Annotated in this window: 55 protein-coding genes (1 of these 55 cut by a window edge); 26 read left to right on the forward strand and 29 right to left on the reverse strand. The window is 65.6% G+C overall.

Annotated features, from left to right (window positions below):
* The 5 genes from QTI04_RS13470 to QTI04_RS13490 all read right to left on the reverse strand — a co-directional run.
* Positions 1–1020 (reverse strand): tripartite tricarboxylate transporter permease (locus QTI04_RS13470; RefSeq protein WP_286616130.1); only part of this gene is annotated, 1020 nt, incomplete at its 3' end.
* 10 nt (positions 1021–1030) lie between these two features.
* Complete coding sequence (locus QTI04_RS13475) at positions 1031–1519, reverse strand: tripartite tricarboxylate transporter TctB family protein (RefSeq protein WP_286602736.1); 489 nt, start codon at positions 1517–1519, stop codon at positions 1031–1033.
* Positions 1520–1753: 234 nt separating this feature from the next.
* Positions 1754–3541 carry a GspE/PulE family protein gene (locus tag QTI04_RS13480; protein ID WP_286602737.1) on the reverse strand — a complete coding sequence of 596 codons (1788 nt, stop codon included), beginning with the start codon at positions 3539–3541 and terminating at the stop codon, positions 1754–1756.
* A gap of 8 nt (positions 3542–3549) precedes the next feature.
* Positions 3550–4293 carry a spermidine synthase gene (locus tag QTI04_RS13485; protein WP_286616131.1) on the reverse strand — a complete coding sequence of 248 codons (744 nt, stop codon included), beginning with the start codon at positions 4291–4293 and terminating at the stop codon, positions 3550–3552.
* Positions 4290–4808, reverse strand: coding sequence for a DNA-deoxyinosine glycosylase (locus QTI04_RS13490; protein ID WP_286616132.1), 519 nt, complete (start codon positions 4806–4808; stop codon positions 4290–4292). The genes QTI04_RS13485 and QTI04_RS13490 overlap by 4 nt, the downstream gene beginning before the upstream one ends.
* A 62-nt stretch (positions 4809–4870) precedes the next feature.
* Here QTI04_RS13490 and QTI04_RS13495 point away from each other — a divergent pair, with 62 nt between their 5' ends.
* Positions 4871–5698, forward strand: a complete 828-nt coding sequence (locus QTI04_RS13495; RefSeq protein ID WP_286616133.1) for a mechanosensitive ion channel family protein — start codon at positions 4871–4873, stop codon at positions 5696–5698.
* A gap of 49 nt (positions 5699–5747) precedes the next feature.
* On the opposite strand, the gene QTI04_RS13500 is transcribed toward QTI04_RS13495, so the two are convergent.
* Both QTI04_RS13500 and QTI04_RS13505 read right to left on the reverse strand, forming a co-directional pair.
* Positions 5748–6092, reverse strand: a complete 345-nt coding sequence (locus QTI04_RS13500) for a hypothetical protein (protein WP_286602741.1) — start codon at positions 6090–6092, stop codon at positions 5748–5750.
* A gap of 122 nt (positions 6093–6214) precedes the next feature.
* Positions 6215–7075 (reverse strand): TatD family hydrolase, encoded by an 861-nt coding sequence (locus QTI04_RS13505; protein WP_286616134.1) that lies wholly within the window; start codon positions 7073–7075, stop codon positions 6215–6217.
* 87 nt (positions 7076–7162) lie between these two features.
* Here QTI04_RS13505 and QTI04_RS13510 point away from each other — a divergent pair, with 87 nt between their 5' ends.
* The 7 genes from QTI04_RS13510 to QTI04_RS13540 all read left to right on the forward strand — a co-directional run bounded on the left by QTI04_RS13510 (position 7163) and on the right by QTI04_RS13540 (position 16566).
* The gene (locus QTI04_RS13510) at positions 7163–8155 is read left to right on the forward strand and encodes a S1C family serine protease (protein ID WP_286602744.1); all 993 of its coding nucleotides are present in this window, start codon (positions 7163–7165) and stop codon (positions 8153–8155) included.
* 29 nt (positions 8156–8184) lie between these two features.
* On the forward strand, positions 8185–9201 hold the full coding sequence (locus tag QTI04_RS13515) for a MoxR family ATPase (protein WP_286616135.1): 1017 nt from the start codon (positions 8185–8187) through the stop codon (positions 9199–9201).
* Entirely contained in the window at positions 9182–10174 is a 993-nt protein-coding gene (locus QTI04_RS13520; protein WP_286602746.1) for a DUF58 domain-containing protein, read from the forward strand. The genes QTI04_RS13515 and QTI04_RS13520 overlap by 20 nt, the downstream gene beginning before the upstream one ends.
* Positions 10175–10235: 61 nt before the next feature.
* The gene (locus tag QTI04_RS13525; protein WP_286602747.1) at positions 10236–11276 is read left to right on the forward strand and encodes a VWA domain-containing protein; all 1041 of its coding nucleotides are present in this window, start codon (positions 10236–10238) and stop codon (positions 11274–11276) included.
* Between the two features lie 157 nt (positions 11277–11433).
* On the forward strand, positions 11434–13146 hold the full coding sequence (gene aspT / locus QTI04_RS13530) for an aspartate-alanine antiporter (RefSeq protein WP_286616136.1): 1713 nt from the start codon (positions 11434–11436) through the stop codon (positions 13144–13146).
* Positions 13147–13180: 34 nt separating this feature from the next.
* Complete coding sequence (gene aspT / locus QTI04_RS13535) at positions 13181–14869, forward strand: aspartate-alanine antiporter (RefSeq protein WP_286616137.1); 1689 nt, start codon at positions 13181–13183, stop codon at positions 14867–14869.
* 41 nt (positions 14870–14910) lie between these two features.
* The gene (locus QTI04_RS13540) at positions 14911–16566 is read left to right on the forward strand and encodes a bifunctional aspartate transaminase/aspartate 4-decarboxylase (RefSeq protein WP_286616138.1); all 1656 of its coding nucleotides are present in this window, start codon (positions 14911–14913) and stop codon (positions 16564–16566) included.
* A gap of 14 nt (positions 16567–16580) precedes the next feature.
* On the opposite strand, the gene QTI04_RS13545 is transcribed toward QTI04_RS13540, so the two are convergent.
* The 6 genes from QTI04_RS13545 to QTI04_RS13570 form a co-directional block, all read right to left on the reverse strand.
* Complete coding sequence (locus QTI04_RS13545) at positions 16581–18038, reverse strand: amidohydrolase family protein (RefSeq protein WP_286602752.1); 1458 nt, start codon at positions 18036–18038, stop codon at positions 16581–16583.
* Positions 18039–18168: 130 nt separating this feature from the next.
* Positions 18169–19173: a TRAP transporter substrate-binding protein gene (locus QTI04_RS13550; protein WP_286616139.1), complete on the reverse strand. Its 1005-nt coding sequence runs from the start codon at positions 19171–19173 to the stop codon at positions 18169–18171.
* Positions 19174–19208: 35 nt separating this feature from the next.
* Positions 19209–20489, reverse strand: coding sequence for a TRAP transporter large permease (locus QTI04_RS13555; RefSeq protein ID WP_286602754.1), 1281 nt, complete (start codon positions 20487–20489; stop codon positions 19209–19211).
* On the reverse strand, positions 20486–21076 hold the full coding sequence (locus QTI04_RS13560; protein ID WP_286616140.1) for a TRAP transporter small permease: 591 nt from the start codon (positions 21074–21076) through the stop codon (positions 20486–20488). Before QTI04_RS13560 ends, QTI04_RS13555 begins: the two co-directional genes overlap by 4 nt.
* Before the next feature lie 55 nt (positions 21077–21131).
* Positions 21132–21575 (reverse strand): type II 3-dehydroquinate dehydratase, encoded by a 444-nt coding sequence (locus QTI04_RS13565; protein ID WP_286602756.1) that lies wholly within the window; start codon positions 21573–21575, stop codon positions 21132–21134.
* A gap of 28 nt (positions 21576–21603) precedes the next feature.
* Entirely contained in the window at positions 21604–22608 is a 1005-nt protein-coding gene (locus QTI04_RS13570) for a TRAP transporter substrate-binding protein (protein ID WP_286616141.1), read from the reverse strand.
* A gap of 211 nt (positions 22609–22819) precedes the next feature.
* Here QTI04_RS13570 and QTI04_RS13575 point away from each other — a divergent pair, with 211 nt between their 5' ends.
* Positions 22820–23602, forward strand: a complete 783-nt coding sequence (locus QTI04_RS13575) for an IclR family transcriptional regulator (RefSeq protein WP_286602759.1) — start codon at positions 22820–22822, stop codon at positions 23600–23602.
* Between the two features lie 21 nt (positions 23603–23623).
* On the opposite strand, the gene QTI04_RS13580 is transcribed toward QTI04_RS13575, so the two are convergent.
* Genes QTI04_RS13580 through QTI04_RS13600 form a run of 5 tightly spaced genes read right to left on the reverse strand, consistent with a single transcriptional unit; the run spans position 23624 to position 28342 of the window.
* Positions 23624–24307: a GntR family transcriptional regulator gene (locus tag QTI04_RS13580; protein WP_286602760.1), complete on the reverse strand. Its 684-nt coding sequence runs from the start codon at positions 24305–24307 to the stop codon at positions 23624–23626.
* Positions 24308–24329: 22 nt separating this feature from the next.
* Complete coding sequence (locus QTI04_RS13585; protein ID WP_286616142.1) at positions 24330–25301, reverse strand: tripartite tricarboxylate transporter substrate binding protein; 972 nt, start codon at positions 25299–25301, stop codon at positions 24330–24332.
* A 25-nt stretch (positions 25302–25326) separates the two neighbouring features.
* Positions 25327–26313 (reverse strand): zinc-binding dehydrogenase, encoded by a 987-nt coding sequence (locus tag QTI04_RS13590; protein WP_286616143.1) that lies wholly within the window; start codon positions 26311–26313, stop codon positions 25327–25329.
* A 27-nt stretch (positions 26314–26340) separates the two neighbouring features.
* Positions 26341–27150, reverse strand: coding sequence for an enoyl-CoA hydratase (locus tag QTI04_RS13595; RefSeq protein WP_286616144.1), 810 nt, complete (start codon positions 27148–27150; stop codon positions 26341–26343).
* 1 nt (position 27151) lies between these two features.
* Positions 27152–28342 carry a CaiB/BaiF CoA-transferase family protein gene (locus QTI04_RS13600; RefSeq protein WP_286616145.1) on the reverse strand — a complete coding sequence of 397 codons (1191 nt, stop codon included), beginning with the start codon at positions 28340–28342 and terminating at the stop codon, positions 27152–27154.
* A gap of 135 nt (positions 28343–28477) precedes the next feature.
* Between QTI04_RS13600 and QTI04_RS13605 the strand changes: the two genes are divergently transcribed.
* The 12 genes from QTI04_RS13605 to QTI04_RS13660 all read left to right on the forward strand — a co-directional run bounded on the left by QTI04_RS13605 (position 28478) and on the right by QTI04_RS13660 (position 39009).
* Positions 28478–29170 carry a GntR family transcriptional regulator gene (locus QTI04_RS13605; protein WP_286616146.1) on the forward strand — a complete coding sequence of 231 codons (693 nt, stop codon included), beginning with the start codon at positions 28478–28480 and terminating at the stop codon, positions 29168–29170.
* Positions 29171–29210: 40 nt separating this feature from the next.
* Positions 29211–30182 carry a tripartite tricarboxylate transporter substrate binding protein gene (locus tag QTI04_RS13610; protein ID WP_286616147.1) on the forward strand — a complete coding sequence of 324 codons (972 nt, stop codon included), beginning with the start codon at positions 29211–29213 and terminating at the stop codon, positions 30180–30182.
* 53 nt (positions 30183–30235) lie between these two features.
* Positions 30236–31606, forward strand: coding sequence for an MmgE/PrpD family protein (locus tag QTI04_RS13615; RefSeq protein WP_286602769.1), 1371 nt, complete (start codon positions 30236–30238; stop codon positions 31604–31606).
* Positions 31607–31746: 140 nt separating this feature from the next.
* On the forward strand, positions 31747–32544 hold the full coding sequence (locus tag QTI04_RS13620) for a metal-dependent hydrolase (RefSeq protein ID WP_286602962.1): 798 nt from the start codon (positions 31747–31749) through the stop codon (positions 32542–32544).
* Positions 32544–33350: an ABC transporter substrate-binding protein gene (locus QTI04_RS13625; RefSeq protein ID WP_286616148.1), complete on the forward strand. Its 807-nt coding sequence runs from the start codon at positions 32544–32546 to the stop codon at positions 33348–33350. The genes QTI04_RS13620 and QTI04_RS13625 overlap by 1 nt, the downstream gene beginning before the upstream one ends.
* 143 nt (positions 33351–33493) lie before the next feature.
* A complete protein-coding gene (locus tag QTI04_RS13630; protein WP_286616149.1) occupies positions 33494–34303 on the forward strand; it encodes a class I SAM-dependent methyltransferase in 810 nt (269 codons plus the stop codon).
* A gap of 83 nt (positions 34304–34386) precedes the next feature.
* Positions 34387–34746 (forward strand): hypothetical protein, encoded by a 360-nt coding sequence (locus QTI04_RS13635; RefSeq protein ID WP_286616150.1) that lies wholly within the window; start codon positions 34387–34389, stop codon positions 34744–34746.
* A gap of 10 nt (positions 34747–34756) precedes the next feature.
* Complete coding sequence (locus QTI04_RS13640) at positions 34757–35155, forward strand: VOC family protein (RefSeq protein ID WP_286616151.1); 399 nt, start codon at positions 34757–34759, stop codon at positions 35153–35155.
* A 29-nt stretch (positions 35156–35184) separates the two neighbouring features.
* Positions 35185–35469, forward strand: coding sequence for a helix-turn-helix transcriptional regulator (locus QTI04_RS13645; protein ID WP_286602777.1), 285 nt, complete (start codon positions 35185–35187; stop codon positions 35467–35469).
* Between the two features lie 17 nt (positions 35470–35486).
* On the forward strand, positions 35487–36311 hold the full coding sequence (locus QTI04_RS13650) for a YihY family inner membrane protein (protein ID WP_286602779.1): 825 nt from the start codon (positions 35487–35489) through the stop codon (positions 36309–36311).
* A gap of 47 nt (positions 36312–36358) precedes the next feature.
* Positions 36359–37606, forward strand: coding sequence for a cation:proton antiporter (locus QTI04_RS13655; RefSeq protein ID WP_286602781.1), 1248 nt, complete (start codon positions 36359–36361; stop codon positions 37604–37606).
* A 77-nt stretch (positions 37607–37683) separates the two neighbouring features.
* Positions 37684–39009, forward strand: a complete 1326-nt coding sequence (locus QTI04_RS13660) for an NAD(P)/FAD-dependent oxidoreductase (protein ID WP_286616152.1) — start codon at positions 37684–37686, stop codon at positions 39007–39009.
* Between the two features lie 15 nt (positions 39010–39024).
* Here the strand turns inward: QTI04_RS13660 and QTI04_RS13665 are convergent, their stop codons facing one another.
* Positions 39025–39444: a DUF1801 domain-containing protein gene (locus tag QTI04_RS13665; RefSeq protein WP_286616308.1), complete on the reverse strand. Its 420-nt coding sequence runs from the start codon at positions 39442–39444 to the stop codon at positions 39025–39027.
* A 267-nt stretch (positions 39445–39711) separates the two neighbouring features.
* On the opposite strand from QTI04_RS13665, the gene groES reads away from it, so the two are divergent.
* From groES to msrA, 3 genes are all read left to right on the forward strand, one after another.
* Positions 39712–40002: a co-chaperone GroES gene (gene groES / locus QTI04_RS13670; protein ID WP_093109638.1), complete on the forward strand. Its 291-nt coding sequence runs from the start codon at positions 39712–39714 to the stop codon at positions 40000–40002.
* 48 nt (positions 40003–40050) lie between these two features.
* On the forward strand, positions 40051–41700 hold the full coding sequence (gene groL / locus QTI04_RS13675) for a chaperonin GroEL (RefSeq protein ID WP_286602784.1): 1650 nt from the start codon (positions 40051–40053) through the stop codon (positions 41698–41700).
* A gap of 110 nt (positions 41701–41810) precedes the next feature.
* A complete protein-coding gene (msrA, locus tag QTI04_RS13680; RefSeq protein WP_286616153.1) occupies positions 41811–42551 on the forward strand; it encodes a peptide-methionine (S)-S-oxide reductase MsrA in 741 nt (246 codons plus the stop codon).
* Positions 42552–42580: 29 nt separating this feature from the next.
* On the opposite strand, the gene QTI04_RS13685 is transcribed toward msrA, so the two are convergent.
* The 3 genes from QTI04_RS13685 to tal all read right to left on the reverse strand — a co-directional run bounded on the left by QTI04_RS13685 (position 42581) and on the right by tal (position 45514).
* Complete coding sequence (locus QTI04_RS13685; RefSeq protein ID WP_286602788.1) at positions 42581–42931, reverse strand: DUF805 domain-containing protein; 351 nt, start codon at positions 42929–42931, stop codon at positions 42581–42583.
* A 79-nt stretch (positions 42932–43010) separates the two neighbouring features.
* A complete protein-coding gene (gene pgi, locus QTI04_RS13690; protein ID WP_286602790.1) occupies positions 43011–44567 on the reverse strand; it encodes a glucose-6-phosphate isomerase in 1557 nt (518 codons plus the stop codon).
* Entirely contained in the window at positions 44564–45514 is a 951-nt protein-coding gene (tal, locus tag QTI04_RS13695; protein ID WP_286616309.1) for a transaldolase, read from the reverse strand. The genes pgi and tal overlap by 4 nt, the downstream gene beginning before the upstream one ends.
* A 112-nt stretch (positions 45515–45626) precedes the next feature.
* Between tal and QTI04_RS13700 the strand changes: the two genes are divergently transcribed.
* Complete coding sequence (locus tag QTI04_RS13700) at positions 45627–46298, forward strand: lipocalin family protein (protein WP_286616154.1); 672 nt, start codon at positions 45627–45629, stop codon at positions 46296–46298.
* On the opposite strand, the gene QTI04_RS13705 is transcribed toward QTI04_RS13700, so the two are convergent.
* From QTI04_RS13705 to QTI04_RS13720, 4 genes are read right to left on the reverse strand one after another with little or no spacing between them, the layout of a single operon-like run.
* Positions 46244–46906, reverse strand: coding sequence for an HAD family phosphatase (locus QTI04_RS13705; RefSeq protein ID WP_286602799.1), 663 nt, complete (start codon positions 46904–46906; stop codon positions 46244–46246). The genes QTI04_RS13700 and QTI04_RS13705 overlap by 55 nt on opposite strands.
* Positions 46903–47949 carry an ABC transporter ATP-binding protein gene (locus QTI04_RS13710; RefSeq protein WP_286616155.1) on the reverse strand — a complete coding sequence of 349 codons (1047 nt, stop codon included), beginning with the start codon at positions 47947–47949 and terminating at the stop codon, positions 46903–46905. The genes QTI04_RS13705 and QTI04_RS13710 overlap by 4 nt, the downstream gene beginning before the upstream one ends.
* A gap of 14 nt (positions 47950–47963) precedes the next feature.
* Positions 47964–50147, reverse strand: coding sequence for an iron ABC transporter permease (locus tag QTI04_RS13715; protein ID WP_286616310.1), 2184 nt, complete (start codon positions 50145–50147; stop codon positions 47964–47966).
* 49 nt (positions 50148–50196) lie between these two features.
* The gene (locus tag QTI04_RS13720; RefSeq protein WP_286616156.1) at positions 50197–51216 is read right to left on the reverse strand and encodes an ABC transporter substrate-binding protein; all 1020 of its coding nucleotides are present in this window, start codon (positions 51214–51216) and stop codon (positions 50197–50199) included.
* Between the two features lie 134 nt (positions 51217–51350).
* Between QTI04_RS13720 and zwf the strand changes: the two genes are divergently transcribed.
* A complete protein-coding gene (zwf, locus tag QTI04_RS13725; protein ID WP_286602805.1) occupies positions 51351–52820 on the forward strand; it encodes a glucose-6-phosphate dehydrogenase in 1470 nt (489 codons plus the stop codon).
* A gap of 9 nt (positions 52821–52829) precedes the next feature.
* On the opposite strand, the gene QTI04_RS13730 is transcribed toward zwf, so the two are convergent.
* The 3 genes in view from QTI04_RS13730 to QTI04_RS13740 are tightly spaced (at most 15 nt apart) and all read right to left on the reverse strand, a layout consistent with a single transcriptional unit that may run on beyond the window.
* Positions 52830–53822 (reverse strand): ABC transporter ATP-binding protein, encoded by a 993-nt coding sequence (locus QTI04_RS13730; protein WP_286602807.1) that lies wholly within the window; start codon positions 53820–53822, stop codon positions 52830–52832.
* Complete coding sequence (locus QTI04_RS13735; RefSeq protein ID WP_286616157.1) at positions 53819–54811, reverse strand: ABC transporter ATP-binding protein; 993 nt, start codon at positions 54809–54811, stop codon at positions 53819–53821. The genes QTI04_RS13730 and QTI04_RS13735 overlap by 4 nt, the downstream gene beginning before the upstream one ends.
* A 15-nt stretch (positions 54812–54826) precedes the next feature.
* Positions 54827–55720: the 3' portion of an ABC transporter permease gene (locus QTI04_RS13740; RefSeq protein WP_286616158.1), read on the reverse strand. It continues 18 nt past the right edge of the window; the window shows 894 of its 912 coding nt (coding positions 19–912); its start codon lies off the right edge, out of view; it ends in the stop codon at positions 54827–54829.

Below are 55720 nucleotides of genomic sequence, written 5' to 3' on the forward strand. Positions count from 1 at the left end.
CGTCATCGCGCCCACCATCAGCGCCATCACCGCGTTGGGCGGAATGCCCAGCGTCAGCAGCGGGATGAAGGAGGTCTGCGCGCCGGCGTTGTTGGCCGACTCGGGCGCCGCGACGCCGCGGATGTTGCCCTTGCCGAAGGGCACTTCGCCCGGATGCAGCTTGGTCTTCTTCTCGATGGTGTAGGCAGCGAAGGCGGCCAACAGCGCACCGCCGCCGGGCAGGATGCCGAGCGACGCGCCCAGGGCGGTTCCGCGCAGCACGGCGGGCAGCATGCGCTTGAAGTCTTCCTTGGTCGGGAACAGGCCGGACACCTTGGCGGTGAACACTTCACGCTCGTGCTCGGGTCGCGACAGGTTGGCAATGATTTCGCCGTAGCCGAACACGCCCATGGCGATGGTCACGAAGCCGATGCCGTCGGTGAGTTCGGGGATGTCGAAGCTGAAACGCGCGACACCCGAGTTCACATCGGTGCCGACCAGGCCCATCAGCAGGCCCAGAACGATCATCGCGATGGCCTTGAGCAGCGAGCCCGAGGCCAGCACCACGGCGCCGATCAGGCCCAGGATCATCAGCGAGAAGTATTCGGCCGGGCCGAACTTGAAGGCCAGCTCGGTCAGCGGCGGTGCGAAAGCCGCCAGGATCAGCGTGCCGATGCAACCCGCGAAGAACGAGCCCAGGCCGGCGGCAGCGAGCGCGGGACCGGCCCGCCCTTTCCGCGCCATCTGGTAGCCGTCGATCACGGTCACCACGGAGGACGATTCACCTGGCAAGTTGACCAGAATGGCAGTAGTGGAGCCGCCGTACTGCGCGCCGTAGTAGATGCCGGCCAGCATGATCAGCGCCGACACAGGGGGCAGCGCATAGGTGGCGGGCAGCAGCATCGCAATGGTCGCGACGGGGCCGATGCCCGGCAGCACGCCGATCAGCGTGCCCAGAATACAACCGGCCAGACAGTACAGCAGGTTGGTGAAGGTGAAGGCGACGCCAAAACCCAGCGTGAGATTGTTTACGAGATCCATGTTGTCGTCCTCAACCCGTGATGAAGGTAGGCCACACCTGGATCTGCAGCTTCAGCGCCCAGATGAAGGCGATGTAGCTGCCGACGGCCAGCACCGTCGCGAGAATCAGCACTTTGCGCAGGTTGAACTCACTGCCCGCCAGGCTGGAGATGATCACGAGCGCATAGATGGCGATGATCATGCCCATGGCCGGCACGCCGATGCTCGGCAGGCCGCCGAGCAGCAAGCCGAAGGCGAGGTTGGCGCCGATGATGTAGATCACCTGCTTCCAGGCCCACTTGCCGATCGGCTCGCCGTCCTCGGTCTCGACCGTGAGTCCGGTGAACATGATGCCGAGCCCGATGACGGCCATCAGGATGCCGAGCATCAGCGGGAAGTATCCCGGACCCATGCGGGCGCCGCTGCCGACGTTGTACGTCGTTGCGCCCCAGGCGAATGCGACTCCGACGACGGTGAACATCACCCCCGAGAAGAAGTCTTTCTGACTCTTGATTTTCACGAATGGTCTCCACGAAAAAAATTCGATCGGAGATTGTGTGGTCAGCCAGAAGTCAGGTGGATGTGGATTCCACTAACCGTGAATTCAGGGTAATCCCGAGGGGGCTGTTGCTCGCCCCCAAGCTTCGCGCACTTCGTGTCGCTTCGCTAACCCCCTACCGGGGGGCAACACCTGCGGCCCGGCGAAGCCGGTTCCGCGGTGTTTCGCGAACGGGCCTGGCTGCGCCGGCCGAAGCTACTCCAGAGGCGGAGTTGCGCTCAGCACCTCTTCGATCGTCGTGACCCCTTCTGCGACGCGCAGCGCTCCGGCGAGGCGCAGCGGGCGCATGCCGTCGGCGACGGCCTGCCGCCTGAGCGAGACCATGTTCGGTTCCTTGGTGACCTCGCCCTTGAATGCCTCGGTGATGCTGAGCAATTCGTACAGGCCCATGCGGCCCATGTAGCCGGTCATTCGGCAGTCGACGCAACCGACCGGCTTGTAGGCACGCACGGAGCCGTTGATCTGCCAGGGCGTCACGAACTCCGCGAGCTTCTCGCGGGTGACGGCTTCGTCGGGTTCCTTGCAATGCAGGCACAGCGTGCGCACCAGACGCTGGGCGAGCACGCCGAGCATCACCGCGTTGATCAGGTAGGACGGCACACCCAGCTCCATCAACCGCGTGATCGCACTGGGAGCATCGTTGGTGTGCAGCGTGCTGAAGACCAGGTGGCCGGTCAGAGCCGACTGCACCGCCATCTCGGCAGTGGCCAGGTCGCGGATCTCGCCGACCATGATGATGTCCGGGTCTTGCCGCATCAGTGCGCGCAAGCCCTCGGTGAATCCGAAATCGAGCTGAGGTTGCACCTGCGTCTGGTTGAAGGACGGTTCGATCATTTCGATCGGGTCCTCGATCGTGCTGACGTTGACCTCTTCCGTCGCTACCCGCTTGAGCGTCGAATACAGGGTGGTCGTCTTGCCAGACCCCGTCGGGCCGGTCACCAGGATGATGCCGTGCGGCCGCGTCACCAGTTGCTCCCAGCGCCGCGCGTCGTGCTGCGCGAAGCCGAGTGCGTCCAGGTCCTTCACCGCCGTGTCGGGGTCGAAGATCCGCATCACCATCTTTTCCCCGAAGGCCGTCGGCAATGTCGACAAGCGCATTTCGACTTCGTCGCCGCGGATGTTGCGGGTCTTGATGCGGCCGTCGAGCGGCCGACGCTTCTCGACCACGTCCATGCGGCCGAGCAGCTTGATGCGCGCGACCATCGCATTCATCACGCCCATCGGCATCTGGTAGGCGGGATGCAGCACGCCGTCGATGCGAAAGCGGATGACGCCCTGGTCGCGGCGCGGTTCGAGATGGATGTCGCTCGCGCGCTGGTCGAAGGCGTACTGCCAGAGCCAGTCGACCACCTGCACCACGCTCTGGTCGTTGGCGTCGAGCTGCTTGTTGCTCTTGCCGAGTTCGACGAGCTGCTCGAAGCTGGCCCCACCCGTGTTGCCGCCCGCCTTCTGCGCGGCCCGCACCGACTTGGCCAGTGCGAAGAATTCGGCCGTGTAGCGCTGAATGTCCGTCGGGCTCGCAACCACGCGTCGCACCGATCGGCGCGACTGGCGCTCGACCTCGGCGATCCAGTCGGTGAGAAAGGGCTCGGCCGTGGCAACCACCACTTCGCTCGGAGTTACCTGCACCGGCAATACCTTGTGCCGCTCGGCGTACGCGGCGCTCATGGTGTCTGCCACCTTGCCCACGTCGACCTTGAGCGGGTCGATCCGCAGATAGGAGAGCCCCGCACGACCCGCGAGCCACTGCGTGAGCATCTCGAGATCGAGCGGCTTGCCGTCGCCCTCGCGCGTCATCGCGACGTTCGCCAGGCGCACCAGCGGCGCCTGCCGGCTTTCGGCCTGCGCGCAGCGCGCCAGCGTGCGCTTTGCCTCCACAGGCGAGATCACGCCGTCCTTGGCCAGCCATTCGATCAGATGGCGCAGATCGAGCGGGCCTTCGTGGCGGGAAGCGGCGGATGCAGCGACGGAGACAGCACTCATGGATGAAATCAGTTCCGAGGTTTGAACACGCGCAGCCACTTGGGTGCGGGCAGGCCCCAGCGAGTCTGGATGGTTTGGGCGCGGTCGGCAAGCGCGGGGCGCTTCGGCCGGCTGGCAATGCGCTGGGCGACCACCACGGTGTTGCCCTCGCGCGTCGGCTTGAAGGCCCAGACCGCGTCCTCGCCGAACGCGGCGGAAATCTTCTCAAGACTGCGCTCGTAGCTGGACGATCGGCCGAACAGGTTGACCGTCATGCAGCCGTCGTCGGTGAGCAAGGCGCGGCAGTCGGCATAAAAGTCCTCGCTATCGAGCACGGGCGCGGCGGCCTCATGGTCGTACAGGTCGACCTGCAGCGCGTCGACCGTACCCAGCCACTGCGGCTTGCGGATCTCGGCGGCCGCATCGGCCACCACCACCTGGAGCTTGCCGTCATCCGCCGGTAGCTTGAACCACCCGCGACAGGCTGCGACCACCTGCGGATTGAGCTCGATCGCGGTCGTGCGCATGCGCAGCGTCTTGCGGCTGAACTTGGTGAGGCTGGCCGCGCCCAGGCCCAACTGCATGGCATGGCGCTTGGGCACGCTGGCGGCGTCGACGAAGAGCAGCCACGCCATCATGCGCTGCACGTATTCGAGTTCGATCTCGAAGGGCGCGTCCAGCTTCATCGAGCCCTGCACCCACTCGGTGCCCAGGTGCAGATAGCGAACGTCTCCCCAATCGGAGAAATTGACCTCGGGAAGGGAGACCTTCATGGAATGACCAGATACCTTTCAAACACCTCACGCCAGCCTTGGACCTTGCGCTCGAAGCTCCACGAGGCATTGGCCGGGCTCGACGAAGGCAGGCGATGGACCAGCACACCCAGCGTGCGCGTGTGCCGCGCATGCCGGAAACTCTCGCCACCGTTGTGGGCGATGGCCACCAGCCTCGGCAAATGAAGGCTCGCAATGTCGTTGACGACCGCGTCGCGGATCGCGGAATCGAGACTGCCCTCCCGCTCGCAACTGGCGTAGACATCCCACACGCCCAGACCACGGTCCAACAACCACTTGCTACGCTTTTGATAGCTGCCTTCGCCCACTGGAAGCGGGTTGCCGGGCCACAGGGCCTCCAATATTTTCCAGAAGTGATTCTGCGGGTGCGCATAATACTGCTGCTGCGCGATCGACCGGGCTCCTGGAAAGCTGCCGAGTATCAACAAGGCGGTGTTGCCAGAAACGATTGGCGCAAGCCCCGTGAGCACAGCCTTCGCGTCGCCTGGGCGCAAAGCTGGCTTATCCATAACGCTTGCCGGTTCGCAGAAGTGCCGGCACCTGTGAGGAGAAGATCATGAATACGGAAGCGATCTGGATTTTCCTGACGACGCAAGGGGTGGATTTTGGCCTGAAAGTGATCGGCGCCCTGATCGCCTGGGGCATCGGCCGATGGCTCATCGGACTCGCGCAGCGGCTCGTAGCCAAGGCGCTCGAGCGCGGCAAGCGCATGGACCCGACGCTGAGCAACTACCTGGTCTCGATCCTCGGCGTGGTGCTCAACATCGTCCTGATCCTCGCGATCCTAGACATGTTCGGCGTGAGGACGACTTCGTTCGCGGTGCTGCTGGCAGGCGCCGGGCTGGCCATCGGCACGGCATGGGGCGGCCTGCTCACGCACTTTGCAGCGGGCGTGTTCCTTCAGGTGCTGCGGCCGTACAAGGTCGGCGACTACGTGACCGTCGGCGGCGGCGTCAACGGCACCGTCAAGGAACTCGGCTTGTTCGGTACGACGCTGGTCACGCCCGACAACGTGATCGCCACCGTGGGCAACAACAAAGTGCTGTCGGAGACGATCCAGAACTTCAGCCACCTGCCGTGGCGCCGGGTCGACACCACCGCGAAAGTCGCCAACGGCGTCGACGTGAACCAGGCCATAGAGTTGCTGAGGGCCGAGGTGAGCAAGATCTCGAACGTCTCGACCGAGCAGCCGCCCGACATCGAGATTCTCCAGTTCACGCCCGAAGGCCCCCTGCTCGCCGTGCGGCCCTACACGCACACGGACCACTACTGGCAGGTGTACTTCGACACGCATCGCGCGGTCGTCAAGACCTTCGGTGCGGCGGGCTACCCGACGCCTGAAACACCGCTCGTCCGGCGAGCGGTCGGACCGACGACCGCATAAGAAAAAAACCCGCCGAGGCGGGTTTTTCATTTCGGAAGCGAACCGGAGATCAGGGCTTCTCGCCCTTTTTGACGGCTTCGTTCTGAACCGTGCCCGGGATCTTCTCGCCAATCTTGTCGCCGACCTTGCGCGTGCCGTCAGCGGCGTCGGTGGCCACGTTATCGACGGCCTTGCCGGTCGCCTTGGCGCCCTTCTCGGTCGCCTTCACGGCCTTCTTCGTGCCACTCTTGGTGGCGTCCCAGGCTTTTTCGGTGCCACTCTTGGTGGCATCCCAGGCCTTCTCGCCGGCGTTCTCGACCTTCTGGGTGGTGCTTTGCGCAACTGCCGATCCGCCAATGCAGGCGAAGGCCAGGGCCACGGCGGTCGACAGGACGCGAATGTTGGATGGGGTCATGGAAGCTCCTTGTATGAGTTGGAGTGACAGGCTCGCCACTGTGATGCAACGAGTGCACAAGGTCAAAGGATGACACCAAAAACCATTGAGGCGCGTGCTTGGACGCAAGTCGGGCGCTCCGCCTACGCCATGCGCGGGATGGCGGCCGACAGGCCGATCAGCGCAGACAGACGAGGCAGGGCCGCAACGGCATTGCGAGTGGTTGCTTCGGCCAGCGCTGCTGCGTCGATCCCGCGCAGCGCCGCCACCACGTCGGCGATCCGTGGCAGTTCGCCCGGCTCGTTGCGGCCCTGCGGCTCGCCCGCATCGCGCTGGGCCTGCGTCTTGTAGAGCCAGTGCGGCTGAATGTCGGGTGAATCGGTTTCCATCACTATCGCTTCGAGCGGCAGGGTTGCCGCCAGTCGGCGCAGTTGCAGGGCGCGCTCGAACGTCACCGCGCCGCCGAAGCCCAGCTTGAGGCCGAGGTCGATGCAGGCCTGCGCCTGCTGCTCGCTGCCGTTGAAGGCATGCGCGATGCCATGCCACGCCTGTCCGGGCGCCACCTGCCGCAGGTGCTTCAGCACCTTGTCGACCGAGCGCCGCACATGAATGATTACTGGCAGCTCGTGCTTGCGCGCAAGTTGCAACTGAGTGTGAAAAAAGCGTTCCTGCTTGTCCGCGTCGAGCCCTTCAACGAAGAAGTCCAGGCCAATCTCTCCGACTGCCACCAGGCGCGGGTCATCGCGCCGCCGAACGAGTTCGGCATCCAGCAGATCAAGATGCTCGTCCAGTGCATCGCCCGTGCACATCGGATGGATCCCGAGCGCGTAGGCATCGCCCTGAAGATGCGCGAGCTCCCGCACCGCCGCGAAGTTGACGGCGGCCACCGCGGGGATGACGCAAAGCGCCACGCCCCGACTCCGCGCACGGGCCCGTATCCGGGGCATTTCCGCGCCGAATTCGGGCGCATCGAGGTGGCAATGGGTATCGACGAAGACGGCCATCGAGCGATGATGCCCGAACGGATGCACAGCCGCGGAAAGCGTGCTACCGTGCCTCCTCAAGCGTTCTCTTTTGCCGGAGGTGCCCCGATGCGCAGGCCAGCTTTCTACAGCCGCTCGCCCCGAGGGCCGCAGGATGCGGCCGAACCCGGAGCGCCCGACACATCCGGCGCTCCAGACACGCCCGCGGTGCCGGCGGCCGTTGCGGCGCCACGATGGCAACCCGGCCGCCGCAGCTTCGGACTCCTGCTGGCACTCGTCCTCGCGATGGGCGCGACCGGCGTCGTGATGTGGCCGCGCCAGGGCACGCACACTTTGACCCAGAAGGACATCGACTCGGCCGTCCTGCGCACCTTGCAGACCGCCACCCTGCCCTCCCCGGCGGCAAAGGCTGCCGACATCATCCGCCCTTCCGTCGTGCGCGTGGTGGGCTATGGCACCGAGAAGACCACGCCCGAAGCCAAGACCGAGAAGCGCGGACGCAATCTCGCCAAGGGCAAGCCGCCGGAGGCACCGCCCGAAGTGGCAGCGCCCGGACAGCAGGTGGAGCGCGGCGTCGGCACCGGCGTGGTGATCGTCGACAAGGGCATCATCCTCACCAACCTGCACGTGGTCGCCGGCGCGGAGACCGTCAAGGTCACCTTCGCCGACGGGCTCGAGGCGCCTGCCATCGTCACCGGCGTGCAGCCCGAGAACGACCTCGCTGTGCTGCAGGCGCAAAAGCTGCCCGACGACCTCATCCCCGCGACCATGCGCTCGACGGCCGACCTCCAGCCGGGTGACCAGGTGGTGGCGGTCGGCTTTCCGTTCGGCATCGGGCCTTCGGTGTCCGCCGGCGTGGTGTCGGGCCTCAAGCGCTCCTTCCGCTCGCCCGAAGGCAAGCAGGAACTCGGCAACCTGATCCAGTTCGATGCCGCCGCCAATCCCGGCAATTCGGGCGGCCCGCTCATCAATATGAATGGCGAAGTGCTCGGCATCGTGACCGCCATCCTCAACCCGACCCAGCAGCGCACTTTCATCGGCATCGGCTTCGCCGTTCCGATCGAGAACGCCGCCACTGCCGCCGGCTCGCCGCCGTTCTGACTCCCACCGATCCCACCAAGGCACTCCGCATGAGCACAGAGAACGAATCGCCCGCCGCCGCCACGGCCACTGCCGAGCTGATGGAGCAGATCCTCTATCAGGTCAAGAGAGTCGTGGTCGGCCAGGACCGCTTTCTCGAAAGAGTCATGGTCGCGATGCTGGCGGGCGGGCACCTGCTGGTCGAGGGCGTGCCCGGGCTGGCGAAGACGTTGACGGTGCGAACGCTCGCCGACACCGTGCGCGGGCAGTTCAAGCGCATTCAGTTCACGCCCGACCTGGTTCCGGCCGACCTGGTCGGCACGCGTATCTACAACCAGAAGACCGGCGACTTCAGCACCTCGCTCGGCCCTGTCTTCGCGAACCTGTTGCTGGCCGACGAAATCAATCGCGCGCCGGCCAAGGTACAGAGCGCGCTGCTGGAAGTCATGCAGGAACGCCAGGTCACCATCGCCGGCGAGACACACAAGGTGCCGCGCCCCTTCCTCGTGATGGCGACGCAGAACCCCATCGAGACCGAAGGCACCTATCCGCTGCCCGAGGCGCAGGTGGACCGCTTCATGATGAAGGTGCTGGTCGACTACCCGACCGACGAGGAGGAATTCGTCATCGTCGAACGAGTCATCGGCCCGCCGGTCGAGGCCGCGCCCGTCGCGACCACCGATCAGCTCGCCGCCTTGCAGGCCGAGGCGCGCCGCGTGTACGTCGATCCGTCGCTGATCCAGTACGCCGTCAGGCTGGTATCGGCCACCCGCACGCCCGAGAAGCACGGCCTGAAGGACATGCGCCGCTTCATCACCTTCGGCGCCAGCCCGCGCGCCAGCATCAACCTGACCGAAGGCGCACGCGCGCTGGCCCTGCTGCGGGGGCGCAGCTACGCACTGCCTGAAGATATGACCGCGCTGGTGCCCGACGTGCTGCGCCACCGCGTGACGCTCTCTTATGAAGGCCTCTCCGAAGGGCTCACGCCCGACAGCCTGGTCGACAGGATCATGCGGGCCGTGCCCGCTCCAGCCAAACCGCTCGAACATGAAAAGCTGGTGGCCTAGACGCGCGAAGGCAGCGAACGACGAACAGCTCGCCGCGGCAGAAGCTGCGGCGAGTGGCGTCGAGCGCGCCTTGCGCCGCCTGGAGTGGACGGTGATCCGCCGCCTCGACGGTCTCCTGCAGGGCGACTACCGAACCCTCATGCGCGGCACCGGCCTCGATCTGGCCGATCTGCGCGAATACCAGCACCACGACGACGTTCGCCACATCGACTGGAATGTCACGGCGCGCCTGCAGACGCCGCACGTGCGCGTCTTCACCGAAGACCGCGAGATGGCCGCGTGGTTTGTGCTCGACCTGAGCCGCTCGGTCGACTTCGGCTCCGGCACCCGGGCCAAACGCGAGATCTCGGCCGGCTTCGTCGGTGTCATCGCCCGCCTGCTGACGCGGCACGGCAACCGGGTCGGCGCGATGGTCTACGGCAACGACGTCGAGGCGGTGATTCCGCCGCGCAGCGGACGGCGGCACGTGCTGCACCTGCTGCATGCGATGGAGCGCCGCTCGGCCCGGGTCGCGCCCGACCAGAAGGGCATGACCCGCCTCGCGGACCTGCTCGCATCGGCGGCGATGCTCATGCCGCGCCGCTCGACCGTGTTCGTGGTGTCCGATTTCATGAGCGAGCCCGGCTGGGAGCGCCCGCTCGCGCACATCGTGCAGCGGCATGACGTGGTGGCGGTGCGTCTCTTCGACCCGCTCGAACTCGAACTCCCCGACCTGGGCCTGGTCCCGCTGCGCGACGCCGAGACGGGCGAGCAGCTCTGGGTCGACACGCATGACGCGGGATTCCGCAAGCGCTTCGCGCGCATCGCCGCGGAACGCGAAGCCACCCTGCGCGAGACGCTGGCCAGGATCGGCGTCGACGCACTCGAACTGTCGACAGACGACGACCTGGTGGAGGCCATCGTGCGCTTTGCCGACATGCGCAAGCGCCGCGTGCGCACCGGGCCGGCCAATCCCAAGGCGGTGGCAGCATGAGCGCCGCGGCGGACCGCTCCAAGCAAGCTCGCGCCGCAGCGCGAAGCGCGGAGGTTTCCGAATGACCTTTCTCTGGCCCCAATTCCTCTGGCTGCTGGCGGCCATACCGCTGCTGGTGCTGCTGTATGTCTGGCTCATGCGCCGCAAGAAGAAGTTGGCCCTGCGCTATGCCAGCCTGTCGATCGTGCGCGAGGCGATGGGCGCCGGCCAGACCGTGCGACGGCACATCCCGCCCTTCCTGTTCATGCTCGCGCTGGTCGCGATGCTGATCGCCGCCGCCCGGCCGATGGCGGTGGTGGTGCTGCCCTCGAACCAGCAGACCATCATCCTGGCGATGGACGTGTCCGGCAGCATGCGTGCCGCCGACGTTTTGCCCAACCGGCTGGTCGCGGCGCAGGAGGCGGCCAAGAGCTTCATCAAGGAATTGCCGCGCACCGTGAAGGTCGGCATCGTCGCCTTCGCGGGCAGTGCGCAGGTGGCGCAACTGCCGACGACCAACCGCGAGGATCTGGTCACCGCGATCGACTCGTTCCAGCTTCAGCGTGCGACAGCCACCGGCAACGCCATCGTCGTCTCGCTCGCCACGCTGTTCCCCGATGCCGGCATCGACATCTCGGACTTCGGCCCGCAGAGCCGGGAGCGCGGGGTGTCGATCGATCGCGTCGGCAAGCCGCCGCCGAAGGAATTCACGCCGGTACCGCCCGGCTCCTACACCTCGGCCGCGATCATCATGCTGACCGACGGCCAGCGCACCACCGGGGTCGACCCGCTCGATGCGGCCAAGGTGGCGGCCGAGCGCGGCGTGCGTGTCTACACCGTGGGCATCGGCACCGTCGACGGCGAGACCATCGGCTTCGAGGGCTGGTCGATGCGCGTGCGGCTCGACGAGGAAACGCTCAAGGCCATCGCCAACAAGACGCAGGCCGAATACTTCTATGCAGGCACCGCAAACGACCTGAAGAAGGTCTACAACACGCTGAGCTCGCGCCTGACGGTCGAGAAGAAGGAGACCGAGATATCGGCCCTCTTCGCGATGGGCGCCGCCGCGCTGGCGCTGCTCTCGGCCGGGCTGTCGCTGCTCTGGTTCAACCGCATCCTGTAGCGCCCGTTCTTGCCCTTTGGTGCAGCGGCGGCTGCCCCTTGAGCGCGTAGGCACGGCGCGATCCCCCCGCAATAATTTCATGCGCCTCGGCAGTCCCTGGCGAGGCAGGGGAGCCACGGCCGCAACACGACGGCATCGGAAGGGGAATCTGGTTTTCGTGTTCGGCGAACTCGTCCACATCCTGCGAACGCACCCGGAAATTGCACTCTTCATGGTGCTCGCCCTGGGCTACGCCTTTGGCCAGATCCGATTCGGCCCGATCCAGCTGGGCGGCGTCTGCGGCACGCTGATCGTTGCGCTGCTCGTGGGCCAGCTGGGTATCACGCTGGCGGACAGCGTGAAGAACACTTTCTTCATGCTCTTCATCTTCGCGCTCGGCTATGCGGGCGGACCGCAGTTCTTCGCCAACCTGGATGCCAAGGGTTTGCGCATGGGCCTGCTCTGCCTCATCGAGGTTGTCGTGGTGATCGGACTGGTGGTCGGGGCCACCAGCCTGTTCGGCTTCGACCAGGGGACGGCCGCCGGCCTGATGGCCGGCGCCGCGACCGAATCGGCGGTGGTGGGCACCGCGACCGACGCCATCTCCAAGTTGGCCCTGCCACCCGACGAGATCCGCCAGCTGCAGGCCAACGTGGTGACGGCCTATTCGATCACCTACGTGTTCGGGCTGATCGCGATCGTGGTGGCCACGAGCCAGGTCTTTCCGCTGGTGCTGCGCGTCAATCTGCGCGAGGAGGCCGACAAGCTCTGGCGCTCGATGGGCGGCGGCGACGACGACGACGCCTTGCCCGCCGCCCCCGACATGGTGGGCCGCGTGTTCGAGGTCACGACGGCCCAGGGCCGCACGGTGGCGGAGCTGATGGACCCGTTCAAGCGACGCGCAGGCATCGAGCGCGTGAAGCGCGGCGACACACTGCCGGAAGTCAGCTCGTCGCTGCGCCTCGAAGCCGGGGACCAGGTGCTGGTGATCGGGCAACGCAGCGCGATGGTCGAGGTCGCCGGCCTTCTGGGCCGCGAGTTCGCGGACACCACGGCCTTCGAGGTGGTGATCGAAACGGTCGAGGTGATGCTGACGCAGCCCGAATGGATCGGCCGCGAGCTGCGCGACCTGAAAGCGGACCGCAGCGGTGCGCTCAGCCAGCTTCCACGCCTGCAGCAGAACGTCCATGTGGTCGGTGTCGTGCGCGACGGGCACACGATGCCGCTGCTGCCCGAACTCGAGCTCCAGCGGCGCGACGTGCTCAAGCTCTACGGGCCGGCCGCCGACATGCCGAAGGTAGTGCCGCTCTTCGGCGTGCGCGTCGTCCATTCCGTGCGCAGCAACATCAGCTACATGGCGGCGGGCATTCTGCTCGGCGTGTTCATCGGCGGCTTTAGCATCAAGCTGGGCGGCATCCCCTTCTCGCTCGGAACCGGCGGCGGCGCGCTGCTGACAGGCCTGGCCTTCGGCTGGTTCCAGGCCCGCAATCCGCACCGCCTCAGCATTCCCGAAGACGCGCTCGCGCTGATGAAGGACATCGGTCTCGCCACCTTCATCGCTTGCGTGGGACTGGCCTCGGGCCCGCAGGCGCTTACGCTCATCCAAAAGTTCGGCGTCGCGTTGCCGCTGCTGGGCATAGCGATCGCGATCGTGCCGGCGACCATCTCGCTCATCGTCGGCCGCCACCTGCTCAAGATCGAGACCCCCGTGCTGCTGGGCGCGATTGCTGGGCAGCAGTGCAGCACGCCGGCCCTGAGCGCCGTGCAGAACGTGGCCGGCAACACGACGCCGCTGCTGGGCTACACGATCACCTATGCGATCTCGAACGTGATCCTGCCTTTGATGGGACCGCTGATCGTCGGCATCGTCGGCGCCCTGCAGATGAAGTGACCTCGTCCAACCCCGACCCGAAAGGAACCGGCAAATGGAATGGCTGCATGATCTCTTCAAACGGTCGCCTGAAATGGCGCTTTTCCTCTCGCTGGCTCTCGGCTACTACATCGGCAAGCTGAAGTTCGGCAAATTCCAGCTGGGCGGCGTGGCCGGGTCGCTGCTGGTCGCGGTGGTGGTGAGCCAGGTCGGCGTGAAGGTCGACGACGGGGTGAAGGCGGTGCTCTTCGCGCTGTTCATCTACGCAGTCGGCTTCGAGAGCGGCCCGCAGTTCTTCAGTTCGCTGGGCAAGCGCTCTCTCAAGGAGATCGTGCTCGCGGCCGTGCTGGCCATCACCGGACTCGCGACGGTGATCGTCATGGCCAAGCTGTGCGGCCTGGACAAGGGCCTCGCAGCCGGCGTCGCGGCCGGCGGTCTGACGCAGTCGGCCATCATCGGCACCGCCGGCGACGCGATCGCCAAGCTCGGCCTCTCGGCGGACGAGACGACGCGGCTGCAAGGCAACGTCGCCATCGGCTACGCGGTGACCTACGTGTTCGGCTCGTTCGGCGCCATCATCGTCTGCGTCAACATCCTGCCGAAGTTCATGGGCCGGTCCATCCGCGACGACGCGATCGCGGCCGAAACCGCGATGCAGGCCGGCGTGGCCGCGTTGGGGCCGGACCAGCAGGCGGCCGCGCCTTCGCTGGTGGGACGCATCTACGAACTGACGACCGATCCGAACCGCACGGTGGCGGAGATCGAATACGCCACGCCGACCACCGCCATCACGATCGAAAGGGTCAAGCGCAGCGGCAAGTTCATCGAGGTCGGCCCCGATCTTCGGCTGCAGAAAGGCGACGTGGTGCTCGTCGTCGGCCGGCGCGAGGCGGTGGTCGGCAGCGCGCCGCTGATGGGCAAGGAGCTTTACGACGTCGACGGCATGGAACTCACCATGCAGAAGCGCGAGATCGTGCTGACCAACAAGACCTTCGACAAGAAGACGATCGGACAGATCACCGCGGAGACTGCGGGCGGCGCGCGGCATGGCATCTTCGTGGTCAACATCAGCCGCATGGGCAAGGACCTGCCGATGAAGCCGGACACCGTGGTGCAGGCCGGCGACCTGGTCTCGATCTTCGGCGCCGAGCAGGACGTCAAGCGCGTATCGGCGCGCATCGGCGAAATCATCGTGCAGGGCACGAAGACCGACTTCGTCTACCTGGGTGCCGGGCTCGTGGTGGGCCTGCTGATCGGCCTCGTGAGCGTCAAGCTCGGCGACATCCCCCTGACGCTCGGCAGTGGCGGTGGCGCACTGCTGTCGGGCCTTCTGTTCGGCTGGTACCGGGCCAAGCGCCAGACCTTCGGCGCGCTGCCGGCGGGCGCGGTGCAGCTGCTCAAGGATCTCGGCCTCGCCGGATTCGTGGTGGTCGTGGGCCTGTCGTCCGGCCTGCAGGCGGTCGAGACGATCAAGCAGCACGGGTTGACGATCTTCGGCGTGGGCGTGGTGGTGACCATCCTGCCGATGATCGTCACCATGCTGTTCGGCCGCTACGTGCTGCGCTACGACAACGTGGCGACCTTCGCGGGCGCGCTGTCGGGCTCGCGCAGTGCCAACCCGGCCTTCGGCGAGGTGCTCGACAAGGCCGAGAACGCCATACCGACCGTTCCCTTCGCGATCACCTACGCGCTCGCCAATGTGTTCCTGACCTTGCTCGGTCCGTTGATCGTCGCATTGGCTTGAGCGCGCACATCCCTCTACTTTCCCGAACCAAGGAGCAAGCCATGGACTTCAGCGACGTCGAAAAACTGGGCAACCTGAGCCCCTTCGAACTCAAGGATTCATTGATCAAGGCCGCCAGCGAGAGCGACCGGCTCATGCTCAACGCGGGCCGCGGCAATCCCAACTTCCTGGCGACGACACCGCGCCACGGCTTCTTCCAGTTCGGCCTGTTCGCGATGACCGAGTCCGAGCGCTCGTACGTCTACATGGAGGACGTGGGAGGCTTTCCCCAGCGCGAGGGCATCGAGGCGCGCTTCGAGATCTTTACGCAGACGCATCGATCACGCCCCGGCGTGCGCTTCATCGAGGCGGCGGTCTCCTATGTGCGCGACCAGCTCGGCCTGTCAGCCGGCGACTTCATCTACGAGATGTGCGAGGCCATCCTGGGCTGCAACTACCCGGTGCCCGACCGCATGCTGCGCCTCTCCGAAATCATCGTGGGCCAGTACATCCACCGCGAGATGATCGGCACGCATCCTTTCGTGGGGAAGTTCGACATGTACGCGGTCGAAGGCGGCACGGCGGCGATGACCTACCTGTTCAACAGCCTGCGCGAAAACCACCTGATCGAGCCCGGCGACACGATCGCGCTGGGCATGCCGATCTTCACGCCGTACATCGAGATCCCGCACCTCAATGACTACCGCCTGGTCGAGCTGAACATCGAAGCGGAGCCGGAGAACAACTGGCAGTACACGAAGAAGGAACTGCAGAAGCTGCTGGACCCCAAGGTCAAGGCCTTCTTCCTGTGCAATCCGAGCAACCCGCCCTCTGTGAAGATGAGCGACGAGGTGCTCGCCAACATCGTGGAGATCGTCAGGAAGCGCCCGGACCTCATCATCCTCACGGACGACGTGTACGGCACCTTCGCCGACGACTTCACCTCGCTGTTCGCGATGTGCCCGCAGAACACGATCCTCGTGTATTCGTTCTCCAAGTACTTCGGCGCCACCGGCTGGCGCATGGGCGTGGTGGCCACGCACGAAACCAATATTCTCGACCAGAGGATCGCGGCCCTGCCGGAGGCACAGAAGAAGGAACTCGACGAGCGCTACTGCTCCATCACCACCGAGCCCCGCGCGCTCAAGTTCATCGACCGGCTTGTGGCGGACAGCCGTACCGTCGCACTGAACCACACGGCTGGCCTCTCCACGCCGGTGCAGGCGCAGATGGTGATGTTCTCCCTCTTCTCGCTGATGGACGAAGCGCAGGCCTACAAGGCGTCCATGAAGCGCATCGTGCTGCGCCGCAAGCAGGCGCTCTACCGCGAGTTGGGCATCCCGATGGTGGTCGACCCCAACTCCGTGCGCTACTACCACCTGCTCGACATGGAGGACATCGCGACGCAGATGTACGGTGCGGATTTCGCGAAATGGCTGGTGGCGCAGCTTCGGCCGAACGAGGCGCTCTTCCGGCTGGCGCAGGAAACCGGCGTCGTGCTCCTGCCGGGGCGAGGGTTCGGCAGCCCGCATGCGTCGGGGCGCGTGTCGCTGGCGAACCTCAACGAGTACGACTACGCCAACATCGGCAAATCCATCCGCGGCATGGCCTCCGAGTTCTTCGAGCGTTACCAGCAGCAGGGGTCGGGAAGCCGCGGCGCGAAAGGCGGCGCGGCCGGGGACGGAAAACCGAAATCCGCGAAGAAGGGGAAAAGGTAGCGGCCCTCGCCGGCTCAGGCCTTCAGGGTGTTCTTGTGGATCCTGCCGTCCTTCATCACGATCAGAAGGCTGCTGTCGGGATTCGCAAGCAGCGCGATGTTCTCGATGGGGTTGCCGTCGACGAGCAACAGGTCTGCGTACGCGCCTTGCTCGATGACACCCAGTTTCCCGGGATAAGGGTTGCGCGGACCTGAAAGACCCAGCAACTCCGCGTTGGTGGACGTTGCCATGGTCAGGATCTCGCTGTTCGAGTACCACTTCGTCAGATGCGTCAGCATCGTGCCCTGTCGTATCGCGAGCGCCGGGGAGAACAGCATGTCCGAGCCCCATGCAGTCTTGATCTTGTATTTCTTCGCCAGCCTGTAGGCGTTGTCGGTACCTGCGAACACCTGGAGCGCGGCCACACGGTTCGGGCCGGTCAGGGGGCCCGTGTCCTCGTCCGACAAGAAAGGCTGGATGCTCAGCCACACGCCCTTGTCGGCCATCATCTTCGCCGTCGTCTCGTCCATCAGGTGCGCGTGCTCGACACAGCGAGCCCCTGCCGCGATGGCGCGCTGGACGGTCTGCGGCGCATAGGCGTGCACCGTGGCATAGGTGTTCCAGTCTCTCGCGACCTCCATGCCCGCCCGCAACTCCGCCTCCGTGAGCGTTGTCAGGTCCAGCGGACTGCGCGGCGAGGAGACGCCACCGCCGCCCACGAGCTTGATCTGCGATGCGCCTAGCGTGAGCTGCTCCCGAACGCGCAGCCGGATCTCGTCCGGGCTGTCGACGATGGCCGCCGCGCCCGTTTGCTCCACGAAACTCGGCGTGCCCGGGCTCCTCGGTACGTCGGACAAAGAGCGCAAGTCGCCATGCCCGCCGCTGCCCGTGATCATCGCGCCGGAAGGATAGATGCGCGGGCCCGGCGTCAGGCCCTGGTCGATCGCCTGCTTGAAGGCGAAGGCGGGACCACCCAGGTCACGCACCGTCGTGAAGCCCCGCAGCAGCGTGCGCTGGGCTTCCCCACTGGCCGCGATATGGATGAAGCCGATGTTTCCTTGCAGGAGCACCTGGAGCGGCAAGGCTGCGAACATCGAATGCCAATGGGCATCGATCATCCCCGGCATGACGACTCGCCCGCCGCAATTGATCGTCTGGGCACCATCAGGCGCTGCGGGCGCGCCGCTCCCCAGCGACTTGATCCGGTCGCCCTCGACCACCAGGTGGAGGCCGTCGCGGAGCGACGCACTCTTGCCGTCAAAGAGGCGGAAGTTGGTCAGCACGATCGGCCGGGGCTGCGCGGGCGCGGGTTGCGCGCTGGCACTGAACGGAAGCCCCAGCGCCGCGACCGAGGCGGCCATGCCGGCGACGAAGCCGCGCCTCGACAGGTCCGCGTTGATGAGTCGGGTGAGCCTCCCGATCTCGGGCCGATGACAAATGCAGATGGCTCGGCTTACCGCCGAACCGTCCGCCATGGATTCGCAGGCATACATCAATGACCTCCAGAGCTTGGCAAGGAAACGCGTTCCGGACGCGTTTCCCTAGTCTGACGTCACCCGCGCTGGATGCCAAGGCGAACAAAAGCAAGCACGGGCATCGGCGCCCGCATGCTTTTGCTATGCCTTACTTTCGAACCTTGGCAATCTCGGCCATCAGTTCCTTGACAGTCGCGTCGCCCACGGAGGCCGTGTACTTCTCGATCACCGGCTTGACCTTCTCGCGCAGCTTCGCCATCTCGGCCGGCGGCAGTTCGGTGACGGTCATGCCGGCCGTCTTGAGGGCTTCGAGCGCGCTGTCCGCTGCGCCACGGGACACCTGGCGCTGGAAGGCCGTGGCTTCGGTCGCCGCGTCGGTGATGATCTTCTTCTCTTCAGCGCTCATCCCGTCCCAGGTCTTCTTGCTGACGATCAGCGCCTGCGGGTTATAGATATGGCGGGTTTGCGTGAGGTGCTTCTGCACCTCGGCGAACTTCGACGACAGGATCACGGTGTTGGGGTTCTCCTGGCCATCCACCGCCTTCTGGTCGAGCGCCGAGTACAGCTCAGGGAAAGGCAGCGGTGTGGCGTTGGCGCCCAGTGTGTTGAAGAGGTCGATGTAGATCGGCGACTGGATCACGCGGATCTTGAGCCCGGCGATGTCGTCGGCCTTCGCGATCGGGCGCTTGCTGTTGGTCAGGTTGCGAAAGCCCAGGTCCCAGTAGCCGAGGCCATGCAGGCCCTTCTCCTCGAGCTTCGCCATCAGCTTCTGGCCGAAGGGGCCGTCGGTGACCGCGTCCGCTTCCTGACCGTTGTTGAAGAGGAACGGGAAGTCGTAGGCGGCGAACTCCTTCACCTGCGCGGTCAGGATGCCGGCGTTGAGAACCGTCATCTCGACCGTACCGCCCTGCAGTGCGGAGACCGTCTGCAAGTCCCCACCCAGCGAGCCGCCAGGGAAGAGCTTGACCGAGATCTTGTTGCCGGACTTCTGCGCCACCAGGTCAGCGAATTTCTGCGCACCTTGCGCCTGCGGATGGCCCGTCTGGTTCTGGAACGCGAACTTCAGCGTGCGCTCCTTGACCTGGGCACCTGCGGTGGTCATCGCAAGCACCGCGATGGCGGCCAGCAGGGTCTTCTGAATGAAACGGGGCATGGATAAGTCTCCTCTAGAGTTTTTGGGGAATCAGCTCAACCGCCGAACAGCTTTGCTGGCCAGATGACCAACCACGGGAACAGGACCATGAGGAACATGATCACGAACTCCGCGATCATGAATGGCACCACACCGCGCGTGACATCGTCCATCGATATCTTCCCTACGCCCGCCACCACGTTGAGCACGGTGCCCACGGGCGGCGTGACGAGGCCGATGGAGTTGTTGATGATGAACAACACGCCGAAGTACACCGGGTCGATGCCTGCCGCCTTCACGATCGGCATCAGCACAGGCGTGAGGATCAGGATCGTCGGAGTCATGTCCATGGCCGTGCCCACGATCATCACGAGCACCATGATCGCGAACATCAGCAGGATCTTGTTGCCCATGAAGGGCTGCAGCAGGCCGACCACCTTCGACGGCAGGTCGGCCACCGTGATGAGCCAGGCGCTCACCATCGCCGCGGCAATCAGGAACATGACGATCGCACTCGTCTTCGCCGCGCCGACGAAGATGTTGTGCAGGTCCTTCCAGGTCAGTTCGCGGTAGATCACGGTGGACACGAACAATGCATAGACCGCAGCCACCACAGCCGCCTCGGTCGGCGTGAAGACGCCCATGCGCAAGCCCACCAGGATGATCAGCGGCAGCATCAGGGCCCACAGGGCACGCCGGAATGCGGTCAGGATCTCGGCCGTCGACTTGCGCGGCGGCGGAATGATCTTTTCGCGACGAACGAGCCACGCCCAGGTCAGCCACAGCGCCGCACCGATGAGAAGGCCGGGCACGATGGCCGCGAGAAACAGCTTGGAGATCGAGACGTTGGCCGCAACGCCGAAGATCACCAGCCCGATGCTTGGCGGAATGACGGGGCCGATGACACCCGTCGCCGCGATCAGCCCGCCGGCGCGCGCCTTGTCGTGCCCGGCCTTGACCATCATCGGCAGCAGCAAGGCGGTGAGCGCCGCCGCGTCGGCAACGGCCGAACCCGACAGCGCCGACAGCAGGCATCCGGCCAGGATGGTGACGTAGCCCAGGCCGCCCTTCACGTGGCCGACCAGCGCCAGCGCGAAATCGACGATGCGCTTGGACAACCCACCGACGTTCATGATCTCGCCGGCCAGCATGAAGAAGGGCACGGCCAGCAGCGGGAAGCTGTCGGCACCGCCGATGACGTTCTGCGCAAGGATCTGGGCATCGAACAGGTCAAGATGCCACATCAACGCCACGCCGCTCGCGAGCAGCGAGAAGGCGATCGGAATGCCCATCGCCATGGCGAGGAGCAAGGATCCCACGAAAACAAGGATCGTCATTTCTTGCTCCCGTGCGCGAATTCAAGGGTGGACGCATTTCCCGGCTCCGATGCCTCGCCGAGGATCTGCTGCAGTTGCACGGCCTCTTCCGATTCCTGGATCATGACGAGGTCCTTGTCGGCGATCTGCCCGGTCAGCAGGCGGTAGAGGTCGAGCGCCAGGATGAATGCGGCCAGCACCGAGAAGACGATGCCCGACGAATAGACCACCGCCATCGACGCCCCCGTGACGGGCGCAGTGACGTCCCAGTTGATGCGGGCCTGGGCCACGCTGCCCTGAAAGAGCAGCCAGACGATGTACAGCATGACGAGGTGCCCGAGCGCGAGACAAATCTTCTTGCCCAGGGGCGGCAGCCTCTGCACGACCATGTCGACCCCGAGGTGGCCGTGCTCCTTGAGGGCCACGACCGCGCCGAGGAAGGTCACCCAGATGAAGAGCCAGCGCGAGACTTCCTCGGACACGGTGATGCCCGAGTTGAAGCCGTAGCGAAGCACCACGTTACCGAACACCAGCACCACCATCACCGCGAGGAAGAAGGCGATCACTGCCTCGATGCCGGTGCTGCATCGGTCGATCCATCGATTCATGTTGTTTGTCTCTCTGTGAATCCCTGGCCAAGAGCTCAGACCGCGCGCAAGCGCGTCAAGCCCCGGCGTCGCGCTGAATCTCGACCAGCGCCCGAAGCGCAGCCAGGTAGGACTGCGGCCCCAGGCCCTGGATGGTTCCCTTCACGGCCGGCGAGATGATCGAGTGCGCACGCCACGTTTCGCGCGCCGCGATGTTGGACATGTGGACTTCCAGCGTCGGGAAGGGCATGGCCTTGATCGCGTCGTGCAGCGGGACGCCATGTTGCGTCAATCCCGCCGGATTGACCAGCGCACCCTGCGCCTCGTCGATGTTCTTGTGCAGGAAGTCGATCAGGTCGCCCTCGTGGTTCGACTGGATGATGTCCAGCGTCACGTTGAGGTCCAGCGCGAGCTTTTCGAGGCGCGCGTTGATCTCGGCCAGGGTGGTCTTGCCGTAGATGTGGGGCTCCCGGCGCCCGAACAGGTTCAGGTTGGGGCCGTGCAATACGAGGATCTTCATGGGGTGCTGTCGGTGCTGCGCTTTGGGCTTACTTGCGGATGCGTGCCAGCTCGTCGTTGTAGAGCTTGACGATGGCCGGGTCGTAGCTGGCCGCGAACTTGTCGATCACGGGCTTGGCGATCTGGCGCATGCGGGCCTGCTCGGCTGGCGCGACTTCGTTGAACTGCATGCCCTTGGCCTGCAGGTCGCCCACGGCACGCTGCGCCGCCGCACGGCTCACTTGGCGCTGGTAGCCACGCGCTTCGTCGGCAGCCTCGCGCATCCACTTTTGCTCGGTGGGCGAGAGACCGTCCCAGAACTTCTTGCTGACGAGCACGATGTTGGCCGCGTAGACGTGGTTGGTCGCGCTCAGGTACTTCTGCACTTCGAAGAACTTGTTCGACAGGATCACCGAGAACGGGTTTTCCTGGCCGTCCACCGCCTTCGCCTCGAGCGCGCCGTAAAGCTCGGCGAAAGGCATCGGCACCGGGTTGGCCTTGAAGGCCTTGAAGGTCTCGAGGAACACGGGATTCGGGATCACACGGATCTTGAGGCCTTCGAGGTCCTCGGGCTTGGCGATCGGCCGCTTGCTGTTGGTGACGTTGCGGAAGCCGAGGTCCCAGTAGCCCAGCGCGACCAGACCCTTTTCAGGCAGCTTGGCGATCAGCGTCTGGCCCAGGGGGCCGTCGAGCAGCGCGTCCGCCTGCGCGAAGTTGGCGACGGCAAAGGGGAAGTCGACCAGGCCGAATTCCTTGACGATGCCGGCCAGCGAGGTCGTGGCGGGAGCGGACATCTGCTGCACGCCGCCCTGCAGCGCGGATTGCTGCTGCATCTCGTTGCCGAGCTGGGAGGCCGGGAATTCCTGCACCTTCATCTTGCCGCCGCTCTTGGCCGCCAGCAGTTCGGCAAAGCGCTTGACGCCGAAGCTCACCGGGTGGTCGGCGTTGTTGAGGTGGCCGAAACGGATGACGCGCTCGTGTTCCTGTGCCAGGGACGGTGCGGCCATGGCGAGGGTCAGGCCGGCAACTGCGAGGGTGCGGAAAAGAAGTCTCAAGACAGTCTCCATGGAAAGGACGAAGAACGACAGCACGGTCCGCAAATGGACGAGCCGCCGGAGAAACGGCGCGATCATATTCGTGTAGTGGAAAAACTTTCCACTAGTGAAAACACTTTACAAAATGCCAGCGGACTGGATTAGGGTCATGCTCCGATCCGGCAGCGATGTCGCCCGACGCATGCCGGTCCACCGGTCCCCGAGAGATTCCATGAGCTCAATACTCGAACGCAGCTTCAAAGTGATGGAGCACCTGGCCCAGCACCCCGGCGGGAGTGCGCTGTCCGCCCTCGCCGCAGACCTGCAGATGCCCCTGAGCGCCACCCACCGTCTTCTGGCCGAACTCGCGCGCAACGGCTATGTGCGGCAGGACCAGCGCCATGGCGACTACACCCTCACGATGAAACTGGTGTCGCTGGGCCTCAGCTTCCTGAGCAACAGTGGCATCGTCGATGTCGCGCAGCCGCTGCTCGACCGCCTGGCCGCTGAATCTGGCGAACTCGTGCGCCTGGCGGTCGTGGATGGCGACGACCTCACCTTCGTCGCCAAGGCGCAGGGCGCGACGCGCGGCTTGCGCTACGACCCAGACATGGGCCTTTCCGTCAACCTGTCATGCAGTTCCGCAGGCCATGCGTGGTTTTCGACCATGACGGACGAACAGGCCCTCGAACTGGTCGCCAAGCAGGGATTCGGCAAGCCCGAAGACTTCGGCCCGAAGGCGCCGACCACGGTCAAGGCCCTGCTGGCCTACATCCGGGCGGCGCGCAAGCGCGGCTTCAGCATGATCAACGAGGTGTTCGCGCCCGCGATGGCCGCGATGGCCGCGCCGGTGCGCAGCGGCAACGGGGCCGCCATCGGCGTGATCACCATCGCGGGCCCGTCGGTGCGGCTGACGGAGGAACGCATGCTGGCCCTGGGCCCGGCGCTGCTCGCCACGGCTTACGACGTCGCGCTGGCCAGTGGCGGGTCGGCGATGTTCAAGCGCAGGGCTTGAGCGCCTGAAGCAGGCGGCGCGTCAGGCGCCCTGCAGCGAGAGCGGGTCGCCGAAGTTCGCCAGCAGCCGCTGCCTGCCGGCCAGCACATGGCGCTCGGCGGCAGCGCGGGCACGGGCCGGGTTCGAGGCCACGATCGCGTCGAAGATCGCGCGGTGCTCGACGTTCGATCGGCGCATGTTGCCCGGCGCATTGAAGTACTTGCGCCGCACGAGGTGCAGTTCCTTCACGTAGTCGTCGTACGCCTGGTGGGCGCGACGGTTGTTCGAGAGCGTGAGGATCAGCGCGTGGAACTGCAGGTTCAGCTCGTAGTAGAGCGTGCCATCCTCCGCGTCGCAGGCGGCGTCCATCGCAGTCAGCAGGTCTTCCATCTGCTTCCTGTAATCCTCGGTCAGATGCTCGCAGGCGCGTTCGGCCGCGTAGCCGAACATGAGTGCGCGCAGCTCGTAGATCTCCACCATCTCGCGAAGCGAAAGTTGCCGCACGTACACGCCGCGGTTCGCGACGGCCGTGACGATACCGAGCCCGGCCAGCACCTTGATCGCCTCGCGAATGGGGCCGCGGCTGGTGCCCATGCGCAGGGCCAGGGCCGCCTCGTTGAGCCGCTCTCCCGGCTTGAACTCGCCGGTGTAGATGAGTTGCTTGAGCTCGCTGACGATGCCCTCCGACAGGGCGGAACCACGGGTGCTGGAAGAAGGGGGAGGCATGCGCAATCCTAACTTCAGACCCTCACTCGACCTTGACGTTCGCGCTCTTCACCAGCTTGACCCAGAACTTGCCGTCCTCGGCCAGGAAGCTGTTGAACTGCTCGGGCGATGACGAGATGGACACCTCGGTGCCATCGCGCGCCAGAGAGGCCTTGACCGAAGGCTGCTGCATCGCGGCGACCGTCGCGTTGTAGATCTTCTGGACGATGGCCGGCGGCGTGCCGGCGGGCACGAACATGCCGTACCAGAACTCGAGGTTGTAGTCCGGCAGCCCCGCCTCCTTCATGCCCGGCAGGTTGGGCACCAGCGGCGAGCGCTCGCGCGTGCTGACGGCCAGCGCGAGCAGCCGGCCTCCGGTGGCCATGGGCAGCACCGAGGGCGATGTGCCGAAGGTGAGCTGGGTATCCCCCGCCATCACCGACTGGATCGCCAGGCTGCCGCCGCGGTAGGGAATGTGCGTCATCTCCGCGCCGGTAACCTGGCTGAACAGCGCGGCGCCCAGGTGCGGCGCCGAACCGTTGCCCGAGGTCGAGTAGTTGAGCTTGCCTGGATCCTTCTTTGCCGCCGCGATGAGATCGGCGACCGAACGGATGCCGGTCGAGGGATTGACCGCCAGCACCAGCGGCGAGGTCGTCATCTTCGTCACGGCCGTGAGGTCGCGTGCCGTGTAGGACAGTTTGGGGTTGAGCGCAGGGTTGACGGAGATGCTGCTCGGGCTGGCGATGAGCAAGGTGTAGCCGTCGGCCGGCGCCTTGGCCACCAGTTCCGCCGCGATGCTCGATCCGTTGCCCGGCTTGTTGTCGACCACCACCGGCTGCCCGAGCGCCTTGCCGAAGGCTTCGCTCATGGCACGGGCCACGTAATCGGCAGCGCCGCCAGGAGCGAAGCCGATGACCAGGCGAATCGGCTTGCTCGGATAGTCCCCGGGCTGGGACCACGCAACGCTTCCGACAGCGCACAAACCCAATGCGAGGACGATCTTCTTGATGTTCATGTCTTGTCTCCTTCTGTTCTTGTGATCAGGCCGCGGCCGGCATCCGCAGCACGATCTTTCCGACATGGCCGCCGCTTTCCATGGTCGCCTTGGCTTCCCGCAGTTGCCCAAAGTCGTAGACCCTGTCGATCTGCGGCCTGATGCGGCCGGCGGCGATGTGCGGCAGCACGTCCGTCACGAACGCAGGAATCGCCGCCGCGCGCTGAGCCTTGCTGCGCAGCTTGTTCGACACGCCGAATACCGTGAGCCGCTTGGCATGCAAGGCCGCGAGGTCCAGCTCGGCATGTACCACGCCGTCGACGTAGCCCACGGTGGCGAGCCGGCCTTCGAAGGCCAAGGCGCGGATGTTCTCCGCGAACACCGTTCCACCCACCGTGTTGATGACGAGGTCCGCGCCGTGCTGCTCGGTCACCTGCATCACCGCATCGCCGAAGTCGGGAGCGCGCGTGCAGATGGCGAGATCCAGGCCGAGGGTTTTCAGCCTCGCCAGCTTGTCGGCCGAGCCCGAAGTGCCGATCACCTTGGCGCCCAGCAGCTTGGCCAACTGCAGCGATGCGACGCCGACGCCTGACGACACGCCATTGATCAGCACCCACTCGCCGGCCTCGAGCCGCCCCTGCAGCACCAGCATGTCGTACGACACGAGGAATGTCAGCGCGACGCTGGCCGCCTCCTCCCACGACAGGCTGGCGGGCTTGGCCATCGCCTCGATCTCTTCCATCAACGCATATTCCGAGAACGCGCCGGAACAACGGCCCATGACCTGGTCGCCCGGCTTGAAGCGGGTGACCCCGGCCCCGATGGCGACGACCTCGCCGGCGCCCTCCCCGCCAATCGCCTTCCAGCTGCCAGGCTGGCCGTGCAGGCCATGGCCCGCCACGAACTCGCCGCGGTTGAGCGAAGCCGCGTGCACGCGCAACAGCAACTGCTGCGGGCCGGGCTGCGGCATGGCCGTCTCGCGCATTTCCAGCACGGTCGACTCGTCGGTCATCTGCATCCAATAGGACTGCATCGTTCGATCTCCTCGTTGTCTTGATCGCTAGCGGCCGGTGAAGACCGGCTTGCGCTTCTGCATGAAGGCGGTGCGGCCTTCGGTGTAGTCGGCGCTCTCGAAGCAGCCGCGGATCAGCGACGTGCACAAGGCCTGGTCCAGTTCCGGCGAGGGCCTCAGGATTTCGCGGGTGATGGCCTTGCCTGCCGCCACGGTCAGCGGCGCGTTGTCGGCCAGCGCCTTCGTGTACTCGGCCAGCAACTCGTCGAGCCCCTCCACGGCGGAGACCCGTGTCACGAGGCCGAGTGCCTTCGCCTCTGCGGCGTCGATGCGACGGGCGGTGAAGAAGAGATCCTTGGCTGCGCCGGGGCCGATCAGGTCGACCAGATTCTTCATCGCGGAGTAGCGATAGCCGAGCCCCAGCCGCGCGGCCGGGATCGAGAACACCGAGTCGTCGGATGCGATGCGGATGTCGCAACTGATCGCCACGTTCACCCCGCCGCCGATGCAGTAGCCGCGAATGCAGGCGAGCGTGGGCTTGGGGAAGTCGTGGATGCTCATCAGCGCTTGCTCGGCCATCGCCTCGTAGCGGGTGACGGCCTCGCGCGCGGCGCGCATGTCTTCGAACTGCGAGATGTCGGCGCCCGAGACGAAAGCCTTCTCGCCCGCGCCGGTGAACACGACGAGGCGCACCCTGTCGTCGTCCTGCGCGACACGCAGCAGCGGCGGCACGGCCTCCCACATGTCGACCGACAGCGCGTTGTGCCGCGCCGGGTTGTTGAAGCGGATGTGCAGCGTGGTGCCGTCGAGCCAGGTCTGGACTCGCTCGGTGGTGGATTCGTAGGCGGGATTCGACATATCAAAAAACTCCGGTCGCTTTCATGCGGGCGAGGTCGTCCGAACCGATGCCCAGTTCGAGCAGGACTTCCTCCGTGTGTTCGCCGCGCCGCGGGGCTGCGCGGGCAATGGTGCTGGGCGTGCGCTCCAGTTGCATCGGCTGGCCGATCAGCCGCTGCGGGCCGAGCCGTGCCGATACGACTTCCTTGACCATGCCGAGGTGCTCGATCTGCGGCTCGGCAAAGACTTCGCGCATGTCGCTGATGAGGCCGCAGGCCACGCCGCCGGCATTGAACTGCTCGATCCAGCGGCTGCGGTCGTGCGCGGCAAGACGCCGGTTGATCTCGGCATTGAGCGCATCGCGGTTGATCGAGCGCGAGGGTTTGTCGTGGTAGCGCTCGTCGGTGATCCATTCGGGCGCGCCGAGGATGTTGCAGAAGCGCTCCCAGATCTTGGAGCCGAACACGGCGATGTTGAGGTAGCCGTCGCGGGCCTTGTAGACACCGGTCGGGATGCTGGTCGGGTGGAAGTTGCCCGCCTGATGGCCAACCTCGCCGTCGATCAGGTAGCGCGAGGTCTGGAAATCCATCATGTAGACCATCGACTCCAGCAACGAGGTGTGCAGCCACTGGCCCTTGCCAGAGGCTTCGCGCTCCAGCAGGGCGACGAGGATGCCCTGCGCCGCAAAGATGCCGGCGCACAGGTCGGCGATCGGGATGCCGACGCGCATCGGGCCGTCGCCGGGCAAGCCGGTGACTGACATCAGGCCGCCCATGCCCTGCGCGATCTGGTCGAAGCCCGGACGCGTGGCGAGCGGCCCTGTCTGGCCGAAGCCGGAGATGCTGGCGTAGACGAGCCCGGGGTTGTCCACCGCAAGCGTCTCGTAGTCGATGCCCAGGCGGAACTTCACGTCCGGACGGAAGTTCTCCACCACCACGTCGGCGCCCGCGATCAGACGCTTCAAGGTGGCGATGCCTTCGTCTTCCTTGAGGTTGAGCGTGATCGAGCGCTTGTTGCGGTGGGTGTACTGGTAGTCGGAGCCGTCCTGGCCGCCGAGGGTGTCGTCGCCGCGCATGTGTTCGGGCATCTGCACCTGGATGACGTCGGCGCCCCAGTCAGCCAATTGACGGCAGGCGGTGGGGCCGGCACGGACCTGGGTCAGATCGACCACGCGGAAGCGTTGCAGGGCGGATGAGGCAGGCAGATGGGGCATTCGGATTGAACTTGGATGACCTTTGAATGACCTTGATTGTTTGCATCCATCGCCAAAGTGTCAACACTTTTATCGAAAGCGTGGACATTTAATCACGCTGTCGTATACGATATGCGGACCACAACGGACTTCCGCATGCTGCCCTGGCTCTCCGACCTCCCCTCTGACCAACTCTCGACCGTGCGAGACGTTCCGCTCGCCAAGCTGGTGCGCGACGACATGCTGGCCATGATCCTGCGCGGCGACCTGCCGACGGGCCAGCGCATCAACGAGCCCGACATCGCCGCACGCCTGGGCGTGTCGCGCGTACCGGTGCGCGAGGCGCTGCGCGAACTCGAAAGCACGGGCCTCGTCGTGGCCCGCAAGCACGCCGGCGTGTTCGTGCGCGAACCGGGCGCCGAAGAACTGCGCGACCTCTACGAAATGCGCGGGCTGCTCGATGGCTTTGCGGGCCGCCGCGCGGCACGGCGTGGCGATGCAGCACGCATCGCGCTGGCCGATGTGCTGGATGCCTCCATCGCCGACATGAACGCCGCCTTCGCCGCGCACGACGTACAGCGCTACTACCGCGAAAACCTGAACTTCCACTGGGCCATCGTCGAAGCGGCGGGCAATCACGCGCTGGCGGACACCTACCGCGGCGTGGTGCAGAAGCTGCACCTCTCGCGGCTGAAAAATCTTTCGCAGGACATGGGCATGCGCGCTTCGATCGCCGAACACGTGGCGATCGCCCGCGCGCTTCGCGACGGCGACGTCACCCGTTGCGAAAGGCTCATGGCGCGCCACGTCGGCGATGCCTACACCCGGCTTTCGGGCCTGACGGGCTGACGCACCAGCCCCCGACTTTTCAAGACAAGGAGACAAGACCATGAAACGACGCGCCTTCGTCCTCGCGCTTCCCCCGACCCTCGTCGGACTGCACGGACTGGCCCACGCCCAGGGCTATCCGAACAAGCCCATCCGCTACATCGTGCCGGTGTCCGCCGGCGGCGGCAGCGACATGATCGGCCGCACCGTCACCGAGCGCTGGGGCAAGGTGCTGAACCAGACCTTCGTGGTGGACAACCAGGCCGGCGGCGGCGGCGTGATCGCCTCGCAGAACACCGCACGCTCGCCCGCGGACGGCTACACGCTGATGCAGGGCTATGTCGCCACCCACGGCACCGCACCCGCCACGCGTCGCCTGCCCTATGACGCGGTCAAGGACTTCACGCCCATCGGCATGATCGGCGGCACGCCCAACATGCTGGTGGTCAATGCCGATGTGCCGGCCAAGGACTTCAAGCAGTTCGTCGCCTACGTGAAGGCCAACCCGAGCAAGGTCAGCTATGGCTCCTCCGGCGCGGGCTCGCTCACCCACCTGACGATGGAGCTGTTCAAGCAGCAGGTCGGGGTATTCATGGTGCATGTGCCCTATCGCGGCATCGCACCGGCGTTCACCGACCTCGTGGGCGGGCAGACCCAGGTGATGTTCCCGGGCCTTGCCGCGGCGATGCCGCACCTCAAGTCGGGGCGCGTGCGCGCACTGGCCGTCACGGGTCTGACGCGCCATCCCGCGGTGCCGGACGTGCCGACGCTCGAAGAACTGGGCCTCAAGGGCTTCGACGCCATGCAGTGGTATGGCGTGGTCGGCCCGGCCAACATGCCCGCGGACGTCGTCCGCCAACTCAACGAATCGCTCAACACGGTGCTCAAGGCGCCGGACCTGCGCGAAAAGTTGTCGGTCGAAGCCGTCGAGCCCATGCCCATGAGCCCCCAGGAGTTCTCCGACTACATCCGCGCCGACATCACGCGCTGGACCAAGCTCGCCCGCGACCGCAAGATCGAACTCGACAACTAGCGCGCCACCACCTTTCGCACTTTTTCTTTCAACCTTCCAGCTAGAGCTTTCACATGGCACGCAATACTCAGGTCGCAGCCGACCACAACGCCCCTCCCGTCACCCGCATCCTGGCCGAGTACGTGGCCGGCCACGCCTCGCGCGGCTGGAGCGACGCGGTAGACCACGAGGCTCATCGCACTTTCCTCAACTGGCTGGGTTGCGCCGTCGGCGCCGCGCGCCACGAGGCCGTCGAAGCCGCGCTGGCCGCGGTGCAGGAACTTCAGCCCGCGCCGCAAGCCGCCGTGCTCGGCCGCGCCGAGAGAGTCGACATCGCGAACGCGGCGATGCTCAACGGCATCAGCTCGCACACCTTCGACTTCGACGACACGCACCTCAAGACCATCATCCATCCGGCCGGTCCGGTGGCCTCGGCCGTGCTGGCGTTGGCCGAGCACACCGGTGCGAGCGGCCGCGCCGTACTCGACGCGCTGGTGCTCGGCATCGACGTGGCGTGCCGCCTGGGCAACACGGTCTATCCCGACCACTACGACCGCGGCTGGCACATCACCGGCACCACCGGCATGTTCGGCGCGGCCGCGGCCTGCGCGCGCCTGCTGGGTCTGGATGCGGACCGCACCGCGATGGCGCTCGGCATCGCCGCATCGCAACCGGTCGGCCTGCGCGAGCAGTTCGGCACCATGACCAAGCCCTTCCATCCCGGCGGCGCGGCACGCGCCGGCCTGATGGCTGCGCTGATGGCCAAGCACGGCTACACCGCGAGCCCGAAGGCGATCGAGGCGCCGCGCGGCTGGGCTCAGGTGGTGTCCACCAAGTACGCGTGGAACGAAGTCACCGACGAGCTGGGCGAGCGCTTCGAGATCTCCTTCAACAGCTACAAGCCCTTCGCCTGCGGCATCGTGATTCACCCGAGCATCGACGCCTGCGTGCAATTGCGCGAGCGCGGCATCAAGCCCGAGCAGATCGAGCGCATCGAACTCAAGGTGCACTCGCTGGTGCTCGAACTCACCGGCAAGAAGGAACCGGCCGACGGCCTGCAAGGCAAGTTCAGCGTGTACCACGGCTGTGCGGCCGGCCTCGTGTTCGGCCGTGCGGCCGAAGAGGAATTCGCCGACGACATCGTGAACCGCCCCGACGTCGTCGCACTGCGCCGCAAGGTCGTGGCAACGGTGGACGACAGCATCGACGAAGCCAGCGCCGACGTGACGGCCGTGCTCACCGATGGCCGCCGCGAGCATGTGTTCGTCGAACACGCGATCGGCTCGCTGCAGCGCCCGATGAGCGATGCCGACCTGGAGCGCAAGTTCCACGGCCTCTCCGACGGCATCCTCGGCGCGCAGCGGACTTCCGACCTGCTTGCCGCGTGCTGGTCGCTCGGCAAGGCCGCGGACGTTCGCGTCCTGACCAGCCTCGCGCGCCCGTAGTCCATTTTTCCCAAGGTCCGCGCGCGACCACAGCGCGCGGCACATCAACGAGAGATCGAAAGAGGCACATGAAGAAACTCAGCTCCCTCCTTGCAGCCGCCGCCATCACCGCCGCCCTCGCCGGGTGCGCCGGCACCGCCATGCAGGCGCCCGCGCTGCAGCCCGCGCAACCGGGGACCATCGCCGCGGGCAAGGCCGAAGTGCTCTGGCTCGGCCAGGCCACCATGCGCATCACCACGCCCGGCGGCAAGGTCATCGTGATCGACCCGTGGCTCACCACCAACCCGAAGACGCCGGCCGCCTTCAAGCAGCTGAATGCACTGGGCAAGGTCGACCTGATCCTGGTGACGCACGCGCACTACGACCACTTCAATGACGCGCCGGCGCTCGCGAAGCTGAACAACGCGCCGGTCTACAACGCCGGCGGTATGGGAGCGGCCATCGTGAGCCTGGGCATCCTGCCCACGGCGCAGGTGCAGCGCTTCGGCAAGAGCGGCACGGTCGCGCCCTTCGGCCCGACCGGTGTGAAGATCACCGCCGTCCATGCCGAGCATTCGTCCGAACTGGTGTGGAAGAACCCCGCCACCGACAAGGAGGAAACGCACTTCGGCGGCGAGCCGGTGGGCTACATCATCGAGCTGGAGAACGGCTTCAAGATCTGGCACATGGGCGATACCGGCTTGTACGGCGACATGAAGCTGATCGGCGAAACGTACAAGCCCGACCTGGTGCTGATCCCGATCGGCGGCCACTTCACCATGGGGCCGCAGGATGCCGCCACCGCCGTGCGCGACATGATCAAGCCCCGCTACGCAATCCCGATGCACTACGGCACCTTCCCGCTGCTGCGCGGAACGCCGGCCGAATTCACGTCGGCGCTCGGCGCTTCCACGACGCGGGTGCTGGTGCCCGAGCCGGGCCAGAAGGTCGACTTCTGATGGACGCCGCACGCCGCTCCTTCTGTGCCGCGGGCGGGCTGCTGCTGGCCGGTTGCGCGAGCACCCGGCCGGACACTCGCGCGGCGGCCAGGGCCGAGTTGGGAGCCACGGGCAAGCTGCGCGCCGCCATCAACTTCGGCAACCCGATCCTCGCAAGCAAGGACGCAGCCGGCGAGCCGCTCGGCGTGTCGGCGGACCTCGCGCGCGAGGCGGGCCGACGCCTCGACCTGCCGGTCGAGCTCGTGCTCTTCAACTCCGCGGGCAACGTGGTGGAAGCGGTCAAGGCGCGCCAAGTCGACCTCGCGTTCGTCGCGATCGACCCGGTCCGCGCGGCGGACATGGAATACACGGCGCCCTACGTGATCATCGAAGGCGCCTACCTGGTGCGCAACAACTCGCCGCTTCAGCGCAACGAGGAAGTGGACCGCCCCGGCACACGCGTCGCCGTGGGCCGGGGCAGCGCCTACGACCTGTTCCTGACGCGCGAGCTGAAGTCCGCCTCCCTGGTGCGCGCCCCGACCTCGCCTGAAGTGACCAACCTCTTCCTCGCCCAGAACCTCGAAGTGGCCGCCGGCGTGAAGCAGCAACTGGAAGCGGATGCGAAGCGGGTGGGCGGCGTGCGCCTGCTGCCCGGGCGCTTCATGGTCATCGAACAGGCCATGGGCGTGCCAAAGGGCCGTGTCGCATCGCAGGCATGGCTCAGCGGTTTCATCGAGGAGATGAAGGCCTCGGGCTTCGTGGCGGACTCGCTGAAGAAGCACGGCATCGAAGGCGCGGGCGTGGCGCCTGCCGTTCACCGCACGTAGCAACCGCCCAGCCCCACCATCGCCAGTTCGACGAACCGCGACCCATGGTGGTTCTCGGGGCTGTAGTCGACCGTGTATCCGCCGCGAGTTGCAGCCGACGGCCTTGAACTGCAACATACGTTGCCCCGCATGGAGGCCACCCAATGAACACCTCTTCAACCTACCTGGCCACGCAAGGCGATGCGTACGAGCGAGTGATGGGCCGCTGGAGCCGGCAACTTGCGCTTCCCTTCCTGGATTTCGTCGGCACTGCGGAAGGCGATCGCGTGCTCGACGTCGGCTGCGGCACCGGCCACCTGACTTTCGCGGTGGCCCGGCGGTCCGGCTCAGGCGAGCTTCGGGGCGTCGACCTGGCGCAGCCCTACATCGAGCACGCGAGGCGCCACAACCAGGATGCGCGCATCGTCTTCGAGGTGGCGGATGCCTGCGCGCTGCCCTTCCCGGACGGCAACTTCGACCGGGTGCTGTCGCTGCTGGTCTTGCACTTCGTGCCGCAGGCGGAGCAGGCGATCGCCGAGATGCGCCGCGTGGCCAAGCCCGGCGGGGTGGTCGGCGCTGCCGTATGGGACGTTCGAGGGGGCTTTATCGCGAACCGGATGTTCTTCGACACCGCTGCTGCACTCGATCCCGATGCCAGGGAGCGCCGCGCACGAAACTACACGCGCCCCATGACACGGCCCGGAGAGCTGCAACGGGCATGGCGCAACGCCGGGTTGAAGGACGTGGTGGAAACCTCCCTGGTCATGCGCATGGAGTTCGCCTCCTTCTCGGACTACTGGACGCCCTACGAGGGAAGCGAAGGCCCCGCCGCAGAGTACGTCGCCAGCCTGACGGACGACGGGCGGGAGCGCCTGCGAGGCGCCCTCGAGGCGGCCTATCTCGATGGCGACGCCGATGGGCCTCGCTCCTTTGCTGCACACGCGTGGGCCGTGAAGGGGACGACACCCTCTTGAGATGCGCTAACTGCCTCATTGCGTGCGCCATTGCGATTCACTTTGGTGCGGCGTATCGTGACTGCACCCTGAAGGAGCAGAACATGCCCTCACGAAGAAGTCATCTTGCAGGCGGACCAGCGCGGGGCATGCCGCCGATACCCCCGTTGGGCTATCCCATGGAAATGACGAAGCCATCGGATGCCGAGTTGTGCGAACGCGCAGTCCAGGCCATCTGGCGCAGCCTGGATGACCATGATCTCGTGGACGAGCAGGTGCGACAGGAACTCGCGATGGTCCTCGAGCCGCTGACCGCCCTGCCCTTGGGGGATCGTCCTCAGCGCTTGATCAACACCTTGAAGTTGCCCAACCCGATCGATGCGTCCCACCTGTATTGGCTCACACGCCGCCTTCTGACCCTCGTGCCCGAACTCCAAGCCGTGGCGATGGCACGCAGGCTCTAGGTGCTCGGCCATGTCGGACATTGGCCTGACCCATGTCGCGCTTCCCGTGCACTCTCTTGCGGCCAGCGTGGCTTTCTATTCAAAGTACGCCGGTATGCAAGCTGTGCATTCACGTCCGGGGGTCGTTTGGGTCAGTGACCGCACAAGACCTTTTGCCGTCGTTCTGATCGAAACTGCGAACGAAATCAAACCGCTGCTGCCGATGGCGCACCTTGGCGTCGGAGTGCGTTCCCGGGAAGAAGTCGATCGGCTTTGTCAACTTGCGCGAGAGGATCAATGCCTGGCTCGAGAGCCCGCAGATTCGGGTCCTCCGGTTGGATATTGGGCGCTGATGCGGGATCCGGACGGTCACACGCTGGAGATTGCGTATGGTCAGGAACTGGGTCACACAGTCGAGGACGCGGGCTGACCTTCGCGCAGTGCAGCGACAATTCACGCATGGCTCAAGGCAAGCGCATCTCTGCAGACATCGACAGCAACGCCCTTCGGGCCATCAAGGACATGGGTGCGGCCGCCAAGCTGGCCCGGACCAGTGCCGGCGATGGCCAAGCCACCGCGGCGGCCCGGCTGGGCGTGCACGTCCAAACGATCGCCCGGATCGAATCCGGTGAACCCGGCGTCGCAATCGGTCACGTGCTGGGGATGCTTGCGCTATACGGCATCACCACGACGTTGCAGTCTCCTCCGGAGTCTTCAGCGAAATGCGCGGTCACCGAGGCTTAGTCGCGTCGCCGCAATACATGTTCAGCCTGACCCGTCTGACGATCCAACGCGCCAGGAAAGAGCGCTTGCCCCAGGTTGCAGGGAGCCTGACGTTCACAACCTTGCTGTCCATCGTGCCTTTGCTGGCCGCGAGCTTCGTTCTGTTCACGCAGTTCCCGGTCTTCAGGCGATTCAAGGACGCGCTCCAAGAGTTCTTGTTGAGCAGGCTGCTTCCGGCGGACATCGCACGCACGGTCCTCAAGTACCTGACCCAGTTCGCCTCGAACGCCAGCAGCCTGACGTGGGTCGGCTCGCTCTTCTTGCTGGGCACAGCCATCGCGATGTTGCTGACCGTCGAGAATGCACTGAACCAGATGTGGGAGGTCCGAAAGAATCGGCCGTTCTTCAAGAGGGTCGGCTTGTACCTGTTGATGTTGGTGGTCGGGCCTCCCGTTCTGGGTCTGAGTCTCTGGGCAACGTCGTACCTCCTGGGCAATTCCAAGGGGTTGATCGGCGCGCTGCCACCATCGCTCGCATTCGTGGTCGACCTCGGTCCGCTCATGCTCGGCGTGATCGCACTGACGAGCATGTTCTACCTCGTTCCGAACACCAAGGTCCGGCTGCGCGACGCCGCTGCGGGGGGCTTGATCGCCAGCATGGCCTTCGAACTGGGCAAGCGCGGCTTCACCGCCTACCTCGTCAAGGTGCCAACCTACAAGGCGCTGTACGGGGCGTTCGCCACTCTCCCCATGTTCCTGCTGTGGGTGTACTTCTCGTGGCTGGTCACGCTGGTCGCCGCCATGTTGGCGGCCAACCTGGCGCTCACTCGACGGCGTTCGGGAGGCAAGGTCGCTCGAGCCTAGTGCGCCGATGAGGGGATACTACGTCGCCCCCCAGACCTGTTCTCGCAATGTCCTTGACCCTCCTTTTCCTGCAGCTCAGCGTCATCCTTGTCACCGCGCGCGCCTGCGGCCTTGCGCTTCGCGCGGTGGGTCAACCGATGGTCATTGGCGAGATGGCTGCCGGCATCCTGCTCGGGCCGGTGGTGTTCGGCGCGCTGTTCCCGCAATGGCATGCGCAACTCTTCCCGCCTGCGTCGCTGCTGGGTTTGTCCTCGCTGGCGACGATGGGCGTGGTCCTGTTCATGTTCATCGTCGGCGCCGAACTCCGAGCACCCAGCGGCATGGGGGCCCAACTCAAGGCGGCAGGCTGGGTCGGGCTGTCGAGCATGGCGCTGCCGATGGCGCTGGGCGTGGCGATCGCGCCGGCGCTGCATCCGTCGCTCGCGCCGCCGGGTGTCGCTTTCTGGCCGTTCGCGCTCTTTCTCGGCGTGGCGCTGTCGATCACGGCTTTCCCGGTCCTGGCGCGCATCCTCAAGGATCGCAACATGACCCGCACTCGTGTCGGCCAGTTGTCACTGGGCGCCGCAGGAGTGGTCGACGCGCTGGCATGGGTGCTGTTGGCGCTGGTCATCGCGTTGGCGAGCGCGGGCGCCGGCCTGAAGGGCTTCGTGCGCATCGCGCTGGGACTGGCGGTGCTGGTGGCCGTGGTGTTCCTGATCGTGAAGCCGCTGCTGGCCAGGCAGCTTCGCAAGCATGCGCCGGACGGCGTACCGTCGCCGATGGTGCTGGCAGCGCTGCTCATCGGCCTCTTCGTTTGCGCCATGCTCACCGAATGGCTGCACCTGCATGCGGTGTTCGGTGCGTTCCTGTTCGGCATCGCGCTGCCGCGCGACGACCGGCTGCTGCACGCTCTGGAAAAGCGGATCGAGCCCTTGTCGATCGTCGTGCTGATGCCAATTTTCTTCGCGCTGGCCGGCCTGGGCACCTCCTCGGGCGCGTTCGGCAGTGCTGGGCTGGGCGCGCTGGGGCTCATTCTTCTCGTGGCGTGCGTGGGCAAGATCGTGGGCGGTGCGGCCGGCGCGCGCGTGTGCGGCTACGGATGGCGCGAAAGCCTGGCGACCGGGACGCTCATGAATTCGCGCGGGCTCATGGAGCTCATCGTCATCAAGGTCGGTCTCGATGCCGGACTGATCGGCGCCGAGCTGTTCACAATGCTGCTGGTGATGGCGCTGGTCACGACAGCCGCGACCGGGCCGCTGCTCTCGCTGATCGGCCGGCAGAATCCGGAGCCCATCGACAGGCCGAAGCGCACCTAGACCCCGCGACTTCGCAGGGGCATCCTTCATCCGTGGCGACGTTGACGCCGCATATCAATTCAAGAGAGAGTTTCTTCATGGAAGCAAGGCAGGAGTGCGATGTTCTGGTGGTCGGCGGCGGGCCGGCGGGCTCGACGATTGCGACGTTGTTGGCGCAGGAAGGCCGCCGGGTGGTCCTGCTCGAAAAGGACCACCACCCGCGCTTCCATATCGGCGAGTCGCTGCTGCCGGGCAATGTCGCCTTGTTCGAGAAGCTGGGCGTGCGCGATCAGGTCGAGAAGATCGGGATGCCGAAGTTCGGCATCGAGTTCGTGCCGCCGGATCTGGACTACTGCAGCTACGTGGATTTTTCCGAAGGCTGGGATCCGTCCAAGGATTTCGCCTGGCAGGTGCGCCGCTCCGAACTGGACACGCTGCTGTTCCGTAACGCGGAGCAAAAAGGCGCGCTGACTCTCGAAGGCGCGAAGGTGCGACAAGTGGACTTCGACGACGAGGGCGCCATCGTTCGCGCACAACTCGACGACGGCGCGGCGCGCGAATGGCGCGCGCGCTTCGTGGTCGACGCCAGCGGCCGGGACACCCTGCTCGCCAACAAGTTCAAGTGCAAGCAGAAGAACCCCGACCACAACAGCACGGCGCTCTTCGGCCACTTCCGCAACGCGCGGCGGCTGGAAGGCCGGCGCGAGGGCAACATCAGCATCTGCTGGTTCGAGCACGGCTGGTTCTGGTTCATCCCGCTGGCCGACGGCACGACCAGCGTCGGCGCGGTCTGCTGGGCCTACTACCTCAAAGCCCGCGACAAGCCGCTGAAGGAGTACTTCTACGACACCATCGCACTGTGCCCCGAGCTGAAGGACCGGCTGAAGGACGCCACGCTGGTCGACGACAAGGTGCACGCCACGGGCAACTTCTCGTACTCCAGCACGCACGCCACCGGCGAGCGCTACCTCATGGTGGGCGACGCCTACACCTTCATCGACCCGATGTTTTCCTCCGGCGTGTTCCTGGCGATGCAGAGCGCCTTCGACGGCGCGAAGTTGGTCGCCACAGCACTCGACCGCCCCGGCGAACTCGCCCCGGCGCGCGTCGCGCTCGAGCAGCGCATGCGCGTGGGCCCGCGCGACTACTCGTGGTTCATCTATCGGGTGACCAACCCCACGATCCGCGACATGTTCATGCATCCGCAGAACGCCTTCAAGGTCAAGCAGGGGCTGATGTCGCTGCTGGCGGCAGACATCCACCACGGACCTGCCTACCGCCGCTCGCTCTTCATGTTCAAGGTGATGTACTACTTCGTGTCGCTGGTGAACTGGCGCCGTACGTACGCAGGCTGGAAACGCCACCGCTTCAATATCCGCGACATGGGACCGCTGAAGGGAGAGACGATTCAGCGAGCGGATTGACGCAAGGACCGGAGCCTAGGATTTCGGCTTCTTCGAAGACTTCGACTTGCCAGAACTGTTGAGGTCGATCGCTTCGCGAATGAGCGCTTTGAAGGCGGACTCGTCAACCTCTTCCCTTTCGTGGATGTCGATCGCCCGGCGTGTGTTTCCGTCAAGACTCGAATTGAAGAGACGGACCGGATCCTTCAGCGACGCGCCCTTGGCGAAGGTGAGCTTCACGACACTCTTGTAGGACTCGCCGGTGCAGACGATGCCGTCGTGCGACCAGACCGGCGTGCCCATCCACTTCCACTCCTCGACGACGTCCGGGTCCGCCTCCTTGATGAGCTTGCGCATTCGGGCAAGGGTTTTCCCGCGCCAGTCCCCGAGGTCGGCGATTTTGTTTGAGATGAGTTCCGAGGCCGACTGGCCTTCGCTGGCGTCCGACTTTTTCATGCCTACATCCTTGATATTGCAGAGAAAATTCATTGCAAGACGATGGAGGATAGCCATGTAGGCCGCCGGTAGGCTCGGCGCGTCAAAGCCGTGCCATCCGCCCGGATTGCCCGGTTTTGGAGCCTGGAGGCTCTTGAAAGTGTGCAAAAGGCCCTTATGATTAGCACTCGTCCAAGCTGAGTGCTAACAACGCCGGCTTTTGACGTTGTGGAGCCGGCAACCGCGCCGGCGCCCGAACCAAACCCCCGTTTCTTATCAGGAGATGCAATGAAACTTCGTCCTTTGCACGATCGCGTGATCGTCAAGCGCATTGAAAGCGAAACCAAGACCGCCTCGGGCATCGTGATCCCCGACAACGCCGCCGAAAAGCCCGATCAGGGCGAAGTGCTGGCCGTCGGTCCTGGCAAGAAGAACGACAAGGGCGAACTCGGCGCGATGAGCGTCAAGGTCGGTGACCGCGTCCTGTTCGGCAAGTACAGCGGCCAGACCGTCAAGGTCGACGGCGACGAACTGCTAGTCATGAAGGAAGACGACCTGTTCGCAGTCGTCGAGAAGTAATTTTCTCAAGCCCTCATCCCCCATCCAACTGAATCTCGGAGAAATCTCATGGCAGCAAAAGACGTAGTCTTCGGCGGTGAAGCCCGCGCGCGCATGGTCGAAGGTGTGAACATCCTCGCCAACGCAGTCAAAGTGACCCTGGGCCCCAAGGGCCGCAACGTGGTGCTCGAGCGCTCCTTCGGCGCCCCCACCGTGACCAAGGACGGCGTGTCCGTCGCCAAGGAAATCGAACTCAAGGACAAGCTCCAGAACATGGGCGCCCAGCTCGTGAAGGAAGTGGCTTCCAAGACTTCGGATAACGCCGGTGACGGCACCACCACCGCGACCGTGCTGGCGCAAGCCATCGTTCGCGAAGGTTTCAAGCTGGTGGCTGCCGGCATGAACCCGATGGACCTGAAGCGCGGCATCGACAAGGCGGTCACCGCCCTCGTCGCCGAGCTGAAGAAGGCTTCCAAGGCCACGACCACCTCGAAGGAAATCGCGCAAGTCGGCTCGATCTCGGCCAACAGCGACGAAACCATCGGCAAGCTGATCGCTGACGCGATGGACAAGGTCGGCAAGGAAGGCGTGATCACCGTGGAAGACGGCAAGTCGCTCGACAGCGAACTCGACGTCGTCGAAGGCATGCAGTTCGACCGCGGCTACCTGTCGCCCTACTTCATCAACAACCCCGAAAAGCAAAGCGCGATCCTCGAGAACCCGTTCGTGCTGCTGTTCGACAAGAAGATCAGCAACATCCGCGACCTGCTGCCCACGCTGGAGCAAGTGGCCAAGGCCGGCCGTCCGCTGCTGATCATCGCCGAAGAAGTCGAAGGCGAAGCCCTGGCGACCCTGGTCGTGAACACCATCCGCGGCATCTTGAAGGTCGTGGCCGTCAAGGCACCTGGCTTCGGCGACCGTCGCAAGGCCATGCTGGAAGACATCGCCATCCTGACGGGCGGCAAGGTCATCGCTGAAGAAGTGGGCCTGACCCTTGAAAAGGTGACGCTGGCCGACCTCGGCCAGGCCAAGCGCATCGAAGTGGGCAAGGAAAACACCATCATCATCGACGGCTCCGGTGCCGCCGGCGACATCGAAGCCCGCGTCAAGCAAGTGCGTGTGCAGATCGAAGAAGCCACCAGCGACTACGACCGCGAAAAGCTGCAAGAACGCGTGGCCAAGCTGGCCGGCGGCGTTGCAGTGATCAAGGTTGGCGCTGCCACCGAAGTCGAAATGAAGGAAAAGAAGGCTCGCGTCGAAGACGCCCTGCACGCCACTCGCGCTGCAGTGGAAGAAGGCGTGGTTGCCGGTGGTGGCGTGGCCCTGCTGCGCGCCAAGCAAGCCGTGGGCGACAAGCTCAAGGGCGACAACGCTGACCAGGACGCCGGCATCAAGCTGGTGCTCAAGGCCATCGAAGCGCCACTGCGCGAGATCGTCAACAACGCCGGCGGCGAAGCCTCGGTGGTCGTGAACGCTGTGTTGGCCGGCAAGGGCAACTACGGCTTCAATGCCCAGAACGACAGCTACGGCGACATGCTCGAACTCGGCATCCTGGACCCGACCAAGGTGACCCGCACCGCACTGCAGAACGCCGCTTCGGTGTCCTCGCTGCTGCTGACGACCGAAGCCATGGTCGCCGACGCACCGAAGGACGAAGCTGCCGGCGGCGGCATGCCCGACATGGGCGGCATGGGTGGCATGGGCGGCATGGGCATGTAATTCACGCCCGGCTTTCCAGCCAACAAGGAACCCCGCGGCTCACGCTGCGGGGTTTTTTCGTTTTGGGGGGAAAAAGCGCCACACTGCGAAGACACAAGGAGCCAGCAGTCATGAAAGCGCCCATCCAGCCGAATTCCACCGAGTCCATCACCCTGCCACGGCGACCGGTGCTTGCAGCGCTCGCCGCGTTGGCGGGACTGGGTCTGTGGCGGGCCGCGCCGTCGATGGCGGGCGAGCGCGCCGTGGTCGTTCCGTCGCCCAAGGACGATCAGACGGCGGCTGGCGCGGGGTCCGAGACTGCCGTCCTTGCGGGTGGCTGCTTCTGGGGGGTGCAGGGGGTGTTCCAGCACGTCAAGGGCGTGAACAGCGCCGTCTCGGGCTATGCCGGCGGCGATGCCGCCTCGGCGAACTATGACGCTGTTGGATTGGGCAATACCGGCCACGCTGAAGCGGTTCGCATCACCTACGACCCCCGGCAGATCAGTTTCGGCCGGCTGTTGCAGATCTATTTTTCAGTCGCCCACAATCCGACGGAGCTGAACCGGCAAGGGCCGGACACCGGGACGCAATACCGTTCGACGATCTTCCCGGCCAATGCCGAGCAGACGCGCATCGCTAAGAGCTACATCGCCCAGCTCGACAAGGCCAAGGTGTTCGGCAAGCCAATCGCCACCACCATCGAGCCGCTGAAGGCCTTCTATCCGGCTGAGGGCTACCACCAGGACTTCATGACGCGCAACCCGGACCACCCGTACATCGCCTTCAACGACCTGCCGAAGGTCGACAACCTGAAGCGCGTGTTTCCCGAGATCTATCGCGTGAAACCGGTACTGGTGAGGTCTGGCGCCTGAGCGGCGCCGAACGATTCACGGCAGCAGGGTCAGGCGCCGGCCGGCACCGGCGCAGGTGGCGGCCCGTACTCATTGGACTCGGGCTGGCTCGGCTGCACCGTGAAATAGAGGAGCACCAGGCCACCGATGACCGGGATCAGCCCGAGCAGCAGCCACCAGCCGCTCTTACCGATGTCATGCAGACGGCGCGCGCCGGCCGCCAGCAGCGGCAACAGGAAGACGAGCACCACGATGAAGTAGATGTACTCGTGAACGAAGCCGGCCACGAACGCGGCCACGACGTACGCCAGGATGAACCACCAGTACTCGGGTCGCGCTGCCCGACCCGAAAAGTCCACGTACTTGCGAAAGCAGGTCTGAACGGCCTGTTGAAAGTTCATGTGCAAACTCCTCTTGTTGATTCCCACGGGAAAACCCCGCGGCCATCATATCGAGCGGTTCGCCGGCCTTCCTGGCACTTCAAACGCGCTGGCGCAAGCGTTCGAGCAGGCCGGCGGTGGAGGCATCAAGCCCCTGGGCGTTGCCCGAGGCGAGCCGTGGCTCGATGTCCTTGGCCAGCACCTTGCCGAGTTCGACACCCCACTGGTCAAAGCTGTTGATGCCCCAGAGCGAGCCGCTGGTGAACACGCGGTGCTCGTAGAGCGCCAGGAAGGCGCCGAGCGACTCGGGCGTCAGCTCTTCCATCACGAAGAAGGTGCTTGGCCTGTTGCCCGGAAAGCTCCGGTGGCCGCCCTCGTCGCGCTGGCCGACCATCAGCGCCTGGGCCTGCGCGAGTGCGTTGGCCAGCAGCTTGGGATGATGGCCATCGAGGTCGTGCGCGGCATCGCGCACGGCGATGAATTCGAGCGGAACCACGTCCGTGCCCTGGTGCAGCATCTGGAAGTACGCGTGCTGGCCATTGGTGCCCGGTTCGCCCCACAGCACGGGCGAGGTTCCGAAAGTCAGCGGCTTGCCGGCCATGTCCACCTGCTTGCCATTGCTCTCCATTTCGAGCTGCTGCAGGTAGGCAGGCAGGCGCCTGAGCGCGCTGTGGTACGGGGCGATGCCTCGGCTGGTGAAGCGGTGGAAATTGCGATGCCAGACGTCGAGCAGGCCCAGGCGCACGGGCAGGTTCTGCGCGAGCGGCGCCGTGCGGAAGTGCTCGTCCATCGCATGGGCGCCGGCAAGCAGGCCGCGAAAGCCATCCGCGCCGATCGCCAGCGCGATCGGCAGGCCAATGGCCGACCACAGCGAGTAGCGGCCGCCGACCCAATCCCAGAAGCCGAAGGTCGTCTCGATGCCGAAGGCGCGCGCTGCTTCGACATTGGTCGTGAGCGCAGCGAAATGGCGGGCGATGTCCACGCTGCCGGACTGCTCGAACCAGCGCTTGGCCGACTGCGCATTCGCCATCGTCTCGGCCGTGGTGAAGGTCTTCGACGCGATCAGGAACAGCGTGTGCTCGGGCGCCAGGCCGCGCAGCACGCCGGCCAGCTCATGGCCGTCGACGTTCGAGACGAAGTGGAATCGCTTGCCGGGCGCGACGAACTGGTCGAGCGCCAGCACCGCCATCTGCGGCCCGAGATCGGAGCCGCCGATGCCGATGTTGACCACGTCGGTGATCGTGTGATCGGCGCGGACTTCCTCGGCGTACGCCAGCATCGCCGTCAGCGTGGACTGCACGTCGCCAAAGGCGGCGGCGAGGTCGCCGGTGACGGGCGCCGAAGCCGGCCGCCTGAGCAGCGTATGCAGCACCGCACGGTTTTCGGTCTCGTTGATGTGCTCGCCCGCGAACATTGCGTCACGATGCGCCTCCAGGCCCGATTCGCGGGCGACGGCCAGCAGCAGCTCTTCCGTCCGCGTATCGGTCAGGTTCTTCGACAGGTCGGCGAAGAGATACGGCGCCGACTGGCTCAAGGCGCCAAAGCGCTTCGGGTCGGCAGCAAAGGCCTTCCGCACATCGAAGCCGAGGCCGACCTTGTCGTAGTGCAACTGGAGTTCGGCCCATGCGGCCGTGCGATCGCAACGGGTTCTCGTCATGTGGCCTCCATTAGCTTTTCGAGTTTGACCGCGTCGGCGGCGAAGGCGCGAATGCCCTCGGCGAGCTTTTCGGTCGCCATCGCGTCTTCGTTCAGCGCAAAGCGAAACGCCGGTTCATCGAGTGTCAGCTTCGGAATGTCGAGGCGCTGGGCCGCCTCGGCGTCCAGCGCATGGCTCAAGGGCGCATCGCTGGCGGCGAGCTCGCCCAGGAGTTCGGGACTGATGGTGAGCAGGTCACAGCCGGCGAGCGCGGCGATCTGCCCGACATTGCGGAAGCTCGCGCCCATGACCTCCGTAGCGATGCCGTGCTTCTTGTAGTAGTCGAAGATCTGACGCACCGATTTCACGCCCGCGTCGTTGGCGCCGGCGTTGTCTGCTTCGTTCCAGTTGCTGCCGGCCGATTTCTTGTACCAGTCGTAGATGCGCCCGACGAAGGGTGAGATCAGTTGCACCCCGGCCGCCCCGCAGGCCACCGCCTGCGCGAAGGAGAACAGCAGCGTGAGATTGCAGTGGATGCCCTTCTTCTCGAGCTGCCGCGCCGCCTCGATGCCTTCCCAGGTGGAGGCGATCTTGATCAACAGGCGCTTCCCGACATCGACACCCTCCGCACGATAGAGCGCCACGATGCGCTCCGCGCGGGCGATGGTCGCTTGCGTATCGAAGCTCAGCCGTGCATCGACCTCGGTCGAGACGCGGCCCGGGATGATCGAAAGAATCTCGGTGCCGAAGCGCACCAGCAGCCGGTCGATCACTTCGTCGATCGGCTGGCCGTTGTGCTTGTTGACCGCTTCGTCCAGCAAGGGGCGGTATTCCGGCTTTTGCACGGCCTTGAGGATCAGCGACGGATTGGTCGTCGCGTCCCGGGGCTTGAACTGGGCCAGTTGACGGAAATCACCGGTGTCGGCCACTACGGTGGTCCATTGACGGAGGGCAGCGAGTTGGTTCATTCGGCCATTATCCCGCCGCAAAACTACAGACCGTGTGGTCCCCGGCTGACGTGGCTTGGCGTGGCGGCTCACTAACCTTGCCGCTTGCCTGACCGTCCTCCGGAGAAACGCCATGCCATTTCGCACCCGCCGCGCCCCGCCTCCCACCGTCGTCTTCGATGACCGCGTCCACAGCGCGTCCATCGGCACGCTGGCGACGGCCTTCTGCGTCGGCGGCGCGTTGACCCTGCTGGCACTGTCGAGTACCCGCGCCGCACGCGCGCAAACCGTTGCCGGCCCCGCCGACGGCGCACCGCTGATGCGCGCTCCGCTCCAGGTCGTGGCGCCGGTCGACCTGAAGCGCTACGCGGGCGTGTGGCACGAGCAGGCACGCCTGCCCAACCGTTTCCAGAAGCAGTGCACTGGCCCCGTCACGGCCGAGTACACGTTGCTGGACAACGGCGGCGTGGAAGTGCGCAATCGTTGCATCCTGGCTGACGGAAGCTTCGACGAATCCGTGGGCTCGGCCCGGGTGGTGCCCGTCGCCGGCCAGCCCGGCGCGGGACGGCTCGAAGTGCGTTTCGCGCCCGAATGGCTGAGCTGGCTGCCGCTGGTTTGGGGGGACTACTGGATCCTGAAGCTCGACCGCGACTACCAGGTCGCCCTGGTCGGCACGCCGAACCGCCAGTACCTGTGGGTGCTGTCGCGCGCCCCCCGACTCGACGAGGCCGCGCTGCAGGCGGAACTCGATTACGCCCGCACGCTGGGCTTCGACGTCGACAAGGTCGAGTTGACAGGCAGGTAGGCCGCCAGTTGCGCGGGCACGGCGCTCGGCCGCTCGCAATGGATCGCGTGCCAGCCGAACTCGCGCGCCGCCACGACGTTGGCGAGCGAATCGTCGATGAACACGGTCTCCGCCCCCTTGAGCCGATAGCGCTCGGCGAGCAACCCGTAGATCTCGGGTTGCGGCTTGATCACGCGCACGTCGCCAGAGAAGATGCCGCCGTCGAACCATCGGAAGAAGGCATGGCGGTACTCCAGCACACGCGCATAGGGCGCGGGCATGTTGGAAAGGTAATAGAGCCGCAAGTCTTCCCCCGCGTCGCGGCGCGCGCGCAGCGACGCCAGAAGGTCCACCGTGACGGCGATCGGCTCGAGCCTTTCGCCCATCGGTGCCAGCACGTCGCTGAGCCGGTCGGCCGGCAGGGCGAGGCGAAGGGCCATGCGGCCGATGGCATCGTCCAGGCTGTGCGTGCCTCGATCGAAGCCGAGCCAATCCTCGTGATGGAACATCTGGCCGGCCAGCGTATGCGCCGCCTCGGCGGTCGGCGCGTGAGGCTCGAAATTCGCTTGCACCAGTGCCACGGGCTCCCAGGTCAGGAGCACGGCACCCAGATCGAAGACAACATTCATAGGGCGGCAGGCACGATGGAAACGCCGTGACTGGTGAGAGAAAGGTGGGTCTCCGCACCGGCTGCCAAAGGGTGGGCGAGATCTGTCGACACCACGAACACCGAACCGAGTGCGGTGTCGAAAGCGTACTCGTAAAAGTTGCCCAGGAAAGCCGCTTTGCGCAGGATCGCCGGCAGGCCGACCGCCGCGCCGATGTACCAGGCCTCCGGCCGCACCGCGACCTTGACGATGCCAGGCGCGATCGGGTAGCCGGGCGTCAGCATCAGCGGCCCCATCTGTACCCGTCCATCGGGCTGGGCCAGTGCGGGAAACACCATCGCCTCGCCCATGAAGCCGGCGACGAATTCGCTTTCGGGATGGCCGTAGAGTTGCTCGGGCGTTCCGCGCTGTGCGATGACGCCATGGTCCATCACGATGATCTCGTCGCTGACCGCGAGCGCTTCGCTCTGGTCGTGCGTGACGTAGGCGACGGTGAGGTGAAGCCGTCGCTGCAGATTGCGGATCTCCTCGCGCATCTCGCGGCGCAGCCGTGCATCGAGGTTGGAGAGCGGTTCGTCGAACAGCAGCACGGCGGGCTCCAGCACCAGCGCGCGGGCGAGCGCGACACGCTGCTGCTGGCCGCCCGACAGCTCGCTCGGCAGGCGCTCGTCGAAGCCGACCAGGCCCACGCCCTTGAGCGCGTCCCGTGCGCGCGCCGTCGCCTCGTTCTTGCGCACACCGCTCATTCGCAGCCCGTAGCTCACGTTCTCGATCACGTTCATGTGCGGGAACAGCGCATAGCTCTGGAACATCATGCTCACGTTGCGCTCGGCCGGCCCCAGCGTCGTGACGTCGCGGCCGCCCATGAGGATCGAGCCGGAGGTCGGCGACTCGAGTCCGGCAATCATTCGCAGGATGGTCGTCTTGCCGCAGCCCGAGGGACCGAGGATGGTGGTAAGGGTGCCCGCCGGCACCTCGAAGCTGACGCCCTTCACCACCAGGGGCGTGCGCGCGTCATTGCCGTAGCGCTTGGTGATGTTGCGAAGTTCGATGCCGTTGCTCATGAATTTTCCCGTCATCAATGCACCGGGGCCGCAATGGCCGGAATGCCGACCTTGCGCCGTCCCAGCTTGCGCTCGCCGACGACGAGTTGCACGAGCGCAATCGCGATCGACATCAGGATCATCAGCACCGTGCAGTATGCGAGCGCCAGGCCATAGTCTCCGTTGCCGACGCGCCCGATGATGTAGGTCGTCGCCAGCTCGTTCTCGGCCGTGACCAGGAAGATCACCGCGCTCACCGTCGTCATGGCGCGCACGAAACTGTAGACCAGCGCCGCCACCAGGGCCGGCTTGAGCAGCGGCAGCACCACCTTGAAGAGCGTCTGCGAAGTCGATGCGCGCAGCATCAGCGATGCCTCGTCGAGCGAGCGATCGAGTTGCTTGAATGCCGCCGTCCCCGCTCGCACGCCCACCGGCAGGTTTCGGAAGATGAAGCACAGCACGATGATCAGCCCCGTGCCCGTGAGTTCGAGCGGCGGCACGTTGAACGCCAGGATGTAGCTCACGCCGAGCACCGTGCCGGGAATCGCGAAGGCCAGGAGCGCTGCGAACTCGAACGCGCCCTGCCCCTTGAATTCATTGCGCGCCAGCAGCCAGGCGATCAGCAGGCCAAAGCCCGCCGTCAGCGGCGCCGAGATGCCCGCGAGCTTGACGGTCGTGATCAGCGAATTCCACGCCGTGCCCGCCCACACCAGGCCGAACTGTCCCCATTCCAGCGCGAAGGCGTTCTTGAAATGGTTGAGCGTGAAGGTGTAGTCGCGCCCCCAGGTCTGAACGAAACCACCCGCGAAGGCGAAGAGATAGACGACCACGGTGAATGCGATCCACGGCAGCGCAATGCAGTAGGTGGTGCGGCGCACGCCGTCGGGCAAGGCCATCGGGATGCCGGCATCGCCCTTTCCTGTCACCGTCGTGTAGCTCTGCTTGCCGAGCACCCAGCGCTGGATCGCGAACACGCCGAGCGCAAAGATCGTCAGCACCCAGGCCAGCGATGCGGCGCGACCCTGGTCGTACTGTGCACCGACGATCGCAAAGAAGATGTCCGTCGACAGCACCGAGAACTGGCCGCCCACGACGATCGGGTTGCCGAAGTCCGCAATGCTTTCGATGAAGCCGACGAGGAACGCGTTCGCGAGCCCAGGCTTGAGCAAAGGCAGCGTGATGGTGAAGAAGGTACGGCGACGGTCGGCGCGAAGCATCTGCGCGGCCTCTTCCAGGCTCGGCGACACGCCCTGCACCACGCCCCGCATGATCATGAAGGCGATCGGCGTGAAGGCGAACAATTGCGCGACGAGCACGCCCGGCATGCCGTAGAACCAGCGCGTGGGTTCGATGCCGAAGCTGCTTTCGAGGAACTGGTTGACCACGCCGGCGCGGCCGAACAGCAGGATCAGGCCAAGCCCGACGACAAAGGGCGGCGTGATGATGGGCAGCAGTGCGAGCACGCGCAGCGGTCCCTGCCAGCGCCTGCTCCCGCGTTCGGCCATCAGCGCCATCAGCGTGCCGAGGAAGGTGGTGCCCACGGCGGTGAGCAGCGCCAGCGCCAGCGTGTTCCAGGCCACGCCACAACGCACACCGCCCGCGAGACACCCCAACCCCCAGATCCGCTCCGTGCCGAGGCGTGCAACAAAGGCGGCCAGCGACCATCCCCCGTCCTCATCGATGAAGGCGCCCGCGAGCGCCTTGCTCACGGGGTAGGCGATGAACAAGGCCATCAGCACGCCGCATGCGATCACTGCGCCGGAAACGAACAGGTCGCCTTTGTAGAAACCCAGTCGCGCCAACCCGAAGGCCGCAAGCAGCACCAGCGACACGACCGCGACGGCGCCGCCCGCGCCGATACCGAACTGATTCAGCGACAGTTCACCGAGGTGGCCGTTGAGAAAGGCAAAACTCCAGCCGCGCGCGCCGATGAGGAAGCCGCTGAGCGCCAGCCCCACGCTGCCCACCGCGCCGCCGACAAGCAGCAACCGGCCTTGTGCACGGCCAGCGCGCAGCAAGCCGCCGAGGGCGCATATCGCCAGTCCGATCAGCCCGATGTAGAGCCAGCTCCGCCCCTGCAGCGCCGCCTGCATCACGCCGTTCGCGCCTTCTCCTGCACTGACGACTTGCGGAAGCGCCTCGTACCAGGAGGTGTCCTGAATCGCATACCAGGGCAGCGCGACATAGCCGATCACGCCGGTCGCGATGCATATCCAGATGGGTGTGTTGGCGCTGCGGCGCCCAGCGAGTGCGGAGGACACAGGCACGCTAGCGTGGGAGCGAGTTGACGTCCTTCTCCCAGCGCGCGATCAGGCGCCGGCGCTCGGCGCTCGCGCCGTACTTCGCGTAGTCGTAATCGATCATCTTGATCTTCTTGAAGTCCGGCACGTTAGGGTCCACAGCCGTCGCCTTGTTCGAAGGCAACTGGTATTGCTTTGCCGCGGCGCCGAAGGTCTGCGCCTGCGGCGTGAGCGCCCATTCGTAGAACTTCTTCGCCTGCTCGAGGTTGCGCGCACCCTTCACGATGCTCATGGAGCCGATCTCGGCGCCCGTGCCCTCCGAAGGCGTGGTGGTCTCCACCGGGAAGCCTTGCATCTTTTCCTGCGGGGCGTCGTGCACGAAGCTGATCGACACCGCGGTCTCGCCACGCGCGACCGCCTTGATCGGTCCGGTGCCGGAGCGCGTGTACTGGCCGACGTTGCGGTGCAGGCCCTTGAGATACTCGAAGGCCTTGTCTTCACCCATCAGTTGGACGAGCGTCGCGATCATCGTGTAGGCGGTGCCGCTCGACGCCGGATTCGCCACCTGGATGTCGCCCTTGTATTCGGGCTTCAGCAGATCGGCCCAGCTACGCGGCACGGGCAGCTTCTTTTTCTGCACCAGTTCCGTGTTGTAGGCGAAGCCCAGTGGGCCCGAATAGATGCCGACCGTCTTGTAGCCGGACTGCTGGGCCTGCTGCTGGGCCCACGGATAGAGCTGCGACAAGGTCGGCGACTTGTATTCGAGCGTGAGGCCCGATTCGGCCGCCTGCAGATGCGGGTCGCCCGTGCCGCCGAACCAGACGTCGGTCTTGGGGTTGTCCTTCTCCGCAATCAGCTGCGCCAGCGCTTCGCCCGAGCCCTTGAGCGCCATGTTGAGCTTGACGCCGGTGGTCCGCGCGTACACGGTCGCGATCATGTTGCACCAGTCGGCCTGGACCGAACAGATGACGTTGACAGTCTGGGCCGAAGCGCCGGCAGACATGCCGATCAACGCAGCCATCACCGTCATGCTGAAAATCTTCTTCATCCAGGACCTCTCCAGAACAATGGGTCCTCCCTGTTGCATTTCAGCTTAGCCCGGAGGTGCCGCTCTCCAGATCGGTACAAGTACCATTCGAGGCAAGCTTCATGCTCGCCCCACACAACCCTACGGATGTATCCATGAGTTTCGACCTCGTCCTCTTTGGCGGTACCGGTGATCTCGCATGGCGAAAGCTGATGCCTGCCTTGTTCCAGGCGTTCCGGCATGGCAGCCTGCCCGAAGACGGCCGCATCATCGGCGTGGCGCGCGATGATCTTTCTGACGACGCCTACCGCGAATTGATCCAGTCGCGCTTCGAGGCGGTCGAGGGCGCCAAGCGGCCGACGCCGGAGGAGTTCAAGAAGTTCGCGTCGCTGCTCTATTTCCTGCGCATGGATCTGTCGCAGCCCGCCGACTATGAAAAGCTGGCCCGGGTGCTGAAGGCGCGCAATGCCGGCACCGTGGTGATGTACCTGGCCACGGCGCCGGCGCTCTTCACGCAAGTGGTCGAGCAGATCGCCGCGGCCGGCCTCAATGGGCCGCAGACGCGTGTCGTGCTCGAAAAGCCGCTGGGCCACGACCTGGCCTCGAACCGTGCGATCAACAAGGCCGTGTGCCAGGTTCTCGCGGAGCATCAGGTGTTCCGCATCGACCATTACCTTGGCAAGCCATCGGTGCAGAACCTGTTCGCGATGCGCTTCGGCAATGCGCTCTTCGAGCCGATCTGGCGCCGCGAGCACATCGCGAACATCCAGATCACGATCGCCGAAGACCTGGGCGTGGAGAAGCGCGGGAGCTTCTACGACCAGACGGGCGCGCTGCGGGACATGGTGCAGAACCATGCATTGCAGCTCGTCTGCGCCATTGGCATGGAGCCGCCGATCAACGCACATGCCGATGCGATTCGAGACGAAAAGCTCAAGGTGTTGCGCGCCCTCAAGCCGTGGACGGCCGAATCGATCGGCCTGCATGCGATTCGCGGCCAATACGCCGCGGGCACGGCCTACGGCGAACGCGTGCAAGGCTATCGCGACGAACCGGGCGTGGACCCCGAAAGCCGCACCGAGACCTTCGTGGCGCTGCGCACCGAAATCGCCAACTGGCGATGGGCCGGCGTCCCGCTCTACATCCGCACGGGCAAGCGGCTGGCGTCGCGCGATGCGCGCATCGAAGTCAACTTCAAGCCGACGCCTCACGCCATCTTCCGTGCGCCGGCCAGTGCGGTGAACAAGCTCGTGATCAACCTCCAGCCCAAGGACGGTCTGGAACTGCACATGCTCGCGCAGGCGCAGGACAACCGCCAGCGCAACGGTAACCGCCGCGCCGGTCCGCAACTGGCACCCGTGCAGCTCGACCTCGATTTCGACAAACGCTTCGGCTCCGAGCGCGTGGGCGCCTACGAACGCCTGTTGCTCGATGTGATCGATGGTCGACTGAACCTGTTCGTGCGCAGCGACGAGCAGGAAGAGGCATGGCGCTGGGTCGAGCCGCTGATCGACAGCTGGGCCTCCGAGGGCGTACCGCGGCCCTATGCAGCAGGCACCTGGGGGCCGAGTGCTTCCAGCGCGATGATCGCCCGCGACGGCTACGCCTGGGGCGAGGAACAGTAAAGCCCGAAGCTAGGCCCTGCCTTCTTCCACGGCGTGGCAGGCAACCTGCACCCCACGCAGCATTTGCAGCGGTGGGCGCTCCGCCTTGCAACGCTCGTTGGCGAGCGGGCAGCGCGGATGGAAGGTGCAGCCCGTCGGCGGGTCGAGCGGGTTCGGCACCTCACCTTGCACCGGCGTGCGGCGCCGCCCGGTGTGCTTCATCTGCGGAATGGCATCGAGCAGCATGCGCGTATAGGGATGCTGCGGTGAGTCGAACAGCGTGTGCTTCTCGGCCACCTCGACCAGGCGCCCCAGGTACATCACGCCGACCTCATCCGCGACATGGCGCACCACCGCGAGGTTGTGCGAGATGAAGAGGTAGGTCAGCCCCTGCTCGCGCTGCAGGTCCTTCATGATGTTGAGCACCTGCGCCTGCACGCTCACGTCGAGCGCAGATGTGGGCTCGTCGCACACGAGGAACTCCGGCTGCGTCGCCAGGGCTCGCGCGATGGAAATACGCTGGCGCTGCCCGCCGGAGAACTGATGCGGGTACTTCACCATGTCCAGTGGACTCAGGCCTACCGACTTCAGCAGGTCGCCGACGCGCGCCTTGAGTTCGGGTCCCTTGGCGAAGATGCCGTGCTCACGCAGCGGCTCGCCGACGATGTCCTCGACGATCCATCGCGGGTTGAGGCTCGCATAGGGGTCCTGGAAGATCATCTGGATGCGACGGCGCAGCGTGCGCCCCTCGGCCGTCTTGAAGGCCGCGTGCGCATCCTGTCCATCGAACTGCATGCCGCCCCGCGTGGGGTCGTACAGCCCGACCAGCAGGCGGGCCACGGTGCTCTTGCCGCATCCGGATTCACCTACCAGTGCGAGCGTCTTGCCGCGTTCGATCGAGAAGCTCACGCCATCGACGGCCTTGAGCAACACGCGCGGCTTGCGCTCTAGTACGCGGTTGAGCCAGGGCGGCGAAACGTCGAAGCTCTTGGCGAGATCGTGTGCCTGCACCAGTGGCGTCATGCCGCGCCTCCGTAGGCCGGCGAGGCCGTGTGCGCTTCGTGCAGCCAGCACGCGGCCCGCGTGGCACCAGCATTGAGCAGGTCCGGACGTTCGACCAGGCAACGGTCGAAGACGCGCGGACAGCGCGGGTTGTAGGCGCATCCCTTTGGAATGGCATTGAGCCGCGGCATCGCGCCGTCGATCTGGTTGAGGCGTTCGCGGTCCATCGTCATGTCGGGGATGGAGGCCATCAGGCCCGAGGTGTAGGGATGGGCCGGCTGATGGATCACCTCATGCACTGGCCCGATCTCGACCACGCGGCCGGCGTACATCACGGCCACGCGATCGCAGGTTTCGGCAATGACGCCCATGTCGTGGGTGATCAGCATCACGGCGGCGCCGCGCTCCTTGCAGATGCCCTTGAGCAACTGGATGATCTGCGCCTGGATCGAGACGTCCAGCGCGGTGGTGGGCTCGTCGGCAACGATCAGCTTCGGTTCGGCCGCGAGCGCGAGCGCAATCACGACGCGCTGGCGCATGCCGCCCGAGAACTGGTGCGGAAAGTGATCGATGCGCTGCGCGGCCGCGGGGATGCCCGTGTCCTGCAACAGTCCGATGGCGCGCCGGCGTGCCTCCGCCTCGTTCACCGGGAGGTGCGTGCGGATGGTCTCGATCAGTTGCCGGCCGATCGTGTAGAGCGGGTTCAGTGAGGTCAGGGGGTCCTGGAAGATCGCGCCGATCTTGCGCCCACGGATGTGGCGCATGGCCTCGTGGTCGAGGTTGTCGATGCGCTGGCCTTCGAGCACGATCTGCCCGGCGGCCACGCGGCCGGGTGGCTCGAGCAGCCCGATGATGGCCGCGCCGGTGAGCGACTTGCCCGCGCCCGACTCACCCACCACACCGAGGATTTCGCCCGGCGCGATGTCGAAGGAGATGTCGTCCAGCGCGCGCAGCGTGCCGCGGCGATTCGGAAATTCGACGACCAGGTTCTGAACTTGCAGCAGGCTCATGGGTTCGTTTCGCCTTCAGCGCAGTCGCGGGTTGAGCGCATCGCGCAGCCAGTCACCCAGCAGGTTCACGCTCAATGCGATCAGTACGAGCATCGCGCCAGGGAACACGGTGATCCACCATTCGCCGGAAAACAGGTATTCGTTGCCGACGCGGATCAGGGTGCCCAGCGAGGGTGAGGTCGGCGGCACACCGACACCGAGAAAAGACAGCGTGGCCTCGGTGATGATGGCGGTGGCGACCTGGATCGTTGCGAGCACCAGCACCGGGCCCATCACGTTCGGCAGAACGTGGCGCATCATGATTCGCCACGGCGATACACCCGTCACGCGTGCGGCCTGCACGTACTCCCTGCTGCGTTCCACCAGGGTCGAACCGCGCACCGTGCGCGCATATTGCACCCAGCCGGTCAGCGATATCGAGATGATGAGCACGCCAAAGGCCACCGAGGTGGGCGCGTCCGGAAACAGCGCGCGGCCGACACCCGCCATCAGCAGGGCCACGAGGATCGGCGGAAACGACAGCATCACGTCGCACACGCGCATGAGGAAGGCATCGAGCCAGCCGCCCCAGAAGCCCGCGAGCAGTCCGAAGAACACGCCGACGAAGACCGAGACCATGACCGACACCAGCCCCACGATCAGCGAGATGCGCGCACCGTAGATCACCGCCGAGAGGATGTCCCGGCCCTGGTCATCGGTGCCAAGCAAGTACTTGGTCGTGCCTTCGGTACTCCAGGCCGGCGGGAGGCGAGCGTCGCCGAGTTCGAGCGTCGCGAGGTCGAAGGGGTTGTGCGGCGACACCCATCCCGCGAACACGGCGCAGAACACGCAGACGAAGGCGATCGCGGCAGCTAGCATCGCGACCGGCGAGCTGCGAAAGCTGTGGCCGACATCGCTGTCGAGCCAGCG

The organism is Variovorax sp. J22R115, assembly GCF_030317005.1.
In the GTDB taxonomy this organism is placed as follows: domain Bacteria; phylum Pseudomonadota; class Gammaproteobacteria; order Burkholderiales; family Burkholderiaceae_C; genus Variovorax.

Excerpts from the sequence above, each read along its gene's own strand:
- QTI04_RS13480 (WP_286602737.1), bottom strand. The coding sequence starts at position 3,541 with ATGAGTGCTGTCTCCGTCGCTGCATCCGCCGCTTCCCGCCACGAAGGC.
- QTI04_RS13485 (WP_286616131.1), bottom strand. The coding sequence starts at position 4,293 with ATGAAGGTCTCCCTTCCCGAGGTCAATTTCTCCGATTGGGGAGACGTT.
- QTI04_RS13495 (WP_286616133.1), top strand. The coding sequence starts at position 4,871 with ATGAATACGGAAGCGATCTGGATTTTCCTGACGACGCAAGGGGTGGAT.
- QTI04_RS13500 (WP_286602741.1), bottom strand. The coding sequence starts at position 6,092 with ATGACCCCATCCAACATTCGCGTCCTGTCGACCGCCGTGGCCCTGGCC.
- QTI04_RS13505 (WP_286616134.1), bottom strand. The coding sequence starts at position 7,075 with ATGGCCGTCTTCGTCGATACCCATTGCCACCTCGATGCGCCCGAATTC.
- QTI04_RS13510 (WP_286602744.1), top strand. The coding sequence starts at position 7,163 with ATGCGCAGGCCAGCTTTCTACAGCCGCTCGCCCCGAGGGCCGCAGGAT.
- QTI04_RS13515 (WP_286616135.1), top strand. The coding sequence starts at position 8,185 with ATGAGCACAGAGAACGAATCGCCCGCCGCCGCCACGGCCACTGCCGAG.
- QTI04_RS13520 (WP_286602746.1), top strand. The coding sequence starts at position 9,182 with ATGAAAAGCTGGTGGCCTAGACGCGCGAAGGCAGCGAACGACGAACAG.
- QTI04_RS13525 (WP_286602747.1), top strand. The coding sequence starts at position 10,236 with ATGACCTTTCTCTGGCCCCAATTCCTCTGGCTGCTGGCGGCCATACCG.
- aspT (WP_286616137.1), top strand. The coding sequence starts at position 13,181 with ATGGAATGGCTGCATGATCTCTTCAAACGGTCGCCTGAAATGGCGCTT.
- QTI04_RS13540 (WP_286616138.1), top strand. The coding sequence starts at position 14,911 with ATGGACTTCAGCGACGTCGAAAAACTGGGCAACCTGAGCCCCTTCGAA.
- QTI04_RS13545 (WP_286602752.1), bottom strand. The coding sequence starts at position 18,038 with ATGTATGCCTGCGAATCCATGGCGGACGGTTCGGCGGTAAGCCGAGCC.
- QTI04_RS13550 (WP_286616139.1), bottom strand. The coding sequence starts at position 19,173 with ATGCCCCGTTTCATTCAGAAGACCCTGCTGGCCGCCATCGCGGTGCTT.
- QTI04_RS13555 (WP_286602754.1), bottom strand. The coding sequence starts at position 20,489 with ATGACGATCCTTGTTTTCGTGGGATCCTTGCTCCTCGCCATGGCGATG.
- QTI04_RS13560 (WP_286616140.1), bottom strand. The coding sequence starts at position 21,076 with ATGAATCGATGGATCGACCGATGCAGCACCGGCATCGAGGCAGTGATC.
- QTI04_RS13565 (WP_286602756.1), bottom strand. The coding sequence starts at position 21,575 with ATGAAGATCCTCGTATTGCACGGCCCCAACCTGAACCTGTTCGGGCGC.
- QTI04_RS13575 (WP_286602759.1), top strand. The coding sequence starts at position 22,820 with ATGAGCTCAATACTCGAACGCAGCTTCAAAGTGATGGAGCACCTGGCC.
- QTI04_RS13580 (WP_286602760.1), bottom strand. The coding sequence starts at position 24,307 with ATGCCTCCCCCTTCTTCCAGCACCCGTGGTTCCGCCCTGTCGGAGGGC.
- QTI04_RS13585 (WP_286616142.1), bottom strand. The coding sequence starts at position 25,301 with ATGAACATCAAGAAGATCGTCCTCGCATTGGGTTTGTGCGCTGTCGGA.
- QTI04_RS13590 (WP_286616143.1), bottom strand. The coding sequence starts at position 26,313 with ATGCAGTCCTATTGGATGCAGATGACCGACGAGTCGACCGTGCTGGAA.
- QTI04_RS13595 (WP_286616144.1), bottom strand. The coding sequence starts at position 27,150 with ATGTCGAATCCCGCCTACGAATCCACCACCGAGCGAGTCCAGACCTGG.
- QTI04_RS13600 (WP_286616145.1), bottom strand. The coding sequence starts at position 28,342 with ATGCCCCATCTGCCTGCCTCATCCGCCCTGCAACGCTTCCGCGTGGTC.
- QTI04_RS13605 (WP_286616146.1), top strand. The coding sequence starts at position 28,478 with ATGCTGCCCTGGCTCTCCGACCTCCCCTCTGACCAACTCTCGACCGTG.
- QTI04_RS13610 (WP_286616147.1), top strand. The coding sequence starts at position 29,211 with ATGAAACGACGCGCCTTCGTCCTCGCGCTTCCCCCGACCCTCGTCGGA.
- QTI04_RS13615 (WP_286602769.1), top strand. The coding sequence starts at position 30,236 with ATGGCACGCAATACTCAGGTCGCAGCCGACCACAACGCCCCTCCCGTC.
- QTI04_RS13620 (WP_286602962.1), top strand. The coding sequence starts at position 31,747 with ATGCAGGCGCCCGCGCTGCAGCCCGCGCAACCGGGGACCATCGCCGCG.
- QTI04_RS13625 (WP_286616148.1), top strand. The coding sequence starts at position 32,544 with ATGGACGCCGCACGCCGCTCCTTCTGTGCCGCGGGCGGGCTGCTGCTG.
- QTI04_RS13630 (WP_286616149.1), top strand. The coding sequence starts at position 33,494 with ATGAACACCTCTTCAACCTACCTGGCCACGCAAGGCGATGCGTACGAG.
- QTI04_RS13635 (WP_286616150.1), top strand. The coding sequence starts at position 34,387 with ATGCCCTCACGAAGAAGTCATCTTGCAGGCGGACCAGCGCGGGGCATG.
- QTI04_RS13640 (WP_286616151.1), top strand. The coding sequence starts at position 34,757 with ATGTCGGACATTGGCCTGACCCATGTCGCGCTTCCCGTGCACTCTCTT.
- QTI04_RS13645 (WP_286602777.1), top strand. The coding sequence starts at position 35,185 with ATGGCTCAAGGCAAGCGCATCTCTGCAGACATCGACAGCAACGCCCTT.
- QTI04_RS13650 (WP_286602779.1), top strand. The coding sequence starts at position 35,487 with ATGTTCAGCCTGACCCGTCTGACGATCCAACGCGCCAGGAAAGAGCGC.
- QTI04_RS13655 (WP_286602781.1), top strand. The coding sequence starts at position 36,359 with ATGTCCTTGACCCTCCTTTTCCTGCAGCTCAGCGTCATCCTTGTCACC.
- QTI04_RS13660 (WP_286616152.1), top strand. The coding sequence starts at position 37,684 with ATGGAAGCAAGGCAGGAGTGCGATGTTCTGGTGGTCGGCGGCGGGCCG.
- QTI04_RS13665 (WP_286616308.1), bottom strand. The coding sequence starts at position 39,444 with ATGAAAAAGTCGGACGCCAGCGAAGGCCAGTCGGCCTCGGAACTCATC.
- groES (WP_093109638.1), top strand. The coding sequence starts at position 39,712 with ATGAAACTTCGTCCTTTGCACGATCGCGTGATCGTCAAGCGCATTGAA.
- groL (WP_286602784.1), top strand. The coding sequence starts at position 40,051 with ATGGCAGCAAAAGACGTAGTCTTCGGCGGTGAAGCCCGCGCGCGCATG.
- msrA (WP_286616153.1), top strand. The coding sequence starts at position 41,811 with ATGAAAGCGCCCATCCAGCCGAATTCCACCGAGTCCATCACCCTGCCA.
- QTI04_RS13685 (WP_286602788.1), bottom strand. The coding sequence starts at position 42,931 with ATGAACTTTCAACAGGCCGTTCAGACCTGCTTTCGCAAGTACGTGGAC.
- pgi (WP_286602790.1), bottom strand. The coding sequence starts at position 44,567 with ATGACGAGAACCCGTTGCGATCGCACGGCCGCATGGGCCGAACTCCAG.
- tal (WP_286616309.1), bottom strand. The coding sequence starts at position 45,514 with ATGAACCAACTCGCTGCCCTCCGTCAATGGACCACCGTAGTGGCCGAC.
- QTI04_RS13700 (WP_286616154.1), top strand. The coding sequence starts at position 45,627 with ATGCCATTTCGCACCCGCCGCGCCCCGCCTCCCACCGTCGTCTTCGAT.
- QTI04_RS13705 (WP_286602799.1), bottom strand. The coding sequence starts at position 46,906 with ATGAATGTTGTCTTCGATCTGGGTGCCGTGCTCCTGACCTGGGAGCCC.
- QTI04_RS13710 (WP_286616155.1), bottom strand. The coding sequence starts at position 47,949 with ATGAGCAACGGCATCGAACTTCGCAACATCACCAAGCGCTACGGCAAT.
- QTI04_RS13720 (WP_286616156.1), bottom strand. The coding sequence starts at position 51,216 with ATGAAGAAGATTTTCAGCATGACGGTGATGGCTGCGTTGATCGGCATG.
- zwf (WP_286602805.1), top strand. The coding sequence starts at position 51,351 with ATGAGTTTCGACCTCGTCCTCTTTGGCGGTACCGGTGATCTCGCATGG.
- QTI04_RS13730 (WP_286602807.1), bottom strand. The coding sequence starts at position 53,822 with ATGACGCCACTGGTGCAGGCACACGATCTCGCCAAGAGCTTCGACGTT.
- QTI04_RS13735 (WP_286616157.1), bottom strand. The coding sequence starts at position 54,811 with ATGAGCCTGCTGCAAGTTCAGAACCTGGTCGTCGAATTTCCGAATCGC.